This window comes from Streptomyces maremycinicus (assembly GCF_001184025.1).
Classification (GTDB): Bacteria; Actinomycetota; Actinomycetes; order Streptomycetales; family Streptomycetaceae; genus Streptomyces; species Streptomyces maremycinicus.
The window spans coordinates 230135-287185 of the sequence record NZ_BBYG01000013.1 but is presented as its reverse complement, the minus strand read 5'-3'; the positions used below and the strand labels follow the sequence as shown (position 1 = coordinate 287185).

Annotated in this window: 45 protein-coding genes, 1 tRNA gene and 3 pseudogenes (2 of these 49 only partly in view); 28 read left to right on the top strand and 21 right to left on the bottom strand. The window is 72.1% G+C overall.

Annotated elements, in window-relative coordinates; all coding sequences use genetic code 11:
* On the top strand, positions 1–287 hold the 3' end of the coding sequence (locus AOQ37_RS16945; protein ID WP_062645363.1) for a L,D-transpeptidase. Its footprint begins 298 nt before the window's first position; 287 of the gene's 585 nt are visible here — the last part of the coding sequence; its start codon lies beyond the left edge, outside the window; it ends in the stop codon at positions 285–287.
* Between the two features lie 18 nt (positions 288–305).
* Here AOQ37_RS16945 and AOQ37_RS16940 read toward each other — a convergent pair whose 3' ends face one another.
* Positions 306–830 (bottom strand): DUF2165 domain-containing protein, encoded by a 525-nt coding sequence (locus tag AOQ37_RS16940; RefSeq protein WP_062645587.1) that lies wholly within the window; start codon positions 828–830, stop codon positions 306–308.
* A gap of 127 nt (positions 831–957) precedes the next feature.
* On the opposite strand from AOQ37_RS16940, the gene AOQ37_RS16935 reads away from it, so the two are divergent.
* Entirely contained in the window at positions 958–2076 is a 1119-nt protein-coding gene (locus AOQ37_RS16935) for an ADP-ribosylglycohydrolase family protein (RefSeq protein ID WP_062645362.1), read from the top strand.
* Here the strand turns inward: AOQ37_RS16935 and AOQ37_RS16930 are convergent.
* Together AOQ37_RS16930 and AOQ37_RS16925 are read right to left on the bottom strand one after the other, a co-directional pair.
* Positions 2073–3647 carry a sodium:solute symporter family protein gene (locus AOQ37_RS16930; RefSeq protein ID WP_062645361.1) on the bottom strand — a complete coding sequence of 525 codons (1575 nt, stop codon included), beginning with the start codon at positions 3645–3647 and terminating at the stop codon, positions 2073–2075. The genes AOQ37_RS16935 and AOQ37_RS16930 overlap by 4 nt on opposite strands.
* Before the next feature lie 138 nt (positions 3648–3785).
* Positions 3786–4571, bottom strand: a complete 786-nt coding sequence (locus tag AOQ37_RS16925) for an SDR family oxidoreductase (RefSeq protein ID WP_062645360.1) — start codon at positions 4569–4571, stop codon at positions 3786–3788.
* 76 nt (positions 4572–4647) lie between these two features.
* On the opposite strand from AOQ37_RS16925, the gene AOQ37_RS16920 reads away from it, so the two are divergent.
* Complete coding sequence (locus AOQ37_RS16920; RefSeq protein WP_062645359.1) at positions 4648–5511, top strand: hypothetical protein; 864 nt, start codon at positions 4648–4650, stop codon at positions 5509–5511.
* 26 nt (positions 5512–5537) lie between these two features.
* On the opposite strand, the gene AOQ37_RS16915 is transcribed toward AOQ37_RS16920, so the two are convergent.
* On the bottom strand, positions 5538–7514 hold the full coding sequence (locus AOQ37_RS16915) for a DUF8823 domain-containing protein (RefSeq protein WP_062645358.1): 1977 nt from the start codon (positions 7512–7514) through the stop codon (positions 5538–5540).
* A gap of 169 nt (positions 7515–7683) precedes the next feature.
* Positions 7684–10215, bottom strand: a complete 2532-nt coding sequence (locus AOQ37_RS16910; protein WP_078890218.1) for a D-alanyl-D-alanine carboxypeptidase — start codon at positions 10213–10215, stop codon at positions 7684–7686.
* A 364-nt stretch (positions 10216–10579) separates the two neighbouring features.
* Between AOQ37_RS16910 and AOQ37_RS16905 the strand changes: the two genes are divergently transcribed.
* From AOQ37_RS16905 to AOQ37_RS16895, 3 genes are all read left to right on the top strand, one after another.
* Complete coding sequence (locus AOQ37_RS16905; RefSeq protein WP_028807190.1) at positions 10580–11335, top strand: GOLPH3/VPS74 family protein; 756 nt, start codon at positions 10580–10582, stop codon at positions 11333–11335.
* A 297-nt stretch (positions 11336–11632) separates the two neighbouring features.
* The gene (locus AOQ37_RS16900; RefSeq protein ID WP_062645357.1) at positions 11633–12502 is read left to right on the top strand and encodes a helix-turn-helix domain-containing protein; all 870 of its coding nucleotides are present in this window, start codon (positions 11633–11635) and stop codon (positions 12500–12502) included.
* Between the two features lie 211 nt (positions 12503–12713).
* On the top strand, positions 12714–12905 hold the full coding sequence (locus AOQ37_RS16895) for a DUF397 domain-containing protein (protein ID WP_020131958.1): 192 nt from the start codon (positions 12714–12716) through the stop codon (positions 12903–12905).
* Positions 12906–13075: 170 nt separating this feature from the next.
* On the opposite strand, the gene AOQ37_RS16890 is transcribed toward AOQ37_RS16895, so the two are convergent.
* The 3 genes from AOQ37_RS16890 to AOQ37_RS16880 all read right to left on the bottom strand — a co-directional run bounded on the left by AOQ37_RS16890 (position 13076) and on the right by AOQ37_RS16880 (position 15613).
* Positions 13076–13951, bottom strand: a complete 876-nt coding sequence (locus AOQ37_RS16890) for a MerR family transcriptional regulator (protein WP_062645356.1) — start codon at positions 13949–13951, stop codon at positions 13076–13078.
* A gap of 116 nt (positions 13952–14067) precedes the next feature.
* The gene (locus tag AOQ37_RS16885; protein WP_062645355.1) at positions 14068–14571 is read right to left on the bottom strand and encodes a glutathione peroxidase; all 504 of its coding nucleotides are present in this window, start codon (positions 14569–14571) and stop codon (positions 14068–14070) included.
* Positions 14572–14581: 10 nt separating this feature from the next.
* Positions 14582–15613 (bottom strand): ArsR/SmtB family transcription factor, encoded by a 1032-nt coding sequence (locus AOQ37_RS16880; protein ID WP_062645585.1) that lies wholly within the window; start codon positions 15611–15613, stop codon positions 14582–14584.
* Positions 15614–15930: 317 nt separating this feature from the next.
* On the opposite strand from AOQ37_RS16880, the gene AOQ37_RS16875 reads away from it, so the two are divergent.
* Positions 15931–17166, top strand: a complete 1236-nt coding sequence (locus tag AOQ37_RS16875) for an MFS transporter (RefSeq protein WP_062645354.1) — start codon at positions 15931–15933, stop codon at positions 17164–17166.
* Between the two features lie 165 nt (positions 17167–17331).
* On the opposite strand, the gene AOQ37_RS16870 is transcribed toward AOQ37_RS16875, so the two are convergent.
* Positions 17332–17766: a MarR family winged helix-turn-helix transcriptional regulator gene (locus AOQ37_RS16870; protein WP_062645353.1), complete on the bottom strand. Its 435-nt coding sequence runs from the start codon at positions 17764–17766 to the stop codon at positions 17332–17334.
* A 125-nt stretch (positions 17767–17891) separates the two neighbouring features.
* Positions 17892–18437 carry a DUF4396 domain-containing protein gene (locus AOQ37_RS16865; protein ID WP_062645352.1) on the bottom strand — a complete coding sequence of 182 codons (546 nt, stop codon included), beginning with the start codon at positions 18435–18437 and terminating at the stop codon, positions 17892–17894.
* 147 nt (positions 18438–18584) lie between these two features.
* Between AOQ37_RS16865 and AOQ37_RS16860 the strand changes: the two genes are divergently transcribed.
* From AOQ37_RS16860 to AOQ37_RS16855, 3 genes and pseudogenes are all read left to right on the top strand, one after another.
* Positions 18585–19058: a BlaI/MecI/CopY family transcriptional regulator gene (locus AOQ37_RS16860; RefSeq protein ID WP_062645351.1), complete on the top strand. Its 474-nt coding sequence runs from the start codon at positions 18585–18587 to the stop codon at positions 19056–19058.
* A gap of 36 nt (positions 19059–19094) precedes the next feature.
* Positions 19095–19190: pseudogene (locus AOQ37_RS40450) on the top strand (M56 family peptidase); the annotation flags it as partial.
* 454 nt (positions 19191–19644) lie between these two features.
* Positions 19645–20697, top strand: a complete 1053-nt coding sequence (locus AOQ37_RS16855; RefSeq protein ID WP_062645350.1) for an acyltransferase family protein — start codon at positions 19645–19647, stop codon at positions 20695–20697.
* Between the two features lie 6 nt (positions 20698–20703).
* On the opposite strand, the gene AOQ37_RS16850 is transcribed toward AOQ37_RS16855, so the two are convergent.
* Together AOQ37_RS16850 and AOQ37_RS16845 are read right to left on the bottom strand one after the other, a co-directional pair.
* Complete coding sequence (locus tag AOQ37_RS16850; RefSeq protein WP_062645349.1) at positions 20704–23082, bottom strand: ABC transporter permease; 2379 nt, start codon at positions 23080–23082, stop codon at positions 20704–20706.
* On the bottom strand, positions 23079–23765 hold the full coding sequence (locus AOQ37_RS16845) for an ABC transporter ATP-binding protein (protein ID WP_234436935.1): 687 nt from the start codon (positions 23763–23765) through the stop codon (positions 23079–23081). Before AOQ37_RS16845 ends, AOQ37_RS16850 begins: the two co-directional genes overlap by 4 nt.
* Before the next feature lie 241 nt (positions 23766–24006).
* Here AOQ37_RS16845 and AOQ37_RS16840 point away from each other — a divergent pair, with 241 nt between their 5' ends.
* The 5 genes from AOQ37_RS16840 to chvE all read left to right on the top strand — a co-directional run bounded on the left by AOQ37_RS16840 (position 24007) and on the right by chvE (position 30393).
* Complete coding sequence (locus AOQ37_RS16840) at positions 24007–25398, top strand: sensor histidine kinase (RefSeq protein ID WP_062645347.1); 1392 nt, start codon at positions 24007–24009, stop codon at positions 25396–25398.
* Complete coding sequence (locus AOQ37_RS16835) at positions 25395–26096, top strand: response regulator (protein WP_062645346.1); 702 nt, start codon at positions 25395–25397, stop codon at positions 26094–26096. Before AOQ37_RS16840 ends, AOQ37_RS16835 begins: the two co-directional genes overlap by 4 nt.
* Before the next feature lie 218 nt (positions 26097–26314).
* Positions 26315–27514 carry an NAD(P)/FAD-dependent oxidoreductase gene (locus tag AOQ37_RS16830; protein ID WP_062645345.1) on the top strand — a complete coding sequence of 400 codons (1200 nt, stop codon included), beginning with the start codon at positions 26315–26317 and terminating at the stop codon, positions 27512–27514.
* Positions 27515–27620: 106 nt separating this feature from the next.
* On the top strand, positions 27621–28517 hold the full coding sequence (locus tag AOQ37_RS16825) for an RNA polymerase sigma-70 factor (RefSeq protein WP_062645344.1): 897 nt from the start codon (positions 27621–27623) through the stop codon (positions 28515–28517).
* A 778-nt stretch (positions 28518–29295) separates the two neighbouring features.
* On the top strand, positions 29296–30393 hold the full coding sequence (chvE, locus tag AOQ37_RS16820) for a multiple monosaccharide ABC transporter substrate-binding protein (protein ID WP_062645343.1): 1098 nt from the start codon (positions 29296–29298) through the stop codon (positions 30391–30393).
* A 123-nt stretch (positions 30394–30516) separates the two neighbouring features.
* Here the strand turns inward: chvE and AOQ37_RS16815 are convergent, their stop codons facing one another.
* Positions 30517–32211 (bottom strand): dolichyl-phosphate-mannose--protein mannosyltransferase, encoded by a 1695-nt coding sequence (locus AOQ37_RS16815; protein ID WP_199825043.1) that lies wholly within the window; start codon positions 32209–32211, stop codon positions 30517–30519.
* A gap of 477 nt (positions 32212–32688) precedes the next feature.
* Between AOQ37_RS16815 and AOQ37_RS16810 the strand changes: the two genes are divergently transcribed.
* Positions 32689–33711 (top strand): N-acetylmuramoyl-L-alanine amidase, encoded by a 1023-nt coding sequence (locus AOQ37_RS16810; RefSeq protein ID WP_062645342.1) that lies wholly within the window; start codon positions 32689–32691, stop codon positions 33709–33711.
* Positions 33712–33926: 215 nt separating this feature from the next.
* The gene (locus AOQ37_RS16805; RefSeq protein ID WP_062645341.1) at positions 33927–34943 is read left to right on the top strand and encodes a DNA-directed RNA polymerase subunit alpha; all 1017 of its coding nucleotides are present in this window, start codon (positions 33927–33929) and stop codon (positions 34941–34943) included.
* Between the two features lie 184 nt (positions 34944–35127).
* Here AOQ37_RS16805 and AOQ37_RS41320 read toward each other — a convergent pair.
* Positions 35128–35653 (bottom strand): annotated as a pseudogene (locus AOQ37_RS41320) (phosphorothioated DNA-binding restriction endonuclease family protein); the annotation flags it as partial.
* A 240-nt stretch (positions 35654–35893) separates the two neighbouring features.
* Between AOQ37_RS41320 and AOQ37_RS16795 the strand changes: the two are divergent.
* Positions 35894–36334 (top strand): VOC family protein, encoded by a 441-nt coding sequence (locus AOQ37_RS16795; RefSeq protein WP_062645339.1) that lies wholly within the window; start codon positions 35894–35896, stop codon positions 36332–36334.
* Positions 36335–36438: 104 nt separating this feature from the next.
* Here the strand turns inward: AOQ37_RS16795 and AOQ37_RS16790 are convergent.
* From AOQ37_RS16790 to AOQ37_RS16780, 3 genes are all read right to left on the bottom strand, one after another.
* A tRNA-Arg gene (locus tag AOQ37_RS16790) sits at positions 36439–36514 on the bottom strand.
* A 62-nt stretch (positions 36515–36576) separates the two neighbouring features.
* Positions 36577–38082 (bottom strand): IclR family transcriptional regulator domain-containing protein, encoded by a 1506-nt coding sequence (locus AOQ37_RS16785; RefSeq protein ID WP_234436921.1) that lies wholly within the window; start codon positions 38080–38082, stop codon positions 36577–36579.
* A gap of 569 nt (positions 38083–38651) precedes the next feature.
* Positions 38652–39977: a M6 family metalloprotease domain-containing protein gene (locus tag AOQ37_RS16780; protein ID WP_062645338.1), complete on the bottom strand. Its 1326-nt coding sequence runs from the start codon at positions 39975–39977 to the stop codon at positions 38652–38654.
* A gap of 441 nt (positions 39978–40418) precedes the next feature.
* On the opposite strand from AOQ37_RS16780, the gene AOQ37_RS16775 reads away from it, so the two are divergent.
* On the top strand, positions 40419–41066 hold the full coding sequence (locus AOQ37_RS16775) for a TetR/AcrR family transcriptional regulator (RefSeq protein WP_062645337.1): 648 nt from the start codon (positions 40419–40421) through the stop codon (positions 41064–41066).
* Positions 41067–41266: 200 nt separating this feature from the next.
* On the top strand, positions 41267–42805 hold the full coding sequence (locus tag AOQ37_RS16770; protein WP_062645336.1) for an MFS transporter: 1539 nt from the start codon (positions 41267–41269) through the stop codon (positions 42803–42805).
* Between the two features lie 150 nt (positions 42806–42955).
* Here AOQ37_RS16770 and AOQ37_RS16765 read toward each other — a convergent pair whose 3' ends face one another.
* Positions 42956–43465 carry a MarR family winged helix-turn-helix transcriptional regulator gene (locus AOQ37_RS16765; RefSeq protein ID WP_062645582.1) on the bottom strand — a complete coding sequence of 170 codons (510 nt, stop codon included), beginning with the start codon at positions 43463–43465 and terminating at the stop codon, positions 42956–42958.
* A gap of 305 nt (positions 43466–43770) precedes the next feature.
* On the opposite strand from AOQ37_RS16765, the gene AOQ37_RS16760 reads away from it, so the two are divergent.
* On the top strand, positions 43771–44580 hold the full coding sequence (locus AOQ37_RS16760) for a dioxygenase family protein (RefSeq protein WP_062645335.1): 810 nt from the start codon (positions 43771–43773) through the stop codon (positions 44578–44580).
* A 6-nt stretch (positions 44581–44586) separates the two neighbouring features.
* On the opposite strand, the gene AOQ37_RS16755 is transcribed toward AOQ37_RS16760, so the two are convergent.
* Positions 44587–45126, bottom strand: coding sequence for a GNAT family N-acetyltransferase (locus tag AOQ37_RS16755; RefSeq protein WP_062645334.1), 540 nt, complete (start codon positions 45124–45126; stop codon positions 44587–44589).
* Positions 45127–45310: 184 nt separating this feature from the next.
* Between AOQ37_RS16755 and AOQ37_RS16750 the strand changes: the two genes are divergently transcribed.
* Entirely contained in the window at positions 45311–46309 is a 999-nt protein-coding gene (locus tag AOQ37_RS16750) for a sigma-70 family RNA polymerase sigma factor (RefSeq protein WP_062645333.1), read from the top strand.
* A 1142-nt stretch (positions 46310–47451) separates the two neighbouring features.
* Positions 47452–47851: pseudogene (locus AOQ37_RS42280) on the top strand (TetR/AcrR family transcriptional regulator); the annotation flags it as partial.
* Positions 47852–48467: 616 nt separating this feature from the next.
* On the opposite strand, the gene AOQ37_RS16740 reads toward AOQ37_RS42280, so the two are convergent.
* Positions 48468–49544, bottom strand: coding sequence for a helix-turn-helix transcriptional regulator (locus AOQ37_RS16740; protein WP_062645581.1), 1077 nt, complete (start codon positions 49542–49544; stop codon positions 48468–48470).
* Between the two features lie 62 nt (positions 49545–49606).
* On the opposite strand from AOQ37_RS16740, the gene AOQ37_RS16735 reads away from it, so the two are divergent.
* From AOQ37_RS16735 to AOQ37_RS16715, 5 genes are all read left to right on the top strand, one after another.
* Entirely contained in the window at positions 49607–51169 is a 1563-nt protein-coding gene (locus AOQ37_RS16735; protein WP_062645331.1) for an MFS transporter, read from the top strand.
* Between the two features lie 273 nt (positions 51170–51442).
* Positions 51443–52204 carry a DeoR/GlpR family DNA-binding transcription regulator gene (locus AOQ37_RS16730; protein WP_062645330.1) on the top strand — a complete coding sequence of 254 codons (762 nt, stop codon included), beginning with the start codon at positions 51443–51445 and terminating at the stop codon, positions 52202–52204.
* Positions 52201–53148, top strand: coding sequence for a 1-phosphofructokinase (gene pfkB / locus AOQ37_RS16725; protein ID WP_062645329.1), 948 nt, complete (start codon positions 52201–52203; stop codon positions 53146–53148). The genes AOQ37_RS16730 and pfkB overlap by 4 nt, the downstream gene beginning before the upstream one ends.
* A gap of 622 nt (positions 53149–53770) precedes the next feature.
* Positions 53771–55876 (top strand): PTS fructose transporter subunit IIABC, encoded by a 2106-nt coding sequence (locus tag AOQ37_RS16720; protein ID WP_062645328.1) that lies wholly within the window; start codon positions 53771–53773, stop codon positions 55874–55876.
* Between the two features lie 173 nt (positions 55877–56049).
* Positions 56050–56322 (top strand): hypothetical protein, encoded by a 273-nt coding sequence (locus tag AOQ37_RS16715; RefSeq protein ID WP_062645327.1) that lies wholly within the window; start codon positions 56050–56052, stop codon positions 56320–56322.
* A 71-nt stretch (positions 56323–56393) separates the two neighbouring features.
* Here the strand turns inward: AOQ37_RS16715 and AOQ37_RS16710 are convergent, their stop codons facing one another.
* Positions 56394–57051: the 3' portion of a DUF6227 family protein gene (locus AOQ37_RS16710; protein WP_062645326.1), read on the bottom strand. 89 nt of this gene lie beyond the right edge of the window; 658 of the gene's 747 nt are visible here — the last part of the coding sequence; its start codon lies off the right edge, out of view; it ends in the stop codon at positions 56394–56396.

Below are 57051 nucleotides of genomic sequence, written 5' to 3'. Positions count from 1 at the left end.
GCACCTTCACGGTCTGGCCCGGCACGGTCGACCCGGCCGTCGGCAGCTTCACGGTCTCGCTCCGCAAGGACGCCACCACGGGCTCCGACGGCGTGGCGATCGAGCACATCGTGTACTTCTCCGCCACCTCGGGCGTCAACATCGCCTTCTCCAACGCAGTCGACGGCTCCTCGCCGCCCCCGGCAGCCGCCGGTACGCAGACCGGCGGCATCCGGATGGCGAAGGCGGACGGGACGGCGCTCTGGGCGTTCGGCGAGACGGGGACGAAGGTCAGGGTCGTCGAATAGGGCCCGCGGCCGGGGGCGTCACGCCCGCTCGTCCGGCGCCTGTCCGGCCGGCAACTGGTCGACGATCAGCACGACCCCGGCGAACAGGAACGCCCGGGTCGCCGCGTCGAGCCCGTTCCAGGTGTCCGACTGCCACATCGAGAACCACTCCCCGCCGATCGCGATGAACCCGGCGCCGAACAGCAGCATCACCATGACCAGCCCGTACGTGGACAGCACCCGGCCGCGTATGAGGTCGCGCCGCGCCCAGAACCACGTCCCGGCGGCCAGCACCACCCCGGCGACGGTCTCCCACGCGATGATCGCGACGTAGGCGGTGTCCTGGAGCCCCTTGCTCGTCACCGCCCGCCACATCACGTCGTCGTCCTTGAACGTCGTGTCCATCGCCAGCACATGACGCACGAACTGCTGGTTCGTGCCGAAGTCGGTGATGTTCCCGAAGGCGACGAGAAGCATGTAGAGCGCGACCGTCCCGGTGAGGAGGGTGGCGGTGAGCGGAAGCACGCGTGACGCGTGAGGGATACGTGTGGTGGGGGTGGTCATGCCGGTGTCCTTACCCCACCAGGTCTTCATCACCCCTCCACCGGACAGCCCGTGCACAGGGCCGGAACGGAGCCCTGTTCGATTACAGTGACGGACGTCGTATGTACGCACGGTGCGGGAGGGCTGGGTGGGTGCGACTGCCGGGCCGGTCTGGGGCCGTGCCGAACAGCAGGACTTCCGCAGCCGGGTGCGGGGCACGCTGCTGGGCGCGGCCGTCGGGGACGCCCTCGGGGCGCCCGTCGACGGGCTCGGCATCGAGGAGATCCGGCAGGCGCACGGACCCGAGGGGGTCGTGGACCTGGCCCCCGCCCACGGGCGGCGCGGCGCGGTCACGCACCTCACCCAGCTGACCCTGTTCACCGTGGACGGTCTGATCCGCGCCCAGGTGCGGCGGGACACCGGCGCCTGGCATCCGCCGACCGACCTGCACCGGGCGTATCTGCGCTGGGCGGCCACCCAGCGCGACTGGGGGCCCGACCTGCGCCGCAAGGACGACGGCTGGCTGGCCCGCGAGGAGTGGCTGTACGCCCGGCGCGGTCCGACCCGGACGCTGCTGCTCGGGCTCGGCGACGAGGTCATGGGCACCCTGGACTCGCCCAAGAGCCCCGACGCGGCCGGGCCCGAGGTGGTTCCCCGTTCGGTGCCCTTCGGACTGCTCGTCGGCTGGGAGCCGCAACTCGTCGCCCAGCTCGCCGTCGAGTGCGCCACGCAGACCCACGGGCACCCCACCGCCTGTCTCTCGGCGGCCGCCTACGCCGTCACCGTGCACGCGCTGGCCCGCGGTGAGAGCCTCGACGGCGCGGTGCAGCGGGCGCTCGCCCTGCTGGCCGGACGGCCGGGGCACGAGGCCGTCTCCGAGGCGCTGCGGCACGCGCTGGGCGCCGTACGGCAGGGGCTGCCGGGGCCGTCGAGGGTGGAGGGGCTCGCGGGGGCGGGGACCGCGGAGGCCGTGCTGTCGGGTGCCGTCTACTGCGCGCTCGTCGCCGAGGACGTCCGGCACGGGCTGCGGCTCGCGGTGAACCACGGCGCGCCCTCGGGGCCGACCGCCGCGCTCGCCGGCGGCCTGCTCGGCGCCCTGCACGGCGAGACGGCCCTCCCGCCGGCCTGGCTGGCCGAGCTGGAGGGCCGTCCCACGATCCTGGAACTGGCCGACGACTTCGCCATGGAGATGACCCAGGGGCCGGCCCTGCACGGCCCCGCGGGAGCCTCGCCGGGGTGGACGGCCAGGTATCCCAGGGGGAGTTAGTCCGTCACCGCGGTGGGGACCTCGTCCTTGCCCTGGGGCCGCGGGATCCGCGCGGCGCCGGACGCGCCGCCGTCCCCGTCCGTGTTGATCCGCTCGATGATCGCGAGCCGCTCCGGGGTGTCCTCGGGCTTGACGAACCCGATGAGGACGTAGAGGACCAGCGACACGGCCAGCGGGATCGACACCTGGTACTGGAGCGGCACTCCGCCGTCGACGTTCCAGTTGATCGGGTAGTTGACCAGCCAGAAGGCGAACAGACCCATCGACCAGCTGGTGAGCGCGGCCGTCGGACCGGAGCGGCGGAACGGGCGCAGCAGGCCCAGCATCATCGGGATCGCCATCGGGCCCATCAGTCCGGCCACCCACTTGATGACGACCGTGATGATGTCCTTGAAGGCGGGGGAGTTGACCTGGGTGGCCGCCGCCATCGACAGCCCGAGGAAGACGACGGTCGCCACCCGCGCCGCGATCAGCCCCGACCGCTGGTTCCACTCCCGCGCCCTGGCCCAGATCACCGGTGCGCAGTCCCGGGTGAAGACGGCGGCGATCGCGTTCGCGTCGGACGAGCACATCGCCATGGTGTGGGAGAAGAAGCCGACGATGACGAGACCCAACAGGCCGTGCGGGAGCAGCTGTTCGGTCATCAGGGCGTAGGAGTCGGAGCCGTCCGGCTTGTTCGACGTCACCAGCAGCGGTGACATCCACATCGGGAAGAACAGCACCAGCGGCCAGACCAGCCACAGCACCGCCGACAGCCGCGCCGACCGCTCGGCCTCCTTGGGGGTGGCCGTGGCCATGTACCGCTGGGCCTGGTTGAGCATGCCGCCGTTGTACTCGAACAGCTTGATGAACAGGAACGCGAGCAGGAACACCGTCCCGTACTGGGCGACCAGGGGCTTGTCGTGGCCCTGGAGCGCCGGCTGGTCCCAGGCGTCCAGGAAGCCGATGCCCTTGTCGTTCAGCTTGAGCACGACGGCGACGAACATCGCCACACCGGCCAGCAACTGGATGACGAACTGGCCCAGTTCGGTCAGCGCGTCCGCCCACAGCCCGCCGATCGTGCAGTAGACGGCGGTGATCGCGCCGGTGATGAGGATGCCCTGGTTGAGGGAGATCCCGGTGAAGACGGACAGCAGGGTCGCGATGGCGGCCCACTTGGCGCCGACGTCCACGATCTTCAGGAGCATCCCCGACCAGGCCAGCGCCTGCTGGGTCTTGAGGTCGTAGCGGTTCTTCAGGTACTCCAGCGGCGAGGCCACCTGGAGCCGCGACCGCAGGCGGTTGATGCGCGGCGCGAACAGCTTCGAGCCGATGGCGATACCGAGCGCGATGGGGAAGGACCAGGTGACGAACGAGGTGACGCCGTAGGTGTAGGCGATGCCCGCGTACCCGGTGAACATCACCGCGCTGTAGCCCGACATGTGGTGCGAGATGCCGGACAGCCACCAGGGCATCCTGCCGCCGGCGGTGAAGAAGTCGCTCACGTTGTCGACGCGTTTGTGCGACCAGACGCCGATCGCGACCATCACGCCGAAATAGCCGATGAGCACGGCCCAGTCGAGACCGTTCATGTGCGCCCTCCCAGGGTTCAGACCGGCGTTCAGCCCGGCGCTCATCGTGGGCGCTGCCGCGTGAACACGACAAGTAACCGTAAGGTCAAAGGGAGGTAAAGGTATTCGGTATGGTGGTCCGCGTTCAGCTATGTGAACTCATCGCATCAGCTCCCCGGCGTTGACCAGCAACGACTGTCCCGTGATCGCCCGCGCCCGGTCCGACGCCAGGAACACCGCCGCCTCCGCCACATCCCCGTCCGTCGCCAGCTCGGGCAACGCCATCCGCCCGGTGAGCCGCCCCAGCACCTCCTCCTGCGGCACCCCTTCCGTCTGCGCGGTGAACTGGACGTAGGCCTGCACCGGCGGCCCCCACATCCACCCCGGCAGCACGGTGTTGACCCGGATCCGGTGCGGCCCCCACTCCCGCGCGAGCGAGTACATGGCGCTGGTCAGCGCGCCCTTGGAAGCCGCGTACGCCGCCTGCCGCACCTGGGAGGGGGCCGCCACGGCGGACTGCGTCCCGATGAACACCACCGACCCGCCCCGCGCCCGCAGCCCGGCCAGGCACGCCCGCGTCATCCGCAGCGACCCCAGCAGGTTGACGTCGATCACCGACTGCCAGGTGGCGAAGTCGGCCTCCTCGACACCGCCGAAGAAGGAGTCCCAGGCCGCCACGTTCACCACGGCGTCGATCCCCCCGAACCGCTCCCGCGCCAGCTCCGCGAGCGCCTCGCAGCTCCCCTCGTCGGTGATGTCGGTGACCCGGTACGCGGTACGCGCCCCTCCGGGGTCGATACCGGCCGCGCTCTTCGCGAGATTCGCCTCGGTCCGCGCCCCCAGCACGGCGTTCCCGCCGTCCCGGACGACCGCGGCGGCGACCTGGTGACCGAGCCCGGCGCCGACTCCCGAGACGACGACGGTCTTGCCGGTGAGCAGTGACATCGGGACCCCCAGGCCTCTGGCGCATTATCTGACGGAGCGTCAGAGTATGGGCCAGTCGCCGAGGATGGGGAAGAGCATGAGCGAGGACACGCACCGCGACCCGCACCACGACACACACAGCGAGACCTACGCCGAACTGGCGGCCGTCGGCCCCTACGGGGTGCGCCCCGGCCACGCCCTGATCACCATGGTCGAACCGCACCCCGGCCACGAGTACGCCTACAACCGCTGGTACGAGGACGACCACTACTACGCCGGCGCGATGGCGATGCCCTGGATGTACGCGGGCCGCAGGTGGGTGGCGACCCGCGACCTCCAGCTCCTGCGCCACCCGGAGAAGTCCGCGATCGCCCAGCCGGTCACCGCCGGCTGCTACCTCTCCACCTACTGGATCACCGACGGCCGCTACGACGACCACATGCGGTGGACGGTCGCCATCAACCAGCGCCTCAACCGGGACGCCCGCGTCTACCGGGACCGCACCCACGTCTTCACGGCGTTCCAGGACCACGAGGCGACCGTCTACCGGGACGGCGCCGCCGGTCCCCGGGACTTCCACGCCCTGGACCACCCGTACGCGGGCCTGGTGCTCGAGGTGATCGACGCCGACTCGGCGCAGCAGCGCGCCGAACTCCTGGAGTGGCTGCGCGCCCGCCATCTCCCCCGGCGGCTGGCGGGCTCCCCGACGGCCATGGTCACCGTCTTCCGCCCCACCCCGCTCCCGGGCGACCGCATGACCTACGTCAAGCAGGTCGAGGGCGTCGACACCCGCCTGACCCTCCTGTGGTTCCTGGAGACGGACCCGAGGGACTGCTGGGAGGAGCACTTCACCGGCCTGGCGGAAGCGGTGGGGGAGAAGGGCCTCGGGAGGGTGGAGCTGCTGGCCCCCTTCGTCCCGACGGTCCCGGGCACGGACCGCTACGTGACCGACCTGCGCTGATCACCCGCGGCCGCGGACGCCGACGCTCACTTCAACTCGTCCGGACACGGCGTGCCCCGCGGCAGCTGGTAGGGCGCGGCCAGCCGGTACACCCCGGCCCGCGGAGCGAGCAGCACCGTCCACTTGTCACCCTCCGCGTCCTCCTCCGTCTCGAACAGGCACCCGTCGACGTTGTCGTACGTCTTCGGCTCCCCCTCGGCCCGGTCCTTGGACGCGTCCGTCTCCTGCGGCGGCTTCAGGCTCTTGCCCTCCGCGTCGACGACGCTCAGCCACGGCGAGTACGGGATCCGGATCAGGATCCGCCCCGCCTTCTTCACGTCGATCGTCATCTCGTCCTGCTTGGCGCGCTGCACCACCGCGTTCGGCTCGGCGAGCGAGGCGGGGTCGGTGACCTTGAACAGCTGCCAGTTGGCGTCGCCCCAGATCTGCGTCAGATACGGCAGCCCGCGCTGCACCAGCTCCCGCTCCCGCTCGCCGCCGTCCCCGTCCAGCGCCTCCTTCGGCACGACGACGAAGTGCACGGCCCACCGCTGGAGCCACTCGTGGTAGTTCGCCGAGTTGAGGGTGTCGTCGTAGAAGAGGGGGTTGCGCTCCATGTCGGCCTGGCGGTTCCAGCCCCGGGCGAGGTTGACGTACGGCGCGAGCGCGGACGCCTCGCGGTGCGAGCGGGCCGGCACGACCTCCACCCGCCCCTGCTCCGCGCCGATCTCCTGGAGCTCGTTGACGAGCGGCGCCAGCTCACGCGCCCAGGAGGCCGCCGGGGTCGTCCGCAGGACATCGTCGACCGACTTGAAGCCGATCCAGCCCACGAACCCGAGGAACGCCACGACGATCACGTACCACTTGCGGCTGCGCGGCACGGCGAACGGCAGCGCCGCCATCAGCACCACGCCCGTGAACAGCATCGCCAGACGCGTGATGTTGGACCCGATCTGCGAGCTGATCAGCCACACCATCAGGACCCCGAGCCCGTACACGGCCGACGTGATCCGTACCGTCTTCCAGTCGCGCGGGACGACCGCGAAGACGACCACCGCGGACATCAGCGGCAGGGAGGCCGAGCCGAAGGACATCGGCTGGGTGCCGGAGAACGGGAAGAGCCAGGCGGACAGGGCGACCACGGCCGTCGGCGCGAGCCCCAGGGCCCACGCGCCCGGCCGCCGCTTCTGGAGGAACAGCGCGGCGGCGACGAGCCCCACGAAAAGCCCCGCCACCGGCGATCCCATCGTGGCGAGCGCGGCGAGCGGGGCGGCGCACAGCGCCTTCGCCCACCGTTTGTAGCGCCAGCGGTACGGCCAGCAGAACACGACGGCGACCGCGCCCAGCGCGAACATGTTGCCCAGTCCGAACGTGACGCGCCCGGAAGCCGCGTTGCACAGCAGGGCGAAGACCCCGGCCAGCGCCGGCCACAGCGGGTTCTTCACCGGCCGGCAGCGCAGCAGGATCAGGGTGAGCAGCCCCGCCGAGATCGTGCCGGCGATCATCATCGTCGTCCGGACGCCGAGCAGGGACATCAGGTACGGCGACACCATGCTGTACGACACCGGGTGCATGCCGCCGTACCAGGCGAGGTTGTACGCGGAGTCGGGGTGTCGGCCGACGAACTCGGCCCAGGCGTCCTGCGCCGCGAGGTCGCCACCACTGTTCGCGAACGTGAAGAACCAGACGAGGTGCAGAACGCCGGACAGGGCCGTCATGGCCAGCACCGGGTGGCGTCGCAGCCGGTCGCCCAGCCGGTCGAACGCGGCTCTCGCCCGGGACGGCTCCCGGGCGGGGCCCGCACCGGCCGTACGGCCGTCGGCGCGACCCGCCGCGCGGTCGTCCGCCGTCTCGTGGTCCGGGACGTGGTCCCGCTCGAGCTCTACCATCGCGCCGTCGTCGGCACGGTCGCCGAGGCCGTCACGGTCGTGGTCGCCCGACTGGGGGGCGGGCACCCTGGGTCGCGGGCCGGCGTCCGGGCCCGGACCGGTGTCGTCGGCGCGTGTCGGCTCCGCAGTGGCCACCTGAAGGCACTCCCCGTGTCCCGTCTTCTGCTCTCGGCCGCATGCCGTTCGCGTCCGCTTCACGGCTGCGTCCTTGCGACCGGCGACCTGTCCCGTTTCGTGACGCTAGCACGCACCCCGCCGGGCGGCTGCCCGACGGGGTGCGTAGGCGTACGAGCGGGGCCGCGGGTCAGCCGATGCGCGTCAGCTTGTCCGAGAAGCCCGGCTCGGCCAGGTCCGTCTGGAGTGCGACCGGCACCTTCACGGCGCCGCTGGTGCCGTCCCCGACGGTGAGCGTGCCCACCTGGGTGCCGGCCTTCGCCGTGTGCGGCACCTCGCCGGCGGTGAACGACAGCTTCACCGTCATGCCCGGCCAGCCGACCGCGGAGACGTCCTTGGTGATGACGACGGGCGTGTGACCGCCCAGCTTGTCGTCCACGTAGCCGACGACGTCGCCCTTCTTCAGGATCTTCGCCGAGGTGACCGCCTCCTCGGCGGCGAGCAGCGCGGTCTTGCTGACCGCGTTGACCGTTTCGAGGATCTTCGGCTTGTGCTGGCCGAGGACCGCGCCGACGAGGGTCACCGTCTGCCCGTTCACCTCCTTGCGGGAGGCGAAGAGCAGGTTGCCGCCGGCCGCCGTGGTGCTGCCGGTCTTGATGCCGATCGCGCCGATGTCGTACGGCAGCTCGTTGTAGTTGTTCCAGTACTTGCCGGACGGGTCGGTCCAGCTGGCCGCGCTGGAGATGGACACCAGCGCCGGGACCTTCACGAACGCGCGGCCGAGCTTCACCTGGTCCTCGGCGGTGGAGACGGTGGTCTCCTTCAGGCCCGAGGGGTCGGTGTACGTCGTGTTCGTCATCCCCAGTTCCTCGGCGGTGGCGTTCATCTTCTTCACGAACGCCGCCTCCGTGCCCGCGTCCCAGCGCGCGAGCAGCCGCGCGATGTTGTTGGCGGAGGGGATCAGGACGGCCGACAGGGCCTGCTTCTCGGTGAGCCTGTCGCCGGCCTTGACGGTGTTGAGCGTCGACTCGTCGCCGGAGACGTCGTAGCCGCCCTCCTTCTCCGCCGTCGCGTCGACCTCGATCTCCGGACCTTCCTCCCCGGACTTCATCGGGTGGTCCTTGAGGATGATGTACGCCGTCATCGTCTTGGCGACCGAACCGATGGCGACGGGGGTCTGCTTGCCGAAGCTGCCCATCGTGCCGACACCGTCGGCGTCCATCCAGCCCTGCCCCTCACCCGGCCAGGGCAGCTGTGTCTTACCGCCCTCGAAGGTGTACGAGTCCTTCGCGGTGAGCGTCAGACCGGTCGCCGGCAGCGGTCGTACGGCCTGCGCGATCGCAAACGCGACCAGCAGCAGGACGACCAGCGGCGTCCAGATCTTGAGCCGCCGCCCGAGGGTGCGCAGCGGGGTCGGCGGGGGCGGCGGGGTGTTCGTCAGCTCGGCCAGCAGGTCCAGCGGGGGCTTCGGCGGCAGTGGCTGCTGGGTGGTGCGCTCGGGTCCGACCTGCGGGACGAAGGCGGTGACGTCGGCGGGCTTCGGCGCGCGGGGCTCGTCGAGCGGCTTGAGCGCGACGAACTTGCTGGTCCGCTCGGCGGGAGCCTCCGGCGCGGCCTTGGCGGCGGCCTTGTCTTCGGCCTTTTCGTCGGCTTTGTCGTCGGCCTTCGGACCGGCCGCGGCCGGCCCGGGCTTGGTGGCGCCGCCCAGCTTCAGCATGGTGGTCGGCTGGTCGACGGCGGGCTTGGGCCGGGGGGCCTTGAAGACGGCGGTGGGCTGGTCGACGGGGGAGTGGTCGGGCTTGCCGGTGTCGGTGTCGGTGTCGGTGTCCGCTGCGGCGGCCCGGGCCCGGCCGGCCTCGCCGTCCTCGGCGGCTTCCTCGTCGGAGTCCGAGGAACCCGAGGCGTCCGTGGTGTCCGAGGCGTCCGTGGTGTCCGAAGAGCCCGACGCCCACTTCGGGGCGGGCTTGGCGGCGGATCTGGGCGCGGATCCGGCCTCGGTCTCCGGCTCGGCGTCGGCAGGCTCGTCGGGGGCCTGGTCGGCGGGCTCGTCGGCCGTCCCGGCTTCCTCGGCGTCGCTCGCGGAACGTTCCTCCGCGTCGGCGGCGGCACCCTCGTCCGAGATGTCCCCCTTCGGGGCGTCCTCGTCCGAAGTGTCCCCGTCCGAGGAGGTCTTGTCCGCGGAGGTCTTGTCGTCGGCCGAGGCCACCCACTGGGCCACGGCCTCGCGCAGGCGCTCGTCGCTGCCCTCGGGGGCCCCGGCGGTCCCGGAGCCGCTCCCGGCCGCCCCGGCGCCCTCGGAGCCCTTCTGTGCGCCCCCGGAGCCGCTCTCGGCGTCCTCGGCGTCCTCGGCGGCCTCGGCGCCGGTGGAGCCGTTCCCGGCGGCCGGACGGCTGTTCCCGGCCTCCGCGGACTCCGTGGCGCCCTCGGTGTCCGTTGTGTCCTGGGTGTCCGTGGCGTCCTCGGCGTTCGCGGTGTCCGTCCCGGTACCGGCCGGCTCGGCGTCCTCGGCCTCAGGAGCGTCCTCGGAGGGCCCGCCCGCCGTGGCCCCGTCGCCGTCCGCCGTCGCCGTGGGCTCCTCGCCCTCGTCGGCGTCCTCGGGCTTCTCGGCGTCCTCGGGCTGTTCCGACTCCGCGGTCTTCAGGTCCCGTACCGAGAACACCCGCGTCGCCGTGTCCACGCCGCCCCGTGACGCTGACGGCTCGGCCTCCCGCGCCACGGCCATCCGCGGATCGCGGACGTCGCGGGAATCGCGAGGCTCACGCGCCTCGGGAACCGTGCTCGCGCTCCCCGACGTCGGTTCTGCCGACGACTCGCGCTGCTTCGACCTGTCGGGGGACTCGCCCGCCACCGATGCCTCCTCCATGTGCCGCACGCCCACCGCGCGCTCGTGCCGAACCGTGAACCGCCCGTCCGGACACGCCTCACCGCGTGTCCGAACCATGTACCAGTGTCCTGTGTAGAGGGCTTGGCTCCTGCGGTAGACGAGAACGACATACCTACTGGTTCCACTACAAACAGGTCACGCACCCTCGACAGACCAATGTGAGAGGGGTCACCCTGTCATTCATCCACGCGGGGAGGCATGGATGGGCAGGAGCCGCAGAACAATTCCGGAAGAGCTTTTGTTGCTGGCGCTGGACCCGACCACGGGTACCACCGCACAGCCGCAGTCGCTCGACCTCGGTCTGGCCGGAGCACAGCTAGTGGAGCTGGCGCTGGCCGGACGGATAGCCCCTGACGGGGATCGTATCGCCGTGGTGTCCCCACGGCCGACTGGAGACCCAACGCTGGACTGCGCGTTGGAGTTGCTGCGAAGGCGTGGCGCTCCTGTACGGGCCGTCCATTGGATCGGCGGGCCGCGTCTCGGGCTACGCCAGACCTACCTCTCGCATCTGGAGCGGTGCGGCATGGTTCATGCCGTGGCGGGACAGATGTGCGGAGTGCTTCCGACGACTCGCTACCAGGCGACGGACACCGACATCAGCCGGGAGATCAAGGCCCGGCTGGACTCCGCGATCCGCACCGGCGTACCGCCGGACCCGCGGACCGCGGCGCTCGCCGCACTGGCGCACGCGGTCGGTCTCGGCAAGCACCTGTACCCGGGCAACGAGGGACGTTCGTCCCGCTCCCGGCTGCGGGATCTGATCAGGCACGACCCGATGGGCGGCCTCGTGGCGCACGCCGTGATGGACGTCCAGAACGGCGCGGTGGCACAGCCGCGCCGCAACCAGGCACCACCCGGCCGGCAGGCCGGACCCGGTGCCAGGCCCGCTCCGGAACCCGCCCGTGGAGTTCCGGCGCAGCCGCACCGCGGTCCCATGGCGCGTGTCGTGGCTCACTGAGCCGCAGTTCCCACGACACCGCGCCGGCAGGGCGGCGAACAGCAGGAGGCAAGACCGCAGGGCCAGTTGTACCCGTGGGACCCAGGACCCGTCCGGGAGCCGCAGCGGCCGCGCGGGGTGGTGGGACGCATCGATCCGCCGCCCCGCGCGGACGCATGTCGGGGACCGACCCGAACTGGCGTGTACCCGCCGCATATCCACCGTTTTCCAGCGGTAGAAAGCGCCTTGGTGGCAGTCTGCTCAACAGCAGATACGCAAAGTGTCAGTGAGAGACACGCAGCCGGAGGTGCACGTCCCGTGGCGTCCAATGTCAATCCCACCGTCAGGCGACGCCGGCTGGGCCAGGAGCTGCGCCGGCTCCGTGAGCTCAAGGGCATGACGGCCGAAGAGGTCGCCGAGCGCCTGCTGGTGTCCCAGTCGAAGATCAGCCGGCTGGAGAACGGCCGGCGCAGTATCAGCCAGCGTGACGTCCGGGACCTGTGCGGGGTGTACGAGGTCGAGGACCAGCGGATGGTCGACTCGCTGATGGAGATGGCCAAGGACTCCCGCCAGCAGGGCTGGTGGCACGCCTTCGGCGATGTCCCGTACAGCGTCTACATCGGCCTCGAGACGGACGCGGCGAGCCTGCGCGTGTACGACCCGCAGGTCGTGCCCGGGCTGCTCCAGACCCGCCAGTACGCCGAGGCGCTGATCTCGGGCGCGCTGCCGGAGGCCCCGCCGGCGGACATCGAGAAGCGGATCCAGGTGCGCCTGCGCCGACAGGAACGTATTTCCACGGCCGACAACCCGTTGCGTCTGTGGGCGGTCCTCGACGAGGCGGCGCTGCGCCGGCAGGTCGGCAACCGGCAGGTGATGATCGAGCAGTTGGACTACCTGCTGGAGATGTCCCAGCTGCCGCACGTGACCGTGCAGTTGATCCCGTTCACCATGGGCGCGCACCCGGGGGTGAGCGGCCAGTACGCGATCCTCGAGTTCCCGGACGCCGCCGACTCCAGCGTGGTCTACATCGAGGGAGTCACCAGCGACCTGTACCTGGAGAAGCCGCAGGACGTGCAGAAGTACAGCGTGATGTACGAGCACCTGCGGGCTCAGGCCCTGAACGCAGACCAGACACGGGAGTTCATCGCGAAGGTGGCGAAGGACTACGCCCGAGAGGTCGCTTCATGAAGTGCCGCAAGGTACACCTTCGGCCGGACCGGAGGGAAGTCCCTATGGAATATGCCATCCGGACGGGTGAATAGTCGCTCCGTATCACGATGTTGGCGAGTAGCGTCGATCACGCCATCGAGCAACAACGGTGGCGCAAACCATGCCGTGCAGACGGAGAACTGCGCACGGCGTGGTGACAGCAACTCAGCAACTGACTACCGGAGCGAACATGGCAATCCAGCAGGGCGCCGCGAACGAGTGGGTCAAGTCCTCCTACTCCCAGGGCAACGGCGCATGCGTCGAGATCAAGTCCCCCCTCCGTGCGGCCATGGCCGTCCGTGACTCCAAGGTCACCGAGGGCCCGACCCTGGCCTTCCCCGCCGACGCGTGGAACACCTTCGTGGCATCGGTCAAGGCCTGAGGGGACGACCCCCTGAGACAGCCGCACAGCACGACCGGTTTCACCAGCTTCACCAGCACGACCCAAGAGCCCCCTCGACCAGCTCGCCGTCCTTGCCGAGGGGGCTCGGCGCATCCCCGGCGCGGGCCCGCCGACCGCCCTGGCCGCACGCGCGGGGCGCGTGGGGCGCGCTAGGCCTGCCGGCCCCGCTTCACCGGGAACGCCACGTCACACACCGGATCCTCGGCCCCCGCCGCCTCCCAGTCGGCGAAGTAGATCTCCCGGCAGGGCCCGTCGTAGTCCCAGCCCTCGCGTTCCATCCACGCCTCCACCGCCTCGAACGCGGCGATGATCTGCGGATGCGCCACCTGCGCCTTGGTGATCCTCGTGTACGCCAACCGCAGGGCAGGCTCCACCCGCGCCCGGAACTGCCGGCCCCGCGCGGCGGCCGCCCAGGCCCGGGCCCCGGCCTCGTCGGCGACCGGCACACAGGACTCGACCGGGCCGTCGCTCTCCATGGACACCGCGGAGTGGTAGACGACGTACGGCGGCCCGACGATCCCCCCGCACTCCCCGGCCGCCTCCTCCAGCCGCCCCAGCGAGGCGGGGATCCACACGGGCAGCTCGTCCGCGAGCGTGTGCCGTGTCTCGGTGATGATCACCTGCTCGGGCACCTCGACCAACCGGACCTCGAACTTCTCGTACATCTCGGAGCTCCTCCCCGACAGCCGTGCACGGAGGTAGTCGGCGAGGGTGCGCTGGGCCGCGAAGCGGGCCTCGACATCGCCCCAGTAGGCGGCGAGCAACTCCGCGGACGCGGTCCCGTCGGCGGTCTCCACCACCTCGGCGATCCGCGCGAGCGGCATGTCCAGCTGGCGCAGCATGGCCACCAGCCGGGCCCGTTCCACCTGGCCCGCCCGGTAGTAGCGGTAACCACTGACCTCGTCGATGTGCGCCGGGGCGAGCAGCCCGAGCCGGTCGTACAGCCGCAGCGCCTTGGCCGAGAGCCGGGCCCGTGCGGCGAACGCGCCGATCGTGAGCAGCGTGCCGTCATCCCCGGTGTCCACCGCGCACCCCCGTCGTCCTCCGTCGCCGGACGGCCTTCGCGCCCGGCGACGAGGAGGCTCCGCCCTGCCCCAGGGGCAAGGTCAAGGCAGCCGACCGCGAGGCGGCCGGCGCGAGGTCAGGCCAGCTGGCCCTCGATGGCCGCGACGACCTCGGCGGCCTCGGGCTCGGTCTGCGGGGAGAAGCGGGCGACGACGGACCCGTCCCGCCCGATCAGGAACTTCTCGAAGTTCCAGCGGATGTCGCCGTCGTGGCCCTCGGCGTCCGCGAACCCGACGAGCCGCTCGTACAGCGGGTGCCGCTCCGCGCCGTTGACCTCGACCTTCTCGGTCAGCGGGAAGGACACGCCGTAGGTGGCCGAGCAGAACTCGGCGATCTCCTCGGCGGTGCCGGGCTCCTGCCCGAGGAACTGGTTGCAGGGCACGCCGAGCACGGTGAAGCCCTGGTCGGCGTACCGCTCCTGGAGCTTCTCCAAGCCCGTGTACTGCGGGGTCAGCCCGCACTTGGAGGCCACGTTCACCACCAGCACGGCCTTGCCCGCGTACTGCGAGAGCTCCGCGGAACCGCCCTTGAGGGCATCGATCGAGACGTCGAGGGGAGAGGCACCGGCATCAGTAGTCATGCCCCGGATGCTAGCCCCGGGCGGTGAACGGACCCCTTCCGGGGCCGTCCCCCGCTTCCGTGCCGCCGGACAGGCCCTGCCCGGCGGCTGCCCTGGCCAGGACCTCGCCCGCCGCGGTCCGCGAGTACAGCACCGACCGCCCGGCGCGCCGCCGCTCCACCAGCCCCGCGTCCAGCAGCACCCGCAGATGGCGGCCGACCGAGCCGAGGCCCTGGCCGGTCAGGGCGACCAGCTGGGTGGTGCTCAGGGGGCCGGCGAGCAGGACGAGCACCGCGGCCCGGCCGGTCCCCAGCAGGGCCCCCAGCGCGGCCGGCACGGCACGGGCCCGGTGATCCTCGGTGAGCGCCCCCGTGCAGGGATAGACGACGGCGTACCGCTCCCGCTCGTCCCACGACACCCACCCCGTCTTCGGGGTGACCGGCACGAACACCAGCTCGGCGCCCGAGATCTCGCGGGGCGGATACTCGTGCAGATTGACCTGGAACCGGCTCTCGCCGAGCCACCGCGTCCCCGGCCGCAGCGAGTCCAGCACGGCGGCCCAGCCTCCCCGGCTGACCTGCGCGGTCCGCGCGACGACATCGGCCTCCAGCACGCGCCGCCGCCGCTCCCAGTACGGCCGTACGCCCGCCTCCCACACGTACTCCAGCAGCCCGGCCGCCCGCTCCGGCAGATCGTCCCTGTCCAGGGCGGCGGGGAGCGGGCCGGCCAGGGACATCCGCAGATGGGCGCGGGCCGCCGCCGGGTCGGCCGACCGCACCCGGGCCACGCCCTCCTCGAAGCTCTCGCCGTCCCTCGGCGTGGGCGTGAGGAAGTCGGCCACCCAGCTCCGCCCCAGCCCGGCCCGCACCAGCAGCGCGGTCACCGGGTCGGCCGCCAGTGCGGCGCGGTAGCCCGGGAGCCGGTCGCGCAGCCAGTCGTGCTCGCCGGGATGCGCGCCCACGCCCGCGTGCAGCAGCTTCAGGCTCGCGAAGGTCTCGGCGAGCGGCGAGAGCACGAAGCGGCTGCGCGCCAGGGTGTCCGCGTTCACCTGCCACCAGCCCATGTCCCGCACCCCCGTATCCCGTGCTCGCAATGCCCGGCGTACCCGCAATGCCCGGCGTACCCGCAGTGCCCGGCGTGCCCGCAGTACTCGGCGTGCCCGCCGTGCCCGCGGCGCCTGCCGGTGACCACCTGCGTGCGCCCGTGTCCGTACGTCCTGCCCGTACGTCCTGCCCGTACGTCCTGCCCGTACGTCCTGCCCGTACGTCGGGCGCCCGTACGTCAGCCCTGCACGTCCTGCCTGTACGTCATGCCCGCACGTCGTTTCGCGGTCCCGCGAAACAATAACCACCCCTCCTGGGGTCGTCGCAGACTCCGCGCATGACCGGCCACAGCTACCGTCAGCTCTTCCGCACACCCGAGTTCACGCCCCTCTTCCTCTCCGCCGCCGCGTCGACCGCCGCCGGCACGGTGAGCGGGCTCGCCCTCGGCACCCTCGTCTACCGGGCCACCGACTCCCCGCTGCTGTCCGCGGTGAGCATGTTCGGTCCGTCGCTCGCGCAGGTGCTGGGCGCGACCTTCTTCCTGTCGGGCGCCGACCGGCTGCCCCCGAGGTCGGCGCTGACCGGCCTCTCCCTCGCCTTCGCCGCCGCGACGGCCGTCCTGGCGCTGCCCGGACTGCCGGTGTGGGGTGTCTTCGCGGTCGTACTCCTCCTGGGGCTGATCGCCTCGCTCGGCGGGGGCGTCCGCTGGGGCCTGCTGAACGAGATCCTCACCAAGGACGGCTATCTGCCCGGGCGATCGCTCTTCAACATGCTGAGCGGGCTGATGCAGATCGTCGGATTCGCCACCGGCGGCGCCCTGGTGACCGCGTTCTCGCCGCGCCCGGTCCTGCTGCTAGCCGCGCTGTTCCACACGACCGCCGCCGTGGTCACCCGCCTCGGCCTGAGCGACCGTCCACCGAGGGCCGCCGGCCGACCCTCGGTCGCGGCGACCCGGCGCGCCAACGCCGTCCTGTGGTCCTCCCGCCCCCGCCGGCTGACCTATCTGGGCCTGTGGCTCCCCAACGGACTGGTCGTCGGCTGCGAGGCGCTCTTCGTGTCCTACGACCCCGACGCGGCGGGCACGTTGTTCGCGTGCGGCGCGCTGGGGATGCTGGCCGGGGACGTGACCGTGGGCCGTCTCGTCCCGCCCGCCCTGCGGCCCCGCCTGGCCACCCCCCTCCTGCTGCTCCTGGCCGCCCCCTACGCCTTCTTCGCGCTGCGCCCCGCCCTCCCGCTCGCCGCGGCCTGCGCCACCCTCGCCTCCGTCGGGTTCGGCGCGAGCCTGGTCCAGCAGGAGCGGCTGATGGCCCTCACCCCGCCCGAACTCAGCGGCCACGCGCTGGGGTTGCACTCGGCCGGCATGCTCACCATGCAGGGCCTGAGCGCGGCGCTGGCCGGTGCGCTGGCCCAACTCACCTCACCCGCCACGGCGATGACGGCGATGGCGCTCACATCGATCGCGGTGACCCTCGCGTTGAAGGCCGCCGCACGAGCCGACACCGCACGATCCGACACCGCACGAGCCGGCGCGGAACGCGAGACGAAGGACGAGTCCGGCCGGGTGGGGACGTGAGGAGGCGACGGCGTGAGGTGCGAGGGGGTGAGGCGCGAGGGCTGAACGGTGCTGACGCGGATTGGCCGCGGGGGCCGTGCCCCGGGGGCGGGAGCGGTCAGGTGCCGGACGTGGTCAGGGGCCGTACGTGGTCAAGTGCCGGGCGGGGCAGGCGTCTTTTGGGGGTCAGGCGTCGGGGTCGGTGAAGACCTCGGGGACCTTGTTGTCGACGACGACGCGTGCGAGCAGCGCGGCGAGCCGGTCACGTTCGCTCGTGTTCAGCCCCGCGGGCAGGTTCCCGAGGCGGCGGCACGTCTCGTCGTAGAAGCCGTGCGCGAGCCGGTCGCCCTCCTCGGTGAGTCCGACCCGGACGGCCCGCCCGTCCCGCGGATCGGGCTCGCGCCGGACCAGTCCGCGCCGGACCGTCCGGTCCACCAGCCCCGTCAGGCTCGACTTGCCGAGCCCGAGCGTCTCGCCGAGTTCGCTCATGCCGTACGGCTGCGTCATCAGCACGCACAGCAGTTGGCCCTGTTGCGGCGTGAGGCCGTGGGCGCGGCTCGACTCGGCGTACACGGCGTTCACGAGGAACGCCGACCGCACCAACGCGGCCACGACCGCCATCTGCCCACCTGCGGTTTTCCCCATGGGGGGACAGACTAGCGGCGGGCGCGGGAGGGCCGGTCCCCCGGACGGACGAGGTGTCAGGTCGGCCTCGGGCGGCGTGGCCCGGGCGGTTGCCGGGAGCGTCAGGCGTGCTGGGAGTGGGCGACGGCATGACCCTTGCCGCGTCCGATCATCCACTTGTTCACGGGCGTGGTGATCAGGAACGCGATCACGAAGCCGCCCAGGAGGGCCGCCCAGAACAGCCCGTCCGACAACTGGGCCTCCATCGCGCCCGGGGTGAGGGCGACGACGGCGTTGTCGACCAGTTCCATCACGGCGATCGACACGGTGTCGGCGGCCAGCGCCACCTTGATCGCCGTGCGCAGGCCCAGGCCGGCCCGGCGCAGCGCGAAGAGCGTGAAGGAGTAGCCGAACAGGAACGCGAGAACGATCGCGACGACCATGGTCGGCACGTTGCCCCAGCCGAGGGCGGTGCCGATGACCATCCCGAGGATCTCACCGACGGCGCATCCGGTCAGGCAGTGCAGCGTCGCCCGCGTCGCCGTCGCCCAGGAGGCGCCCCCGTGCCCCGCCGGGGAGGCGTCACCGTGGTGCGGGCCGTGGTGACGGTCGTCGTGCCCGTCATGGTGCCGGTGGTGGTGCTGGTCGTGGTGCTGGTCGTGGTCCATGACTCCTGTATACCCCCCAGGGGTATATAGGGCAAGGGTCCGTCCGGGCGGTGAGGGACGGTGAGGGCCGACGACGGGCGGGTGCGTCGGGCGGCGTCTATACGATGTCCGACCGGGAAACGGACGGCGGCGGAGAGGAGACGGGGCGTGACGGATCACCGGCAGCGTCCCCGGCGGCGGGGACAGGGCGAGCTGGAGGCGCTGGTCCTGTCGGCGCTGCGGGAGGCGGACGGTCCGGCCACCGCCGGGTGGGTGCAGGAACGCCTGGGCGGCGGTCTCGCCTACACCACGGTGATCACGATCCTCACCCGGCTGCTCGCCAAGGGCGCGGTCACCCGCGAGCGCGGCGGGCGGTCGTTCGCGTGGCTGCCCGTGTCGGACGAGGCGGGTCTCGCCGCCCACCGCATGCGCAGGGTGCTGGACGCCGAGCGGGACCGCGAGGCCGTGCTGGCCAGCTTCGTCACCGGCCTCGGCCCGGACGACGAACGGCTGCTGCGCGAACTCCTGGGACAGCGCCGCGACGAGGACGCGGACCCGGAGGCAGAGGCAGACGCGGACGCAGACGCGGACGCGGAGGCGGCGCCGGAGACGGGCGTGGACCCGGACGTACGGGAAGGCTGACGTCCCATGGGGGTCTTCGTCTTCCTGCCGCTGGTGTGGGGCGCCGCCGCGGGTACCGCCGTGTCGGCGATGTCGTCGGCGAACTCGGCCGTCACCCTGCTGTTCATCCTGCACGCCGCGACGCACCTGTGACCCCTGCGACGTTCCCCGCCGCGCCCCGGAGGTTTACCCGGACGCGAGACGGTTAGCAGGGCCCGGGTAATGGTGTCGGGGCTTTCCCCACCCCGCGGATGGCGGGGCGGGGAGCACGGGTCGTGCGAGGTGTTCTGTTCTGTCCGGGTTGCGCCAGGAAGGCAGCGGGCAGGCCACCCTGCCCGCGAACGGCACCGAGCCGACACAGACCGCGCCGGCACAGGCCGAGCCGATATCGGCCCTGCCCCCACGGGCCGAGCCCCCACCGGCCCGGCCGACACGGGCCGAGCCCCCACCGGCCCGGCCGACACGGGCCGAGCCCCCACCGGCCCGGCCGACACGGGCCGAGCCCCCACCGGCCCGGCCGACACCGGGCGAGCCCCCACCGGCCCGGCCGACACCGGGCGAGCCCCCGGCGGCCCGGTGGGCAGCGGACGCGCCGCCGCCACGGGCCGTGCCGCAGGCCGCGCCACGGGCCGTGCCGGCGGACAAGCGGGACGCCTTCTTCGACAACGCCAAGTACCTGGCGATCCTGCTGGTCGCCGTGGGCCACGCCTGGGAACCGCTGCGCGAGGGCAGCCGCACGGTCACCGCGTTCTACACGCTCGTGTACGCGTTCCACATGCCGGCGTTCATCGTCGTCTCCGGCCACTTCACCCGTGGCTTCGACGGCGGCCCGCGGCGCGTCAAGCGCCTGCTCACCGGTGTGGCCGTGCCCTATGTGGTCTTCGAGGTGGCGTACACCCTGTTCACCAGGTGGACCGACGACGCGCCGGAGCGCGACATCAGCCTGCTGGACCCCCTCTACCTGACCTGGTTCCTGGCCGCCCTGTTCATCTGGCGGCTGACCGCGCCGGTCTGGCGGCTCGTGCGGTGGCCGTTGCCGCTGGCGCTGGCCGTCGCGATGCTCGCGACCCTGTCGTCCGCCATCGGCACGGACCTCGCCCTCCAGCGGGTCCTCCAGTTCCTGCCCTACTTCGTGCTGGGCCTGCTGCTCGAGCCGGAGCACTTCCGCCTGGTGCGCCGCCGCGCGGTGCGCGTCGCGGCGGTGCCGGTCCTCGCGGCCGCCCTGGCCGTGGCGTACTGGGCGGCCCCCCGGGGCGTCTACCCCTGGTTCTTCCACGACGACAGCGCCGTCCGGCTGGGGGCGCCCGCCTGGTACGGGCCCCTGATGACCCTGGCCACCTTCGGTTGCTCCGTCCTCCTGGTGGCCTGCTTCCTGGCCTGGGTGCCGGGCCGCCGCACCTGGTTCACCGCCCTGGGCGCGGCCACCCTCTACGGCTATCTCCTGCACGGCTTCGTCAAGCAGGCGGCCGGCCCCGCCCACCTCTACGACCACCCCTGGATCCACCGGCCGCTCGGCGCCCTCGCCGTCACCCTCGTCGCCGCCCTGACCGTCACCCTGCTGTGCACGTCCCCCGTCCGGCGGGTCTTCCGGTGGGTGGTGGAGCCGAGGGCGGAGTGGGCGTTCCGGCGGAGCGGCGAGGGCGGGCGAGCGGCGGCGTAGGCGCGGTCACTCGGTGCGCAGGGCGGTGGCGGTGGTCGTCCTGGCGGCCCAGCCGGCCGGCAGCAGGGCGCCCGCCACCGCGATGACCAGCCCGCCCAGGGCCAGCAGGGCCAGCACGGGCGGCTCGTAGACGGCGATGTGCGCGGAGGGCAGGGGCATGCCGACGGCGTCGCCCATGTGCGGGGTGACGTAGTGGTGCAGGGCCACACCGATCGGGACCGCCAGCGCGCCGGCCGGCAGGCCGATCGCGGCGACCGAGGTGACGACCATCGTCAGGGTCTGGCGGGGGGCCATGCCCAGGGCCTTGAGGACCCCGAGGTCGTGGACCCGGTCGCGGGTGTCGAGGACGACCGTGTTGAGCACGCCCAGCCCGGCGACCACGACGAGCATCAGGGTGAGCGTCCCGATCAGCGCGTCCATGGCGGCGATCACGCTCGAGTCGTCGGAGCTGTCGGCCCGGGCGACCGCGCCGAGCGGATCGAGCCGGTCGTTGAGCGCGGTCAGGTAGCGCGTCAGATCCGTGCCCCTTTCCGTCTCCACGACGTACTGGCCCGGCGTCGCGTCGAGTCCGAGCGCGCCGAGGGTCGAGACCGGGGTGAGGAGTGCCATGCCCTCGCCCTCCGTGAAGAACGCCTCGCCGACGATCCGGACCGGAACCCGCCGCCCCCGCTCGGTCAGCGTCACCGTGTCGCCGACCTCGATCCCGGCGGCCTTCAGGAAGCGGGCGGTGACCACGGCCTGGCCCGGCCCGTCCAGCCAGTCGCCCGAGACCATCGGGGGGCCGGCCCACGAGGCGTCGCCCTGGTACGCCACCACGGTGGTGGCACCGGTGATGCCGGACGCGCTCACCTCCGCCTGGGTCGTGCCGTAGAACCGGCCGGTCCCCTGCTGGGCGCGGAGCGCGGCGGCGACCTCGGCCGGATCGGCCTTGGGCTTCTCGGGCCCGCCCACGTGGACCGCCTGCGCGCCGGGCGGCGCCTGTCCGCCGCCCGTCCCGACGACCACCGAGCCGCCCGAGTCGAGCATGCGGCCCGACTGGACGGCCCCGAGCGTGAGGGCGAGCCCGACCCCGAAGGTGACGGCGACGGCGCCGAAGACCACCGCGGCGGCCGTCGTCGCCGAACGCGCCGGGCGGGCGAAGGGGCCCGCCAGCCCGAGGCCGACCGCCCGGGGCACCGCCAGCCGCCCGGTGAGCCGCCGTACCAGGCGCCCCCGGGAGGTGCCGGGCGTACGTCCGGCGGTGATCGCGGCCACGGTCCGCAGCCGTCCGGCGCGCAGCGCGGGCACCAGAGCCGCGCAGGCGACCAGGACGAGGGCGGTGGCGGGCACGACCACGTCGATCCAGAGGGGGATCGACGCCGACGGACCCTGGAAGGCGTCGCCGACCTCGGCGAGCACGGGCACGGCCAGCAGATTGCCGACGACCAGCCCCAGGGCGCAGCCGACGGCCGAGGGGACCAGCGCCTGTCCGACGTAGGCCCGTACGACCTGCGCGGGGGTGAAGCCGAGGGACTTCAGGATGCCGATCCGCCGGGTCGCCGCCCCCACCGCGCCGCTCACGACGATGCCGATGACCAGCACCGACAGGAGCAGCCCGAGGACCCCGAACGCGGCCAGGAACGGTACGAACGCCATCGCGTTGGCCGTCGCCTCCTCTTTGACGGCCAGATAGGACTCGGCACCGTTCAACGCGCCCTTCGGCACCACCGCGGCGATCGCGGCCCGGCCGGCGGTCACCTGTGCGTCCGTCTCCGCGTGGGCGAAGCGGTAGAGCATCTCGTACGCGGGGGTGTCGCCCGGCGCCGCCAGCGTCCCGGCCCGCGCGGGAGTCACCCAGGCGTCCGCGGTGCCGGTCACCGAGCGGGCGACGCCGACCACGGTCAGCGCGGGGCTGCCCGGCGCGCCGGGGAACGTCAGCCGCGTGCCCGGTTCGACGGGCAGCACGTCGTCGGCCACCACGATCTGGCCGGGGCCGCTGAGCCAGCTGCCGGAGACGAGGTCGACCCGGTCGACACCGCCCGCGTCCGCCCGGCCGACGACGGTCATCGACGGCAGATCGACGCCTTCCGGGACGAGGTCCGACGACGAGGCGGTACGCGCGCGTGTCTCGACGCTCCGGAACGGTCCGGCCGCGTCGGTGACGCCTGAGGCGTGGGCGGTCGCCCTCAGCTGCGCGGCCGTCACCTTCGTGCCGTCGAACCGCGCGGTCAGATGGGCGCCGTGCTGCTGGGCGAAGGCGTGGTCGAAGGGGGCCCGGGACGCGACGAGCAGCCCGGCGGCGAGCACCGACGCGGTGACCGCCATGAGCGTCGTCATGATCATCACGGTGGTCTGCACCCGCCGCCGCCCGACCCCGGCCCGCACCACCCGGCCGAGGGCGCTCACCGGCCGACCGCCGTCGCGCTCTCGGCGCTCCTGGTGTTCCGGACGACCCGGCCGTCGACCAGCTCCACGGTCCGGGTCGCACAGGACGCGGCGAGGCTCAGATCATGCGTGACCAGGACGATCGTCTGCCCCGACGCGTTGAGTTCGGCGAGCAGGTGCCGCACGTCCGCGCCGGAGGCGGTGTCCAGCGCGCCGGTGGGCTCGTCGGCCAGTAGCAGGGCCGGACGGTTCATCAGGGCCCGGGCGACCGCGACCCGCTGCCGCTCCCCGCCGGACAGCCTGCCGGGGTAGGCGTCCGCGTGCCGGTCGATGCGCAGGTCGCGCAGCAGCCCGGCGGCCCGCGCGCGGGCCGCGGCCCGGGGCATCCCCGCCAACTGGGCGGGCAGCAGCACGTTGTCGGTGACCGTCAGATCGTCCAGCAGGTTGAAGAACTGGAAGACCATGCCGACCTTCGTGCGCCGGTAGCGCGCCGAGCCCGCCTCGTCCAACTGGTCCACCCGCAGCCCGTCCACCGTCACGGTGCCTTCGCTCGGCCGGTCGAGTCCCGCGATCAGGTTGAGCAGCGTGGACTTGCCGCTGCCGGACGGCCCGAGAACGGCGAGCGCCTCCCCGGGGGCCACGCTCAGCGTCACGCCGGCGAGGGCGGGCGGCCCCTCCCCGTACGTCCTGCTCACAGCCCGCATGTCGATGACGGGCGCGGTCGCTGCCACGGTGCCTCCAGGATCGGCGGTAGTCGGTTCGCTCCGAAGCTAGGGGCGGACCCCGGTCCGGGGCGTCGGCTGCGACGCCGATCCCCGCTGCCGCTGCGGGATGACCCGCAGGGCATGTCATCCCTGCGATGTACACGGCGGATGTAGGGCGCCCGCGCCGCCGTCCGCAGCGGGACGGATGTGGGCGGGGCCGGCGGGTTGCCACACTGTGCGCATGGGCGGGGCGGGCGGGACGGTGCGGGCGCGGATCGTGCAGCGGTGGCGGACGGGGGCCGCGGCCCTGCTGCGCAGCAGCCCGCTGCCCAGCCCGTCCCGGTGGATGTGGGCGGCCGACGCGATCCTCGCCTTCGTCCTCGCCGCCTTCACGGTGGGCGCCGCCTACCGGCGGGGCGACGGCGTCGTGCCGGTGCCGCCGGGGCTCGTGCCGGTGCCACCGCGGGTGCCCGTGCCCGGCGTCCCGCCGCTCGGTCCGTTCCCGGACGGGGCGGTGGACGTGGTGCGGCTCGCCGACGCCGTCCAGCCCTGGCAGCTGCTGCTGGCCGCCCTGACCGCGCTGCCCCTGGTGGTACGCCGCAGGTTCCCGCTGTCCGCGTTCTGGGCGGTGATCGTCGCGAGCCTGCTGTTCAACCGGTATCCGAGCGGCGGCGACGCGACCCTGTACACCTTCCTGTCCTGCGTGGTCGCCGCCTACAGCGCGGCCGTGTACAGCCCGTACCGGGCGCGGGCCCTGGTCGGCCTGGTGGTCGGCGCCGCGCTGGTGGCCGTGCTGCGCGACGAGAACTTCCCGTCGTTCGCTCCCGGTCTCGTGCCGTTCCTCGCGCTGCTCGGGGTGGGGCTCGGGGCCAACGCGATGCACACCTGGAAGCAGCGGCTGACCGCTCTCGAGGAGGAGCACGAGGCCGCCACACTGCTGGCCGTCGACCGCGAGCGGGCCCGCATCGCGCGCGAACTGCACGATGTCGTCACCCACAATGTGAGCGTGATGGTGATCCAGGCGGGCGCGGCCCGCAAGGTGATGGACACCGCGCCCGACCGGGCCCGCCAGGCGCTGCTGGCGGTCGAGGCGGGCGGGCGCACGGCGATGGCCGAACTGCGGCACGTCATGGGCCTGCTCACCATGACCACCGACGAGGACGACGGGGACGACGCGGGCGAGGGCGCCGAGCGCGCCAGGAGCGCCCGCGACCACGCCGCCGGGGCCGGTCTGGCGCCGCAGCCGGGCCTCGCCCAGGTGCCCGCGCTCACCGACCGGGTCCGTGAGAGCGGCGTGCCCGTCGAGCTGACCGTCACCGGCACCCCGGCCCCGCTCGCCGCCGGCGCCGAGCTGGCCGCGTACCGGGTGGTGCAGGAGGCGCTGACCAACACCGTCCGGCACGCCGTCGGCAGCCGGGTGCGGGTCGTCATCGAACACGTCCCCGGCGCGGTGCGCATCGAAGTGTCCGACACGGGCGGCACGTCCGCGGCATCGGATGTGCCCGGCGGCGGCCGCGGACTGACCGGCCTGCGCGAGCGCCTCGCCGTCTACGGCGCCACCCTCCACGCGGGCGAGCGCCCCACCGGCGGTTTCGAGGTCCGCGCCGTCATCCCCGTGGAGGAGCTCGCGTGACCGGGGAGCGGCCACCGCGCGTGGTGATCGCCGACGATCAGCAGCTGGTCCGCACGGGCTTCGGCATGATCCTGGCGGCGGACGGCATCGAGGTCGTCGCCGAGGCCTCGGACGGCGACCAGGCCGTCGACGCGGTCCGCCGCACCCGCCCCGACCTCGTCCTCATGGACATCCGGATGCCCGGGACCGACGGCCTGGAGGCCACCCGGCGGATCCTCTCCGGCGCAGTGCCCCCCGACCCGCCCCGCGTCATCATGCTGACCACCTTCGACCTCGACCGTTATGTGTACGCGGCCCTCACCGCGGGGGCGAGCGGTTTCCTCCTCAAGGACGTCACCCCCGAGCACCTGGTCGCCGCCGTCCGGCTCGCCCGCACCGGTGACGCGCTGCTCTCACCGGCGATCACCCGACGCCTGGTCGAACGCTTCGTCGCCCGGGAGACGGCGGCCGGCGCCGCCCTGCACCGCGATCTGACGGTGCTCACCCCGCGCGAACTCGAGGTCCTGCGCGCGCTCGGCACCGGTCTGAGCAACGCCGAGCTCGCCGCGCGCTTCCGGCTGAGCGAGGCCACCGTGAAGACCCATGTGGCCCGGATCCTCGCCAAGCTCCGCCTGCGGGACCGCGCCCAGGCGGTCGTCGTGGCCTACGAGACCGGCCTGATCACCCCGGGAACGGGCACCCCGGCGGCGGACCGCTAGAGCCTTCCCGGGCCGGACGGCGCACTCCCGGGCCTGCGGTCGCTCTCCCGGGCCCTCTGGTTCTGGTGCACTCCCGCGCCTCCGGGTGGTCTCCCGGCCTCCGGACGCCCTCCCGACGTGTCGTTTCCTCACAAACGGAGTGACCTGCCTCACATGCTGTCACAGGGATCGGCGGCGCGGTGTCTTGAGGCCGAACCACCGAACATGGAGGAGACGTCATGGCCGAGAACACCGAAGTCGTCGTGATCGGCGGCGGATACGCCGGCGTGATGGCGGCCAACCGCCTGACGCAGCGCGAGGACGTGACCGTGACGCTGGTCAACCCGCGCCGGACCTTCGTCGAGCGGATCCGCCTGCACCAGCTGGTGGGCGGGTCCGACGACGCGGTCGTCGACTACGCGAAGGTCCTGGCCGACCGCGTCCGGCTGACGGTCGACACCGTGACCAGGATCGACGCCGCCGGTCGCCAGGTGACGCTCGCGTCGGGCGGCACGCTCGGCTACGACTACCTGATCTACGCCGTGGGCAGCGGCAGCGCCGCCCCGCGGGTGCCCGGCGCCGCGGAGCACGCCCACCCGCTCGCCGCCCTGGAGGAGGCCGAGCGGCTGCGGCAGGTCCTGGCCGCCGCGCCGGTGTCGGCACCGGTGACGGTGGTCGGCGCCGGTCCGGCCGGCATCGAGACCGCCGCCGAGCTGGCGGAGACGGGCCGCACCGTCACCCTGGTCTGCGGCGGCGTGCTCGGCCCGTATCTGCACCCGCGGGGACGCCGTGCGGTCGCCCGGCGGCTGGCGGCGCTCGGGGTGACCGTGCTCGACGGCCCCGACACCCTGGTGACGGAGGTGACCCGCGAGGCGGTGCGGCTCGCCGACGGCCGTGAGCTGCCGAGCGAGGTGACCGTCTGGACCGCCGGGTTCGGTGTGCCGGACCTGGCCGCGCGCAGCGGGCTGAGCACCGACGCCCTGGGCCGCCTGCGCACCGACGAGACCCTGACCAGCGTGGACGACCCGCGCATCGTCGCGGCCGGGGACTCCGCGGCACCGTCGGACCTGCCGTTCCGGCAGGGCTGCCAGTCCGCGGTCCAGCTCGGTCCGCAGGCCACCGAGACGGTCCTCAGCCGGATCGCCGGTGAGCGGCCCGCGTCCATCGACGTGGGGTTCGCCGGCCAGTGCCTGAGTCTCGGACGGCGTTCCGGCGTCTTCCAGTTCGCCCGAAGGAACGACATCGCGGTCGCTTTCCACCTCGGCGGCCGGCTGGGCGGGAGGCTCAAGGAGTTCGTGTGCAGGAGCACCGTGTGGCAACTGGCGTACGAGGCGCGCAAGCCCGGCCTGCGCACCTGGTGGGTCAAGGACGCCAAGCGCGGGCAGCTGCTGCGCGCGCGGCACGGTGAGACCCCCGACACCGCCGACCGGGCGGCCTGACAGGGCGGGCGCGGCCGCCCGGGAGAGAATGGATCCCGGTGCGGACGCACGCCTGGGGGCCACCGGCAGCCAGGGCCGACCGTGAGGAAGAGGGAAAGGCCGAACCATGCGCGAGGACGCCGCCGATCCGGCGACGGACACGTTCGTCGCCCACCGCAACCTCCTCTTCACGGTCGCCTACGAGATGCTCGGCTCGGCGGCGGACGCCGAGGACGTCCTCCAGGAGACCTGGCTGCGCTGGGTCGACGTCGACCTCGACCGGGTCCGCGACCGGCGCGCCTACCTCGTGCGGATCACGACCCGCCAGGCCCTCAACCGGCTGCGCACCCTCACGCGCCGCAAGGAGGCCTACATCGGCCCCTGGCTGCCGGAGCCGCTGCTCACCGCCTCGGACGTGGCCCAGGACGTCGAACTCGCCGAGAGCGTGTCGATGGCGCTGATGCTCGTCCTGGAGACCCTGTCACCCACCGAACGCGCCGTCTTCGTCCTGCGCGAGGCCTTCGACGTCGGCTACGACGAGATCGCGGCCGCCGTCGACAAGAGCCCCGCCGCCGTCCGCCAGATCGCCCACCGCGCCCGCAAGCACGTCGACGCCCGCCGCCCCCGCGAGGTGGTCTCCGCGCGCGAGACCCGGGCCGTACTGGAGTCGTTCCGGCACGCGCTCGACACCGGGGACCTCCAGAGCCTCCTCGACGTGCTCGCGCCCGAGGTCGTCATGCTCAACGACGGCGGCGGCGTCAAACAGGCCGCGCGACGGCCCGTCGTCGGCGCCGACAAGGTGGCCCGCTTCATCCTCGCCACCGCGGGCAGGAACCAGGCCGTCCTCACCGGCCACCCCACCCTGGTCAACGGCAGCCCGGCGCTCCTCATGCGGTTCGACGGCGAGAACGACGGCGTCATGGCGATCCGCGTCGAGGACGGCCGCATCACCGGCCTCTACTACGTCCGCAACCCCGAGAAGCTGACCCGGGTCACCGTCGAGACCCCGCTCACGCTGCGCTGACCGACGGGCCCGGCGGTGTCCGCCCTGCCCCGTCTTGGTCGGCGTTGCCCTGACCTGCACCGGAGAAGAAAGCGATCTCCACCACTTTCCGGAACCGTTTCTGTTCGGAGCGTTGACACCCCGTACGCCCCCTCTTATTGTCACGCCACCATTCCGACCACGTGACGATATTTCGAACGCCTGAAAGGCAAGTGCCCTGCGCGCCACCGACATCAGTGCATACGTGGCAGGCGCGCCCCGGCGCGGCCCGGCGTACGCACCGGTACGCCCCGGGGGCTCGCCCACCGGCGTCGGAAAGCCCCACTTACCCGGCCGTACCGCCGTCGTCGTCGTCACCGTCCCACCGGACGCCGAGGCGCTCCCGCGCCGGCCCGCGCCACGCGCGGGGCGATCCGATCGTCAGTCAGTTCCACGTGATCCCCCGCCTGTTCACCGCCCATGAACAGCTGCGCCGGGCCCCCGAAGGCCTCGCGGGCACCCGCCGATCCAAGAGATCGCCGAGCGGTTCCGCGCCGCGGGACGTACCGCTCCACCGCGATCCCGGCCGGTACCCGCGCCCCGACCCCCCACCACCGCCCCGACCCCCCACCGCACGGCGCCTCCTGAGGGAACGTGACCCGCCCCCTCGTCGCGACCGCGCTCAGGCGGACACGGCGCCTCCCACCCCCGGAATCGCCCGATCCCGCCCGCCGGCTGTCCGGCTCGCTCCACCGGTTTCCCCACAGCCCCTTGCCACGCCCAGTCCTCTCAACGACGAGAAGAACGAGGAACGATCCCCATGCGCAACCGAAGAGCCGCCCTCGCCGCCACCGCCGGAGCCGTCTCTCTCACCCTCACGCTGTCCGCCTGCGGCAACACCATCGGGGGCAGCTCCGAGGGCAGCTCCGAGGGCGGCACCATCGGCATCGCCATGCCGACCCAGGCCTCCGAGCGCTGGCTCACCGACGGCAAGAGCGTCGTCGACGACCTGAAGGCCGACGGCTACCGGACCAAGCTGGTGTACGGCGAGGACAGCCCGAAGACGCAGGTCGCGCAGATCGAGGGCCTGATCGAGCAGGGCGTCGACGCGCTGATCATCGCGGCCATCGACAACAAGTCGCTGAACGGCGTGCTCCAGAAGGCCGCCGACGCGGACATCCCGGTGATCTCCTACGACCGGCTCATCCTCGGGACCGACAACGTCGACTACTACGTGTCCTTCGACAACGAGCAGGTGGGCCGGTTCCAGGCCCGTTACATCATCGACAAGCTCGGTCTGGAGGACGGCGCGGGCCCCTTCAACATCGAGCTGTTCGCCGGTTCACCCGACGACAACAACACCAAGTACTTCTTCGACGGCGCGATGCACCTCCTCCAGCCGTACCTGGACACCAAGCAGTTGGTGGTCAGGTCCGGCCAGACCGCGCTCAAGGACGTCACCACCCTGCGCTGGGACGGCCCCACCGCGAAGAAGCGCATGGACGGCATCCTCGGCGACGCGTACGGCAGCAAGAAGGTCGACGCCGTCCTGTCGCCCTACGACGGCATCTCCATCGGCGTCCTCGACGCGCTGAAGGCGGACGGCTACGGCTCCGGCGACAAACCCCTTCCGATCGTCACCGGGCAGGACGCCGAACTCGCCTCGGTGAAGTCGATCATCGCGGGTGAGCAGTCGCAGACCGTCTACAAGGATCTGCGTCAACTCGCCGGGGTCGCAGCCGAGATGGCCGACGACATACTCAACGGCAAGACGCCGAAGGTGAACAACAGAAGGGCCTACGACAACGGCGTCAAGGCCGTGCCCGCCTACCTGCTCCAGCCGACGACCGTCGACAAGAGCAACTACGAGTACGTCCTGGTCGCGGGCGGCTACTACACGGACGCCGAACTCAAGTAACCCCGGCCCGGGGCCCCGAGGCCGCTACGACCGTCACGGCCCCCACCTCCCGGCCGCTGCGACCGCCGAGCCCGTAGCGGCCGTAGCGGCCGCAGGGGGAGGGAGGGGGCAGCGGGACCGTCGCTAGATCCAGGTGTCGAGCCACATCCGCGCCCGCCAGTCGCCGACCGGGACGGCTCGGCCGGTGTACACGGGCCAGAAATAGATGAAGTTCCAGGCGATGAGCAGCACCAGCCCGCCCGCGACGACCGCGCCCGTCGCCCGGCGCCTGTCGTCCGACCCCGGCGGTCCCAGCAGCGCGCCCAGCGTCATCGCCACGGCCAGGCACAGGTACGGCACGAAGGCGACCGCGTAGAACGAGAAGATCGTGCGGTCCTGGTACAGGAACCAGGGCAGATAGCCGGCCGCCACCGCGCACAGGACGGCGCCGGCCCGCCAGTCCCGGCGCAGCGCCCACCGGAAGAGCAGATACACCAGCGCGCAGCACGCCGACCACCACAGCAGCGGCGTGCCGAGCGCGAGGACGGCCTGGGCACAGTCCGCCGTGGCGTCGCAGCCGTCCCGCCCGGCCTTCGGCGACCGGTAGTCGAAGAGCACCGGGCGGCCGAGCACCAGCCAGCTCCAGGGGTTCGACTCGTACCGGTGCCAGGTGTGGAGTCCCACGTTGAACCGGTAGACCCCGGACTCGTAGTGCCACAGGCTGCGGAGCGGGGCGGGTATCCACCCCCAGGTGCCGCCGCGGCCGTCCGCCCAGTGCCGTCCGTATCCGCCGTCGGAGCGGAACCAGCCGGTCCAGGCCAGCAGATAGGTCACGACGGCCACCGTTACGACGGACAGCACCGACGGACCGAGGTCCCTGCGCAGCACCGCCCGGTAGGGGCGCCCCGCCCCGGCCACGCGGCGGGAGCCGACGTCCCACAGCAGGGTGAGGGCCACGAGGAAGACGAGGAAGTACAGGCCGTTCCACTTGGTCGAGGCCGCCAGCCCCAGGAAGACGCCGGCCGCGAGCCGCCACGGACGCGGTCCGGTCCCGGTCCGTTCGCCGACGACCCGGTCGGGGCGCGCATGGCCGTCCCCGTCCACCGGGAGGGCCGCCGCGAGCCGGGCCCGCGCGTGGTCCCGGTCGAGCAGCAGACAGCCGAACGCGGCCAGCACGAAGAACATGACGACGAGGTCCAGCAGCGCGGAACGGCTCATCACCACGTGCAGACCGTCCAGCGCCATCAGCGCACCGGCCAGACAGCCCAGCGCCGTCGACCGGAACAGCCGACGCCCGATGCGGCACAGCATGAGCACCGACAGCGTGCCCAGGACGGCGGTCATGAAGCGCCAGCCGAACGGGGTGAGACCGAACATCCACTCGCCGAGGCCGATCACCCACTTCCCCGTCGGCGGGTGCGCCACGAACGCCCCGGTGTCGGAGAGCGGGATCACCTGAGGGTCCGCGAGGATCCCCGGGTCGGCGGTCCTGCGGTCCGGCCAGGTGCCCTCGTAGCCGAGCCGCAGCAGCGCCCAGGCGTCCTTGGCGTAGTAGGTCTCGTCGAAGACGAGGTCCCGCGGCTGCCCGAGCCGCCGGAACCGGATCGCCGCGGCCAGCGCGGTGACGAGCACCGGCCCCAGCCACTCCATCACCCTCGCGGCGCGGTACGCCCCGGCCGGACCGAGGCGCAGTAGCTCCCACCAGCGGGTCGCGGGCGCCGGAAACGGCGGAACCAGACGTTCCCTGACATCGGTCCGGGGCCGCACGGCATACCCGAACCGACGCAGCCGTCCCTGCCAGTCGCCCGTGGGCCTCGTCGGACGGCCGCCCTCCGCGATGTCCGCAACCTCCGGAGCGGGGGCCGGGGAGGAGGCCTGGGCGGAGGCACGGCCGGGGGCCCGGGCGGGGGCCGGAGCGGGGGCCTGGCCGGGGGCCGGAGCGGAGGCCTGGCCGGGAGGCTGGTCGGGGGAGCGCCGCACACTGCTACTCGTCACCGCACGACCCTAGACGCCGGTCCGCCCGAACGACCGCGCGGTGCACGCGAGATGAGGCGTCGGCGCACCCGTTCCGGGTCCCGAGGCGTCCGTTCCGGACAGGACGGCGCCCGAACGTCGAGGTCGGTCCGCCGCGGAGACCACGGACCGGAACGCGTCCGTCCGTCCGGCTATGAGCGGCGCCAGAACAGGGAACCCGGGAGTTCTCGCCACGCTGACTGTCCATCACCGCGCTCCGACCGGCCGGCAGCGATGTCCGACGGTGGCGAACCGACCGGCGGGGCAACAGGAAAGGCACGGCATCTCCGAAAGGAACCACCCATGGCAACTCCCCTGACCGCGAGCAGGGTTCTCGCCGCCCTCAGGGCGGAGGGCGTCAGCGTCGTCGAGGTCGGCAGCTGGCGCACCCACAACAGGGCGGGCCACGGCGCGTGGGGCCCGGTCGCCGGCGTGGTCGTCCACCACACCGTGACGTCCGGGACGGCCGCCTCCGTGGCGATCTGCCGCGACGGCTACGCCGGACTCCCCGGACCGCTGTGCCACGGCGTCATCGACAAGCGGGGCGTCGTGCACCTCGTCGGCTGGGGCCGCGCCAACCACGCGGGCAGCGGCGACGGCGACGTACTGAAAGCGGTCATCGCCGAGAAGGCGCTGCCCGCGCCGAACGAGAACGACACCGACGGCAACGCCCGTTTCTACGGCTTCGAGTGCGTCAACCTCGGCGACGGCAAGGACCCCTGGCCGGCGGTCCAGCTGGAGGCCATGGTCCGCGCCTCGGCCGCACTGTGCCGGGCGCACGGCTGGTCCGCCGCCTCCGTGATCGGCCACAAGGAGTGGACGAACACCAAGACGGACCCGCGCGGCTTCGGCATGGCCGACTTCCGCGCCCGGGTCGCCGCCCGACTGCGCAAGGCCCCCGGCACCGACACCCCGACCGTCCCGAGCCAGGAGGACACCGTGCCCAACCCCTCGATGCTGAACGAGTCGAACACCACCGACGTCGAACTGCCCTCCGGCGAGTGGGTCGGACTGGCGTTCACGGACCCGGTCGTCCACTCCGGGCCGCGCCTGCACAACACCCTGGTGCACGTCTCCCTCGAGGAGGAGGCCCCGGACGACGCGCTCGTCGAGGGCCGCTTCTACCTCACCGACACCTCGGGCAAGAACCCGTCGGCGTACCAGACGGTCACCCGCCACGGCGGCGGCGGCCACCAGTTCGCGCTGTCCGGCACCGTCCCGGCCGGAAAACACCTGCGGTTCCAGCTCCGGGTGCGGACGCCCGACGCCAGCCCGGTCACCCTCGTGCACCGCACCGCCACGGGCCCGTACTGGACCGCCGCCTGACCCCTTCCTCCGGCTGACGCGCCCACCGCGCGACTCCTCGCCGATCCTTGCCGGCAGGCCCCGGACCGTGATCGAACCGGGCCTGCCGCCGGGTCTCCGGGCCCTCCCGGCGAGGCGACGAGTGCCTGTGCGTCGGCCGGGGGCCGAACCGCCGTACCCTTCGTGGTAGCTACGGCGTCACATAGCGGGCGCCAAACCACTGGAGGCAATACCTCGTGCTGATCGCTCAGCGTCCGTCCCTGACCGAAGAAGTCGTCGACGAGTTCCGTTCCCGGTTCGTCATCGAGCCGCTGGAGCCGGGCTTCGGCTACACCCTCGGGAACTCACTCCGCCGGACCCTCCTGTCCTCGATCCCGGGTGCGGCGGTCACGTCCATCCGCGTCGACGGCATCCTGCACGAGTTCACGACCGTGCCGGGGGTCAAGGAGGACGTCACCGACCTGATCCTCAACATCAAGCAGCTGGTCGTGAGCAGCGAGCAGGACGAACCGGTCGTCATGTACCTGCGCAAGCAGGGGCCGGGTCTGGTCACCGCCGCCGACATCGCGCCCCCGGCCGGTGTCGAGGTGCACAACCCCGACCTCGTCCTCGCCACGCTCAACGGCAAGGGCAAGCTGGAGATGGAGCTGACCGTCGAGCGCGGTCGCGGCTACGTCTCCGCCGTGCAGAACAAGCAGCTCGGCCAGGAGATCGGCCGCATCCCGGTCGACTCGATCTACAGCCCCGTGCTGAAGGTCACCTACAAGGTCGAGGCGACCCGTGTCGAGCAGCGCACCGACTTCGACAAGCTGATCGTCGACGTCGAGACCAAGCAGGCGATGCGTCCGCGTGACGCCATGGCCTCCGCCGGCAAGACGCTGGTCGAGCTGTTCGGTCTCGCCCGCGAGCTGAACATCGACGCCGAGGGCATCGACATGGGGCCGTCCCCCACGGACGCCGCCCTCGCCGCCGACCTCGCGCTGCCGATCGAGGAGCTCGAGCTCACGGTTCGCTCGTACAACTGCCTCAAGCGTGAGGGCGTCCACTCGGTGGGTGAGCTCCTCGCGCGCTCCGAGGCCGACCTGCTGGACATCCGCAACTTCGGCGCGAAGTCCATCGACGAGGTCAAGGCGAAGCTGGCCGGCCTGGGCCTGGGCCTGAAGGACAGCCCGCCCGGATTCGACCCGACCGCCGCCGCCTTCGACGCGGACGACAACGCGGACATGGGTTTCGTGGAGACCGAACAGTACTGACCGACCCGTACTGAACCACTCCACCGGACCTCGGGGAGCCGGGCACCGGATCGACCGGCGACGAACACCGGCCGACCACACCCGGCCCCCCGAGGCCGCCCCGAAGCCGCCCCGGAGCCGTCCTCTCGACGGGCGGCCGCACGGCACGTCGGGTCCCGGACCGATGCCGCCCGGATGCTCGAACAGCGGTGGCCGGACGTGCGCCGCCGTGGAAGACCTGGCCGGTGTGCCGGTCGCGGTGGGCGGCCGCGACGGGCCGTGCCCCCGGCCGCGGGCCGACGAGCGGACGGCCGGCGAGCGCCGTGACGTGCTCGCGCGCGGCGGGGCTGTGACCGACGAACCGCTACGGGACGAGGACGCGGTGCCCGTCGTCGACGCCGAGGACCCCCTTGTCGAAGAGCTTGTGGTGCAGTGAGCACAGTGAGCACCGGCACAGCCCGTTCTCCCCGACGTCGGGCCGTCGAACGCCCACCAGCGCACATGCGCCGCTCCAGCCCGACCGGCACCGGTGGAACGGACAGGCGGGCGTCGTCCTGTTCGGCGGCCCGTACTCGGCAACAGCCGTGAAGGTCCTCCTCCACCACGCTGTACCGCAGCCCGCAGCCCGCAGCCCGCAGCCCGCGGCCCGCGTCCTCCTGGAACCGCCCGAGGGCATACAGGAGCAGCAGCGGCTTGTGCGGAGCACGCGCCCCGCTCCTGTGGCCCGTGATCGTAGTGACACGGCGGAGCGGGGCTGATGTGATCAGAGGAACCGAGACCCACCGGCTGGACCGATCCCGCCGGACATCCGGGGCGACCGCATGCCTCCGGAGTCCGGAATCCGTCGTCCGGAATCCGTCGTCCGTCGTCCGGAGTTCCGGTGCCCGCGGATGTCGAGAACGGGCCACCGGCTCCGTCCCAGGGACATCAGCGGCCACCACCGGCCGCGGGAGGAAGAAGGAGACACCAGCATGGCGATTCAGCGGATGGACAACGTCGGCATCGTCGTCGAGGACCTGGACGCCGCCATCGCGTTCTTCGTGGAACTCGGTCTGGAGCTCGAGGGCAGGGCGGAGGTCCAGGGCCGCGTCGCCGACCAGTGCACCGGACTCGACGGCGTCCACTGCGACATCGCGATGGTCCGCACCCCGGACGGTCACAGCCGGCTCGAGCTGGCGAGGTACCGCAGCCCCGCGGCGATCAGCGCCGGACAGCGCGATCAGCCCCACAACATCCTGGGCACGCACCGCGTGATGTACGCCGTCGACGACATCGAGGACACCGTCGCCCGCCTGCGCCCGCACGGCGCCGAACTCGTCGGCGAGATCGCCCGGTTCGAGGACAGCTACCTGCTCTGCTACCTCCGCGGCCCGGAGGGCATCATCATCGGCCTGGCCGAACAACTCCACTGAGCAGCAACAACCGCACCACGCAGCCGGACGCAAGCATGGTGCCCCTGGACGGGCGCACAGAAGGGGGTCACCTCCGGAAATCCGGAGGTGACCCCCTTCCGACCTGGTGCCCCCGGCAGGATTCGAACCTGCGACACCCGCTTTAGGAGAGCGGTGCTCTATCCCCTGAGCTACGAAGGCGGGACGTGGCCCTGTGGGTCACAGGCGTCAGCGTACCGGATTCGGGTTGGGGGGTGTGGGGGTCAGGTCAGGGGGACGTGGGTGAAGCGGGATGCTGTGTGGAGGTCTGTCTCGATGTGGGTCGCGGTGGCGCGGAGCGCCGGGAGGATGTCGTCGACGCACTGCTCGGCCGTGCGGCGGGCGACGTGGGTCGCCGCGTCGAGGGCGGCGATCACCCGGCCCTCCCGGTCGTGGATCGGGACCGCGATCGCGCGCACGCCCTGTTCCTGTTCCTCCTCGATGAGCGTGTAGGGCTCCGCGGCCGAGGGGTCGGTCAGCAGGAGGCGGCCCATGGCGGTGGACGGGGCCGGGAGCCGGGTGCCCACCGCGATGTCGACGCTCATGACGTGGGTCGCGGTCGCCCGGGCCGTGTACTGGATCTCGTCGCCCCGTTCGGTCAGGACCGCCAGGGACGTCGTCTCCTGGACGGCGTCCGTCAGCGCCGTCAGGTGCGGAGCCGCGATGCGGGGGAGGGACGTCCGGGAGAGGGGCGGGAAGCCGAGGGAGAGGACCTGGGGCGTGAGGGCGAACGCGCGGTGGGGGGTGGGGGTCACCAGGCCCAGGTGCTCGTAGGTGATCAGGGCGCGGCGGGCCGTCGCCCTCGCCAGGCCGGTCGCCTTCGCGATCTCCGTGAGGGTCAGCTCCGCCCTGCCCTCGTCGAACGCCGCCAGGACGGTCAGGCCCCGGGCCAGGGACTCGATGAACCCGCGGCCGAGTTCCTGCTTCGACGCGCCCGTCCAGGTCGCAAGGCCCGCGGGTGGCGGGCCCGGCTCGGGGCGCGGCGCCCGGCGCAGGTCCTCCTCCATCGCCGCCACGGCCAGCCGGAGGCGGGGCAGGAGCGTCTCGCGCAGGTCCGCCGACGTGTGCCGGCTCGTATGGCTGACGACGCTCGCCACGCACGCGATCCGGGCGGTGCGCGGATCCCGTACCGGGACGGAGACCGCGACGAGACCCGGTTCGATCAACTCGTCGTCCAGGGCGCAGCTCTCCTGCGCCGCGCGCGCGGTCCTGCGGGTGAACTCCTCGTCGCTCCACGCGTTCCCCGCGGGTGGCGGCGGCACCGTCGGGAAGTCGCGGTTCCGCGGGTCCCTCGTCCTGCGGGCGCGCCAGGACTGCCACTCCTCGTCCGTCCACTCCGTCGCGAACAGCGGGCCGGGCGCGGTGCGTTCGGCGGGGAGCAGGTCGCCGATGCGGAAGCTCAGGGACATCGCGCGGCGGCGGGTCGCCTGGTGGATGAAGCGGATGCCGTCGTGGTCGGCGACCGCCAGGGACACGGACTCGTCGAGTTCGTCGGCCAGGCGGTCCGCACGGGCCGACAGCAGCGCGGGCAGGCGCAGCGCGGCCAGGTAGGCGTTGCCCAGTTCCATGACCTGGGGGGTCAGGGTCGCGTCACGGCCGTCGAGACGGACGTATCCCATGCGGGTGAGGGTCGCGGTGATGCGGTCCACCGTGGAACGGGCGAGGCCGGTGGAGCGTTCCAGTCCGCTCAGGCTCGTCGTGCCGCCCGCCTCGGTCAGCCGCCGCAACACGGCGACCCCGCGGATCAGCGGCGAGACCGCCTCCGCCGGCGCCTGCCCAGACTCCGGCGCCTGCCCTGACTCCGGCGCCTGCCCTGACTCCGGCGCCTGCTCTGGCTGCGACGCTTGCCCTGACTCCGGCGCTTGCCCTGACTCCGGCGCTTGCCCTGACTCCGGCGCCTGCCCAGACTCCGGCGCCTGTTCTGGCTCCGGCGTCTGCCCTGGCTCCGGCGCTTGCCCCGTCTGCCGCGCCGGCTCTGGCTCCGGGGGCGGGGCCGGGCTGGATGCGGTCGTCTTCGCGGACATGGCTGCGGGTTCTCCGGTACGGGGTGACGAGGCGGGCGGCTGGCTGCGTGCGGCGGTGGTGGGGTGTTTGGGGTGGGTGGTGGCTGACGGGTTGTGGTGGTCGTGGTGTCGGGCGGACGGGTTCACGCGCGCGCGCGTGCGTGCGTGCAGGGTTACGTGTACGAGTCCGTGTGCACGTCTGCCCGCGCCCGTCGGCGTTCCCGTGTGTGGTCGTACGGCGTGGCGGCAGGCCTACGGTAGCTCCGATCCCCCCGCGGGCCGTACGTGCCGGTCGGCTACCCCCGGCTCACCCGTACGCGGTAGTCGCCCTTCAGGTCCGCCGACACCACCGAGATCCGGATGTCCCTCTTGGGATCCTTGAACGTCTCGCCCGGCGCGAAGGGTGCGTCGGAGAGCTCCGCGTGGACGTTGGGGCTGCGGGTGCAGCCGCCGCTGTCGGTGCGGGAGTCGTAGACCGTGACCGGGCCCATGCCGGTGTCGACGTCCGCGTCGACCTTGTAGATGAGGACGCCCGGACGGCACACCGTCTCGTCGTTGCCGCCTCGGGCGCGCAGTTCGACGGCGTAACCGGTGCGGCCGTTCAACGGGACGAAGACCAGCTTCGGGCCTGCCGTGCGGGACAGCGGGGTCAGCGGGTACTCCGTCGTCCCCGGTGACGCCGCGCACGCGATCTGGGAGGCGTCCAGCCAGCCCAGTTTCCACTTGTGCCAGCCGAGCAGGTCGTTGTTGGCACCCCAGTCCTCGCTCATGATGTCCCAGTGGCCGACGGCGCCTCCGCCCTCCTGGGTGTAGAGGTCGGGCAGGCCGAAGACGTGGCCGTTCTCGTGCGGGAGGACGCGGTAGCCCGTGCGGCCGTAGGAGCCGGAGCCGTCGTCCTGGCGGGAGTAGACGAAGGACGCGTTCGCCACGGTCACGCCGTCGGCGATCGGCGCCTCCGCGTTGCCGGCGAACGTCACCGAGAGGACCGTGTCGAGCGCGGAGGGGCCCGCGTTCGGGGTGACCAGGACGTTAAGGAGGTCGTACGACCGGAAGTCCACTGTCGGGTCGGCGGCTGCAACGATGTCCTGGACGAGTTCGCGGTAGCCGGGGTCGAAGGGCGCGCCGCGCTCTATGCCGTACTCGCGGAACGGCTTGGGCATGCGCAGCCAGCGACGGATCGGTGTCTCGGCGCGGTAGTCGAGGCGGCCGTAGGACGCCGTGCGGAACCAGTCCTCGGTCTGCGGGAAGAACTCGCGGTAGCGGCTCAGCGCGCTGCCCCGGCCGGGCGCGTCGGAGAAGTCGATCATCAGGGTGAGGGCGCGGACGGTGCCGGTGGAGCGGGAGTAGCCGCCGGGTGTGGGCACGCCCTCGGACATCTGGACGGTGGCCCGGCCGTTGATCATGCAGGGGGCGAGGGCGGAGGAGCGGGACACGGAGACGGGCCCCGCGCCGGCCGTCGTGGCGCCGGGGGCCGGCGCGAGGTGCCCCGAACCGGCCGACGTGCTGACCGCGAGCGTCAGCACGGAGACCGAGGCGAGGGCGGCGACGCGGCGCGGGCGTATCCGACGGCGCTGTGGCTCGCCTGCGCGGGCCGGGGAGGTGCGCAGGGGCTGCGGCTGCATGCAGGGGCCTTTCGCTCCAGGCAGCCCCCGGTCACCGGCTGCACCCTTTCGATCACCCTCCGACGGGGTGCGGGCGGGCGCGCGCTGGAGGAGACCGATCGTGGATTACCGGCCGGTACGGTCCCGGCGGCCTCATTTCGGGCTGCCTGGTCGTTCGGTCCTGCTCTCCCGCGCTCCTGCTCGGGGGGTCCGCTCGGGGCCCCCTCGGGGGCGCGCATCACCTGGTCGTGAGCGTTTCTGTCTGCCCGGGGGTGGCCGCGCAGTCCGGCTCCGGGAGGGCCGGCATCCGCACCCACGCCGATGTGACTCAGGTCACATCCAGAAACTTCTGGGTTTGGGAAATAACCGGGGATGCCATCCCCGTTTAGCCATGTGTCCGAGCGAAACGGGGAGTCGATCCCCGGATCGCCCTCAGTCTCGAAACGTCAGAAGGAGTGCGCCGTGCAGACCGCGACCGCTACCCCCACCGTGCGTAAGGTGGCCCGGCCCCGTGCCGACGCTCTGCGTAACCGGGAGCGGATCGTCACCGCCGCCCGCGAGATGTTCGTCGAGTTCGGTCCCGATGTGCCGCTCGACGAGATCGCCCGCCGGGCCGGCGTCGGCAATGCCACGGTGTACCGCAACTTCCCCGATCGTGACGCGCTGGTGCGCGAGGTCGTCTGCTCCGTGCTGGGCCGCATGGCCCAGGCCGGACAGATCGCCCTCGCCGAGCACGACGCGTTCGGGGCGCTGGAGAGGTTCGTGCACGCCTCCGCGGAGGAGCGGCTCAGCGCACTGTGCCCGATGATCTCCAGCACCTTCGACGAGCACCACCCCGACCTCGAAGCCGCGCGCGAACGGGTCGAGCGGATCATCGAGGAGGTCATGGACCGCGCGAAGGCGGCCGGGCAGCTCAGGCCCGACGTCGGCGTGGGGGACGTGATGATCGCGGTGGCCCAGCTCAGCCGGCCCCCGGCCGGTACCGGCTGCCTGAACGCCGACCGGTTCGTCCACCGCCACCTTCAGCTGTTCCTCGACGGACTGCGGGCCCCGGCCCCTTCGGTCCTGCCGGGTACCGCCGTGACCATGGAGGATCTGCGCCAGCCCTGAACCACCGGTTCGTCGAACCGCAGCAGCAGTCGTCATCGCCCTCACCGGTGGCCGCCGGTCCGCGGTGACTCCTGAGGGCCCGTGATGGCCCCCGACGGCCCTCGGCCGCCCTCACCTTGCCTCGAACGGCCCGTCAGTGCTGACGAGCCGCCCCTTACCTCACTTCTTTTCCGTCACGAAGTCCCGAAGCGGGTATCCCCATGTCTGAAACAGCCCTCAAGGCCCCCGGTAAGACGGGTGGCCCGGACGCCAATCGCTGGAAGGCGCTGGCGTTCATCGCCCTCGCCCAGCTGATGGTCGTCCTCGACGCCACCATCGTGAACATCGCGATGCCTTCCGCCCAGCAGGACCTGGGCATCTCCGACGGCAACCGGCAGTGGATCGTCACCGCCTACGCCCTCGCCTTCGGCGGTCTGCTGCTCTTCGGCGGCCGTATAGCCGACCTGTGGGGCCGCAAGCGTGCCTTCGTCGTCGGCCTGGGCGGCTTCGCCGCGGCCTCCGCGCTCGGCGGTGCCGCCGCCAACGAGGCGATGATGTTCGGTGCCCGCGCCCTGCAAGGCGCGTTCGGCGCCCTGCTCGCGCCCGCCGCGCTCTCCCTGCTCGCCGTGATGTTCACGGACGCCAAGGAGCGCGCCAAGGCCTTCGGCATCTACGGCGCGATCGCCGGTGGTGGCGGCGCCGTCGGTCTCATCCTCGGCGGATTCCTCACCGAGTACCTGGACTGGCGCTGGACGTTCTTCGTGAACATCCCGTTCGCGATCATCGCCGCGGCCGGTGCCTACTTCGTCATCCGTGAGCCCGAGGGCGGCCGCAACCGTTCCGCTCTCGACATCCCGGGCGTCATCCTGTCCACCCTCGGCCTGGTCTCCCTGGTCTACGGCTTCACCCGCGCCGAGTCCGAGGGCTGGAGCGACTCCGTCACGATCGGCATGTTCGTCGCGTCCGCCGTGCTGCTGGCCGCCTTCGTGATCGTCGAGTCGAAGGTCAAGGCGCCGCTGCTGCCGCTGCGCGTGATCACCGAGCGCAACCGCGGCGGGATCTACCTCTCCCTCGGTCTCGCGATCATCTCGATGTTCGGTCTGTTCCTCTTCCTGACCTACTACCTCCAGATCGTGAAGGGCTACACGCCGGTCAAGACCGGTTTCGCCTTCCTCCCGATGATCGCGGGCATGATCACCGGCTCCACCCAGATCGGCACGCGGCTCATGACCCGGGTCGCCCCGCGCCTGCTGATGGGCCCCGGCTTCCTGGTCGCCGCCCTCGGCATGCTGCTGCTGACCCGGCTGGAGATCGACTCCTCGTACGCGGCCGTGCTGATGCCGGCGATGCTGCTGCTCGGCCTCGGTATGGGTACGGCGTTCATGCCGGCCATGTCCCTGGCCACGTACGGCATCGAGCCGCGTGACGCCGGTGTCGCCTCCGCGATGGTCAACACCTCGCAGCAGGTGGGCGGCGCGATCGGCACCGCTCTGCTGAACACGATCGCCGCGTCCGCGACGACCTCGTACATCAAGGACCACGTCGCGGGCGCCACCACCAAGCCCCAGCAGCAGCTGGTGCAGCTGGAGGGCATGGTGCACGGCTACACCAGCGCCATCTGGTTCGCCGTCGGCATCCTGGTCGCCGCCGCCACCATCGCCCTGACCCTCGTCAACGCCGGCAAGCCGGACATGGGCGCGGTCGCGGGCTCGGGAGCGGAGGACGGCGAGGACGCCGCGGTGCCGGTGATGGTCCACTGACCCGACCGTCAGTGACCCGGCCACGGGCCCGGCCACTGATCCGGCGGGCCGACCGGATCCACCGGGTCCCCTGACGGGCCGACCGGATCCACCGGGCCTGACAGGCCTACGGTTCCAATGGGACGGCCGGAACGGCCGGAACGGACGGCACTAGCGGAGCCAGGGCAGGTCCGCACCCGCTTCATCAGGCTGAAGTCCCTCGGCGACGATCTGCATGATCTCGCCGAGGGACTTCTGCTGTTCCGGGGTGAGGCGGTCGAACACCGCGTGGCGTACGACGGCGACATGGCCCGGCGCGGCGCGCCTCAGCACTTCCAGGCCCTGCTCGGTCAGTACGGCGAACTGGCCGCGCTTGTCGGAGTCGCACTCCTCCCGGCGCACCCAGCCGTTCTTCTCCAGCCGGGCGATGGCGTGGGAGAGCCGGGATCGGGTGATCTTCGCGTACTTGGCCAGCTCGGTCATCCGCAGTCGCCGGTCGGTGGACTCGGCGAGCTTGACGAGCAGGCCGTAGTAGATGTGCGGCATACCCGCTTCACGCTGGAGCTGACGGTCCATGTGATCTTCGAGGAGCGTCGTGGCGTGCACGTAGGAGCGCCAGATGAGCTGTTCCTCGGCGGTGAGCCACCGGGGCTCGTCGGCGGATACGGGTGCCTTCGTCATGGACTCCACTGTAGACGTCTGCTCCTTGAAATTTAAACCAATCGGGAATAGGCTGAGCGATGTTGACGTTTTAGATTTCAAGCAAGCGCCGCGAAGCACCCGGTGCCGGGCACTCGGATCCGGACCGGATCGGATCGGAGTCGGCTCAGGTTCGGATCGCAGTCCGATCGATCTGGATCGGAGAGCGATCAGAACCGGCTCGGATTCAGATCGGATCCGGATCGGAGCCAGATGTGTTCGAGCCAGATGTGTTCGAGCCGGAGCGTCCGAAGTCAGGGGCCGAGGTCCCGGAAGGAGCATTCGCCATGTCCGCCGCAGCTCAGGAGCGTGCCCTCCCCCAGGAGCGCATGCCCGCGCTCTACCTCAGCCATGGCGCCCCGCCCCTCGCGGACGACCCGATCTGGCCCGGCGAACTCGCCGCCTGGTCCGCCGACCTGCCCCGCCCGAAGGCGATCCTGATGGTCTCCGCCCACTGGGAGGAGGCACCCCTCGCCCTCGGCGCCGTCGACCCCGTCCCCCTGGTCTACGACTTCTGGGGCTTCCCCGAGCACTACTACCGGGTGAAGTACGGCGCCCCCGGCGCGCCCGAGCTCGCCGAGAGCGTACGGAAGCTGCTGCGCGCCCCTGGTACCCCCGTACAGGACATCCCCGACCGCGGGCTCGACCACGGCGCCTACGTGCCGCTCGTCGAGATGTTCCCGGCCGCCGACATCCCGGTCCTCCAGATCTCCATGCCGACCCTGGACCCCGTGAAGCTGATGGAGATCGGCCGCAAGCTCGCGCCGCTGCGTGACGAGGGCGTCCTGATCGTCGGTTCCGGGTTCTTCACCCACAACCTCGCCGCGCTGCGGCACACCGGCGGGGGAGTGCCGACCTGGTCCTCGGAGTTCGACGACTGGGGCCGGCGCGCGCTGGAGAGCCGCGACTGGGACGGCCTGCTGGACTTCCTCCACAAGGCCCCGGCCGGCCGCTACGCCCACCCGCGCACCGAGCACTTCGCCCCGCTCTTCGTGACGATGGGCGCGGCGGAGATGTCCGGCGAGCTGGACGCGCAGAGGTCCGTGATCGACGGGTTCTGGATGGGGATGGCGAAGCGGTCCGTGCAGTTCGGCTGACGGGAGTCAGAGGTCCTTCTCGTACCAGGCCACGTCCCAGTAGCGGCCGAACTTACGGCCCACCTCGCGGTACGTGCCCACGTGCCGGAAACCGAAGCGTTCGTGCAGCCGCGCGGACGCTTCGTTCGGTTGCGCGATCCCCGCGTAGGCGCGGTGCAGGTCCTCCCCGGCCAGCGCCTCGAAGAGCGCCTTGTAGAGGAGCGTGCCGATGCCGCGCCCGCCGGCGTGCGGGGCGACGTAGACCGTCACCTCCACCGACGTGGAGTAGGCCGCCTTCGGCCGGTAAGCGCTGGATGTGGCGTACCCCAGGATTTCCTGTGAGGTCCCCCGGATGTCCTGTGAGTCCGCTTCCGTGGCAACCATCAGACGGTGCGGCCCGTCTTCAGGGTGGGAGAGCAGCCAAGGACGTCGCTCTTCCGGACTGAAGGGCACCGTGTCGAACGTGATGGGCGTCTCACGTACGTAGTGGTTGTAGAGGTTGGTGAGAGCTTCGAGGTCACCCTCGACTCCTGGCCTGACCTGCACCTCTGTACGTTCCGACGACATCACGCCTCCTCGGTGGTCGGACAGGGTACTGCAAGATCATAAAAATCGGGGTGCGGGTTGGGAATTCTGTCCTGATTCCAGTCGTTGTTTCCATCAGATGCAGGGCACCCGAGGAGAGTCCGAGTCCGAGAGTGCCTGGTGTCTGAAGGGCCACCCGCTGAACCTCCATCGCAAGGGAGCACGCATGGCAACCCGTGCCGTCGCCCGTCGCAAGTCCGCCAACGGCGAGACGACCGACGCGGCCCGCAGTGTTCGCGCCCATGGCGGCGAGATCGCCGACCGCGACCTGGTCGGCATGTACCTCGACGAAATCGCGCGTACACCTCTGCTCGACGCCGCCAAGGAAGTCGAGTTGTCCCAGATCATCGAGGCCGGTGTGTTCGCACAGCAGGTCCTCGACGGTGACGAGGAGTCCAGGGCGGAAGCCTCGCGCGAGGAACTCGAGGCCCTGGTCGCCGAGAGCGAGCGGGCGAAGGACGTCTTCATCCGTTCCAACCTCCGGCTGGTCGTCGCGGTGGCCCGCCGCTACCCCCGCAGCGGTCTGCCGCTCCTCGACCTCATCCAGGAGGGCAACGCCGGCCTGGTCCGCGCGGTCGAGAAGTTCGACTACCGCAAGGGCTTCAAGTTCTCCACGTACGCGACCTGGTGGATCCGTCAGGCCATCACCCGCTCGATAGCGGACCAGTCGCGCACGATCCGTCTGCCCGTCCACCTGGTGGAGGAGCTCGGCCGGATCCGTCGTGTGCAGCGCGAGTTCAACCGTGAGAACGGCCGCGACCCGGAGCCCGCGGAGATCGCGACCGAACTCGGTTCCACGCCGGCGCGCGTCACGGACGTCCTGGACTGGGCCCGCGACCCGGTCTCGCTCAACATGGCGGTCGACGACCAGGGGGAGACCCAGTTCGGCGACCTGCTGGAGGACACCTCCGCGGTCTCGCCGGAGCAGTCCGTCCTGACCCTGCTGCGCAGTGAGGAACTGGACGGCCTGATCGACCGCCTCGAGCCGCGCACGGCCTCCATCATCAAGATGCGGTACGGCATCGACGACGGCCGCGAGCGCACCCTGACCGAGGTCGGCAAGGAACACGGTCTGACGCGCGAGCGCATCCGTCAGATCGAGAAGCATGCCCTGCTGGAACTGAAGAAGCTGGCCCGTGACACGGGCTTCGAGGCGGCGGCGTAAGGCACTTGACCCTCCGTCGGCCGATGGAGCGCGAGGCTCCATCGGGCGGCGCGGGTCGGTGGTCCGTGGCCGGTCTTGGGGCGTCCGTGGGTCGCCCTTTGTCCGTGGATCGCCCTTCGGGCGTGGGTCGTTCGTCCGGCATGGGTTATGGGTCATGGGTCGTGCGGCGTGAGTCGTCGGCCGGTCGGTCCGTGGGCGGATGGCGCTCGCTGGTAGGTGCTCGGGGCCTTCGAGGTGGTTGGCCGATCGGCCAACGGCCCGTCGGGGGACGCCTTTTGGCTGCGGGGGAGATGCCGCGACAGCCGTGAGTGGCGCAGCCTTTCGAGCGCCTGCGGGACGGCCGGGAGCTGCGGCGAGTGGGCTTCAGGCAGCCCGTGGTGCCGGGTTCCCGCCCGCGTGCGCCGGGTGGTGGATGCCGCGCAAACATGGCGCAGGAACGCCGCTTCAAGGAGGAAGCGCGCGGGAACAAGACTTCTGGGCACGGGAGTCCGGGTCGGAACTGGAGTTCGGACCGGCCGGACCTCGCAGCCCCTTCCCTTCCCGACATCCTCGCCGCACATGAGCCAAGTCCCGACGCACATCCCCCCGGCGCCGGGACTTTCCCCGAGTCGGGCTTCGGTGCCTCTCCCCCCAGGCGCCGGGGCCCGGCTCCTCTTCGTACCCGGGTGGTCCGACGGCACCGCCGGGGGTCTGACGTCGGCTCGGGGAGGACGTACGTCGGCTTCGGGCGGCGGTCCGTCGTCCCCGCCGGGATGTCTGGCGTGGGTTTCGGGTGGTTCGAGTCGGCTCCGGAAGGACTGATGTCGGTTCCGAGCGGTTCGAGTCGGTCCGGGATGTCTGGCGTCGACTCCGGTTGTCCGTCGTCCTCGCCGGGAGGGCTGACGTGGGCTTCGGGCTGATCCACGTCGGCTCCGGCCGGACCGTCGGCACCGCTGGGCGGGAATTGCGGCCGCACACGCCCGCCTGGCATATGACACGGCGGCCAGGCACGCTGGTAAGGCGGGCCACCCCGTACCTGAACCACGGGGTGGCCCGCCCGAATGGCAGATTGTGCCACATGGGCATAGCCTGCCGACGTGATCAGCTCGACCCCCCACTCCGCCTCGGCTTCGCTGACCGAGCGGCGCAAAGCGGCGACCCGTATGGAGATCGCCCGTGCGGCGGCAGGCCTCTTCGTCAGCCGGGGCCTGAGAGCCACCCGGGCCGAGGACATCGCCCAAGCGGCGGGCATCGCCCCGCGCACCTTCTACCGGTACTTCGCGACCAAGGAGGAGGCCGTCGCCCCGCTCTACGCGGCGGGCGCACAGCGCTGGGCGGAGGCGGTACGCGAGGCGCCGGCCGAACTGACCGCGCCCGAGGCACTGGAACACGCGATACGGCACACCCTCGTCCCCGGCCGCGGGGTGTCGGCGGCGTCCTGGGAATGGGTCCGCACCCTGATCCGGCTGGCCGGAACCAGCCCCGCCCTCGGCAAGGTCTGGGCGGAGGTCTGCCACACCTCGGAGACGACCCTCGCCGAGGTGCTGGCGGAGCGGACCACCCCGTCGTCCCGAACAACCGCCCCCGACGTTCCCTCCGGCCCCGCTTCCGACGTTCCTTCCGGATCCGCTGCCGATGCTGCCTCCGCTGCCGACCCTGCTTCCGAGGTCACTCCGGGCGCTGCTTCCGACGCCGCTTCCGACGTCACTCCGGCCGCCGCTGCCGACCCTGCTTCCAATGCCACTCCGGGCGCTGCTTCCGACGCCGCTTCCGACGCCACTCCGGCCGCCGCTGCCGACCCCGCTTCCGCCCTCGACAACGTTGCCTCTCCCTATCAACGGTTCACCGCGGCGGTGGCCGGTGCCGCGGTCCGGGTCGCGGTCGAAAGCTGGGCGGCCACCGATTCGCCTCCCACCGGACGGCAGGGCCCGGCGGAGCTGGCGTTGCGCAATCTGCGGGCGCTGCACGGGTTCGCGTGGGACGAAAGCCCGGCGGATGAGGCCTGACCCAGGGGTTGAACCGCGCCCTCCGCGCGCTCGTCGTTCCCTGGCCCGTCCGTTCGGCGCCCGCCCGGTGCTTTCTGCGCCTTGCGCCTAGCACCTGGCACCTTGCGCCTAGCGCCCGCCCCGTTCTTCCGCGCCTCCCGAAAGCGCCGTGCACGCCTCTCCCTGAGCCCCCCTCAGGGCGTGCCACTCCCCGCGGCGTCCTCCGTACCGACCGAGCGGCTCAACCGTCCGCCCAGATCCCTTACGCACTCCACCAGTTCCGGCGGCCCCTGGACCGTGAACTCGCAGCCCAGCGTCGCCAGCCGCATCGCCACCCACTCCACCGGGTGGCTGGTGGTGCCCCGCAGCCGACTCCTGCCGTCCCCGACCCCGTCCCCGCCCCCGTCGCCGTCGCCATCTCCGTCGGGTGCCGGGTCGGGGTCCGGGGCAGGGGCGGGCGACGGGTTCGCGACCGGGGTTCCCAGCCATGGCGGCAGGCGCGACGTCACGAACTCCGTCGATGCCTCGAACGTGACGTCGAGTTCGTACTCGTAGGCGTCCGGGCGCAGTTGGATGGACCGCCGGAGGTATTCCGCCGCGCTTCCCGTCGGCAGTTCGCGCGCGGTGAAGCGGGCGCCGGTCGCGAAGGGGTTCTCGATCCGGTCCACCCGGAAGGTCCGCCAGTCCTCGCGGTCGAGGTCGTACGCCACGAGGTACCACCGCCGGCCCGTGGACACGAGCCGGTAGGGCTCGGTCAGGCGGCGCGTCTCGGTGCCGTCCTTCGCGCGGTAGCCGAACCGCAGCCGTTCCTGCCCGGCCACCGTCGAGGCGATGACGGTCAGTGTCTCGGGTGCGATGCTCGCACCGTCCCCGCTGGTCAGCGGTGTGGTCGCGGCCTGGAGGGTGGAGACGCGGTGGCGCAGCCGGGCGGGCAGCACCTGCTCCAGCTTGGCCAGGGCCCGCACCGACGCCTCGTCGACGCCCTCCAGCGCGTGCCCCGCGCCCGCCCGCAGTCCGACGGCGATCGCCACCGCCTCCTCGTCGTCGAGCACCAGCGGCGGCATGGCCTTGCCCGCGACCAGCCGGTACCCGCCGTCCGAGCCCAGCGTCGCCTGGACGGGATATCCGAGTTCGCGCAGCCGGTCGATGTCCCGCCGGACCGTGCGGCGGGAGACCCCGAGACGGTCGGCGAGCTCGCCGCCGGGCCATTCGCGGGGCGTCTGGAGGAGGGAGAGGAGCGTGAGCAGCCGAGCCGGAGTGTCCGTCGTCATGTGTTCGAGGATGCCGCACAACTAGGACACGATCTGACCTAGTGCGGTCCTACTGTCACACCATGACCTCCACGGAGACCTCCCTCGAGACCTCGCCCGAGTCCGCGCCCGACCCACGAACGGCCAGGGCGGCGCCGGGCGACCGCCGTCGCTGGTTCGCCCTCGCCATCGTCATGACGGCGGCCTTCATGGACCTCGTCGACGTCACGATCGTCAACATCGCGATCCCCTCCATCCAGGAGGACGCGGGCGCCTCCTGGAGCCAGATCCAGTGGATCACCGCCGGTTACGCGCTCGCCTTCGCCGCCGGGCTCATCACCGGTGGCCGGCTCGGCGACATCCACGGCCGCAAGAAGCTGTTCCTCCTCGGCATCGGCGGCTTCACCCTCGCCTCCGCGCTGTGCGGTTTCGCCGCGAACCCGGAGATGCTGGTCGCCTCCCGCATCCTCCAGGGGGCCATGGCGGCGATGATGGTGCCGCAGGTGCTGTCGATCGTGCACGCCACCTTCCCGGCGCACGAACGGGGCAAGGTCTTCGGGCTCTTCGGCGCGATCGTGGGGCTGGGCGCCGTCTCCGGGCCGCTGCTCGGTGCGCTGTTGACCGAGTGGAACCTGTTCGGTCTGGAATGGCGGCCGATCTTCCTCATCAACCTGCCGGTCGGTGTCGCGGGACTGATCCTCGGCAGCCGCTTCATCACGGAGTCCAAGGCACCGAAGGCGCTGAAGCTGGACCTCGTCGGCGTCGTCCTGGTCACCCTCGGCCTGCTCATGTTGCTCTACCCGCTCACCCGCGGCCGCGAGTTGGACTGGCCGGTGTGGGGGTACGTGTCGATGGCCGGCTCGATCGGCGTGTTCGGGGCGCTGGTCGCGTACGAGCGGCGCAAGGGCGCGCGGGACGGCTCGCCGCTCATCGAGCTCTCCCTCTTCCGGGTGCGCAGCTTCGCGGCAGGCGTCGCCGTGCAGACCGTCTTCGGTATCGGTCTCGGCGTGTTCTTCCTGGTCTGGACGCTGTACATGCAGACCGGCCTGGGCTGGAGCCCGCTGCGGGCGGGCCTGACCGGTGTCCCGTTCTCGATCGCCGTGTCGACGGCCGCCGGACTGTCCGTGCAGAAGCTGGTCCCGCGCTTCGGCCGCAAGGTGCTCCAGACGGGCGCGCTGACCATGGCCCTCGGCGTCCTGCTCTACATCTGGGAGTCCGAGCGGTACGGCCTCGGCATCGCCCCGTGGCAGATGGCGCTTCCGCTCGTCGTGATGGGCGTCGGCATGGGGCTGATCGTCGCCCCGCTGACGGACGCCGTGCTCTCGGACGTGCCACGCGAGCACGCCGGTTCGGCGTCCGGGCTGATCAACACCGTGCAGCAGATGGGCAACGCCCTCGGGCTCGGTCTGGTCGCGGTCGTCTTCTTCGGCCGGATCGGCGACCGGCTGACCCCGGCCGACGTGGGTCCCGCCTTCGTCGACGCCTTCGAGCACGCCCTGGGCTGGGTGGCCCTGGTGATGTTCGCGATCTTCCTGCTGATGTTCGCCCTGCCGAAGCGGCCGGCCCAGCACCTGGAGGGCGGCGGCGCCGAGGACGCCCCGGAGGCGGCCCCCTCCGGGGACCGGGAGCGCGAGCTCGTCGTCTGAGCGCCGACGCTCCCGCGCGCGGGGCCCGTCACCCGAGGGGTGACGGGCCCCACCGCGTGCCCGCGCAGGAGGGCCGGGGGGCCCGCGCAGGAGGGCCGGGGGGGCTGGGGGCGGGGGCCGGGGGTGGGGAGGCCGTGGACTGCGATCGGGCGGAAGTCCGTTCATGCCCGGATCACGTCCGAACCTGTTTACTTTCCGGAAATCCGGGCGTAGCCTCCGAGGCGAAACCACAGGTTCGGGCATAAAATCGGTAACGGTCGGAGGAGAACGGACATGTACGCACCGGAGCGGCAGCAGGAGATCCTGCGGCTCGCCCGTGACGGCGGCCGGGTGGACGTCCTGTCGCTGGCCGAGGAGTTCCAGGTCACGGCGGAGACGATCCGCCGCGATCTCAAGGCCCTCGACCGAGCCGGCCTGGTGCGCCGCGTGCACGGCGGTGCCATACCGGCCGGGCGCCTCGACTTCGAACCGGACCTCGCCGAACGTGAGGGCACCTCCGCCGACGAGAAGGACCGCATCGCCAAGGCGGCCCTCACGGAACTGCCCACCGAAGGAACGGTGATCCTCGACGCCGGCACCACGGTCGCCCGGCTGGCCGCCGCCCTCCCGCTGGAGGCCTCGCTCACCGTCGTCACCCACAGCCTGCCCATCGCCGCCCGCCTCGCGGACCACCCGGGCATGCAACTGCACCTCGTCGGAGGGCGCGTGCGCCACCGTACGCGCGCCGCCGTGGACGCCTGGGCGCTGCGCGCGTACGGCGAGATCCGCGCCGACGTCCTGTTCGTCGCCGCCAACGGGTTCTCCGCCGAGCACGGTCTGACCACCCCCGACCTCGCCGAGGCCGCGGTGAAGCGGGCGGCCGTCGCCGCCGCACGCCGCGTGGTGCTCCTCGCGGACTCCGCCAAGCACGGCCAGGAGCACTTCGCCCGCTTCGGCGACCTGAGCGACGTGGACCTGCTGATCACCGACAGCGGACTGAGCCCCGACGACGCGGCCGCCATCGAGCGCGGCGGCACGGAAGTAGTACGCGCATGATCCTCACCGTCACCCCCAACCCGTCCCTCGACCGCACCTACGAGGTCCCGTCCCTCGACCGCGGCGAGGTCATCCGCGCCACCGGCGAACGGATGGACCCGGGAGGCAAGGGCGTGAACGTCTCGCGCGCCGTCGCCGCCGCAGGACGGCACACCGTCGCCGTCCTGCCCCTGGGCGGCGCGCCGGGCGCACTGGTCGCCGAGCTGCTCGACGCACAGGGCATCGAGGTCGCGCCCGTCCCGGTCGCCGGGGCCACCCGCTCCAACATCGCCCTCGCGGAGTCCGACGGCGTCCTGACGAAGATCAACGCACCCGGGCCCGAGCTGTCCCCGGAGGAGCAGGAACTGCTCCTGGAGACGGTCCGCGAGCAGTCCCGCGACGCCGACTGGATCGCCTGCTGCGGCAGCCTGCCCCGCGGACTCGCCCCCTCCTGGTACGCCGAGGTCGTCGCGCGGGCGCACGCCGGAGGCGCCCGCATCGCGCTGGACACCTCCGGGCGGCCGCTCCTGGAAGCGCTGCGGGAACGGCCCGACGTCGTGAAGCCGAACGCCGAGGAACTCGCCGAGGCCGTCGGCCGCCCCCTGGCGACCGTCGGCGACGCGGTGAAGGCCGCCGAGGAACTGCGCGACATGGGCGCCCGTGCCGTCCTCGCCAGCCTGGGCGCCGACGGACAGCTGCTCGTGGAGGACACGGGTACCTGGTTCGCGAGCGCCCGCGTCGACGTCGTACGCAGCAACGTGGGCGCCGGCGACTCCTCCCTCGCCGGCTTCCTCGTCGCCGGCGGCAGCGGCCCCGCGGCACTCGCCTCCGCCGTCGCGCACGGAGCGGCGGCCGTCCAGCTCCCCGGCAGCGTGATGCCTACCCCGGACGACCTGGACCCGGCAGCCGTGACGGTCACGGCCCAGGTACCGGTGGACCGCGAACTGAAGGAGCCGGTGTCATGACACCGACCCCCACGGTGGCCCCGACGACGAGGGCGACCACGCAGTCCAGGCGCACGGCGGCGACCACGCAGGCCACGTCGACCACGCGGACGACGCTTTCTGCGCCGCCCGCGAATACGGCCGCGGCGTCCTCCCTGAGGACGACCCGTGCGCTGTCTGCGACGACGGCCGCGGCCTCCTCCCTGAGGACGACTCCCGCGCCGTCTGAGGCGACGGCCGCGGTGTCCTTCCTGAGGACGACTCCCGCGCCGTCTGTCCTGACGGCGGCCGCGTCGGGTCATGTGCCGGGCGGCGCACCGGTCGTCGAGCGGGGTGTTCCCTCGTCACTTCCCGCCCGGCTCGCCGCCCGGCTCGCCGGTCGACTCTCCGTTCAGCTCTCCGCTCGACATGGTCGGCAGGGCCGCCTCAGGCGCATGAGGCGCATGAGGCGCATGAGGCACTTCGCCGATCAGGGGAGGCATGGTCCGAACCCGCCTGCCACCCCGCGGAGGCGGGGTTTCCCCGGCCCCGTCTCCGCCTCGCTCACCTCCCCCCACTGCACGGCCGCAGCAACCCCCGTCCCCGTCCCCACCCTCGCCCACCACCCCACGCCCCGGGCGATACGCGTGCGAAGGAGCCCGCGATGAGCGACATGATCACCGCGGACCTGGTCGATCTCGACCTGTCCGTCGAAACAAAGGAAGCGGCGGCGCGATCCCTCGCCGAGCGCATGGTGGCCCAGGGCCGGGTGACCGATCTGGAGGGCTTCCTCGCCGACGTGGCCGCCCGTGAGGCCCAGATGCCCACCGGCCTCGACGGCGGCATCGGCATCCCGCATTGCCGCAGCGCCCACGTCACCGAGCCGACGCTCGCCTTCGGACGCAGCGCCACCGGCATCGACTTCGGCGCCGCCGACGGCCCCGCCGACCTGATCTTCCTGATCGCCGCCCCCGCCGGCGCGGACGACGCCCATCTGATGATCCTTTCGTCCCTCGCCCGTCAGCTGATGAACGCCGAGTTCACCGACGCACTGCGCTCGGCAGGCGACGCGGCGACCGCGGCCGCGCTGATCCGCGGCGACGCAGCCCCGGGCGACGCCGCCCCGGCCGCCGAGGTCTCAGCGGCCGACACACCGGCCGGCGCAGCCGAGGGCAGCACCGCAGACTCCGTGTCGGCGTCGGCGGCGGCCTCCGCCGACGCCGACACGGCCACCGGCGAGGACACGGACACCGAGGCCGCGCGGCCCTTCCGGATCGTCGCCGTCACCTCCTGCCCGACCGGCATCGCCCACACCTACATGGCGGCCGAGTCCCTGGAGAACGCGGGCCGCGAGGCGGGCGTCGAACTCGTCGTCGAGACGCAGGGCTCGGCCGGCTTCACCCGGCTCGACCCGGCCGTCATCGCCGCGGCGGACGGCGTGATCTTCGCCCACGACGTCCCCGTACGCGACAAGGACCGCTTCGCCGGCAAGCCCACCGTGGACGTCGGGGTGAAGGCGGGCATCAACCGGCCAGCCGCACTCATCACCGAGGTGCGCGGGAAGGCGGCGCGCGGCGAGGTGAGCGCCTCGGCGGCCGGCGGCGGGACACCGGTCGAGCGGACCGGCGAGTCCGGTGACAGCTACGGCACCAAGCTGCGCAAGTGGCTGATGACGGGCGTCAGCTACATGGTCCCGTTCGTCGCCGCGGGAGGTCTGCTGATCGCCCTCGGGTTCGCGATAGGCGGCTGGGAGATCAACAAGGCGCCGTCGGTCATGGAGCACTTCTCCTGGACCCAGGTCGACAGCTGGGGCGCCCTGCTGTTCCAGATCGGCGGGGTCGCCTTCGGCTTCCTCATCCCGGTCCTGGCCGGATACATCGCCTACGGCATGGCGGACCGGCCCGGTCTCGTGCCGGGCTTCGTCGGCGGCATGATCGCCTCCAACATCGCCGCGGGCTTCCTCGGCGGCCTGGTCGCCGGTCTCCTGGCGGGCGGCATCGTCCTCGCGATCCAGCGGATCAAGATCCCGCCGGTGCTGCGCGGCATCATGCCGGTGGTGGTGATCCCGCTGATCTCCTCGCTGATCGTCGGCTTCCTGATGTTCGTCGTCATCGGCAAGCCCATCGCCGAGGCCCAGAAGGGCATGACGGACTGGCTGGCCGGCCTCTCCGGCACCAACGCCGTCCTGCTGGGCGTGCTCCTCGGCCTGATGATGTGCTTCGACCTCGGCGGCCCCGTCAACAAGGTCGCCTACGCCTTCGCCACGGCCGGCATCGCCGTCCAGGACCCCAGCGACTCCGCGATGAAGGTCATGGCCGCCGTGATGGCCGCCGGCATGGTCCCGCCACTGGGCATGGCGCTCGCGACGACCGTCCGCAAGAAGCTCTTCACCCCCACCGAGCGCGAGAACGGCAAGGCCGCCTGGGTCCTGGGAGCCTCCTTCATCTCCGAGGGCGCGATCCCGTTCGCCGCGGCCGACCCGCTGCGCGTCATCCCGGCCTCGATGGCGGGCGGCGCGGTCACCGGCGCCCTGTCGATGGCCTTCGGCGCCACGCTCAGGGCCCCGCACGGAGGCATCTTCGTGGTCCCGCTGATCGGCAACCCGTTCCTGTACCTGGTCGCCATCGCGGCGGGCGTGTGCGTGACGACGGCCGTGGTCATCGTCCTCAAGGGCCTGCGCAAGCCGGTCCCCGGCATCGTCGAACCCGGGACGACGGAGAAGTCCGCGGCAGCGACCGCGGCAGAGGCGAAGCAGCCGGTGGCCGCGTAACCCCGGTCGTCAGCCGCAGTATGCGGTTACTGCTGACCACTTGCGGTGATTCATCGATCTCCGCACGGAACAGGGCTATCGCGCGATCTGAGCGGTCTGCGTGATGTGGGCGATCTGCGAGATACATCACGGTCCGGGACACAGGTCCCGGACCGTGGTGTCTACTGGGCTCTATGCCCGTGCATCTCACGTTCCCTCAGCTGGCGGCCCTGACGGTCCTCGCCGTGGCGTCCATCGCCTGGCTGATCTTCGTGACCCGCATCATGCGGCGCAACCGCTCGGGCGCCGAGGCCCGCACCGTGCTCCCGGTCCCGCCCGCCCCGCCGGTGCTGCCGGCCCTCCCGCGCCAACGACAGTCCGGTCCCGGCCGGGAAGCCGTGGAACTCACTCCCGCGGAGAAGGACGCCTTCGCCGGCCTCGTACGACAGCTCGGCGGCGGTCGCTGACCCGACCTCTCGGCCGGGACCGCTGACCGGACCTCTCGGCCCGGACCGCTCGGCCGGGACCGCTGAACGGCTCAGGAGACCTGTGCCGCCCGGCGCTCCATCGCGTCCCGGGCCGCCGCCTCGGACACGTACACCTCGCACATGTGCCGCCCGTCCGGCGTCGCCGTGTGCTCGACCTCCCACAGGGAGATCTCCCGGCCGTCCCGCAGCAGGAACGCGTGCTCGTAGAGCGAGTAACCCAGCCCGATCCGGCCCGCCCGGCAGGGGCGCCCGAAAGCCTGCGTGATCTGGTGCGCGAACGCCGACTTCAGCAGCGCGTCCGTGTCCGCGTCCGGCCGGTCGGGGTTCTCCGCGCGGCGCAGCAGTCTGCGCGCGTGATCCGCCGAGTCGTCCGGCACGTACACGTGCCGGGGCCCGGGGACCGGCGACAGTTGCACCAGCACCGGCAGTTCGAAGTCCGGGGTGTCCGACGGCAGGGGCAGCCGGGCCGTGGCGGCCCGCAGCTCCTCCTCGTCGACGTACACCTCGTGCTGCGGCTCGCTGCCCGGCGCGGGGTTGTGCACGAGCTCCCACAGCGTGAGCGCGCAGCCGTCGGCCAGCAACCAGGTGTGCCGGTACGTCTCCCGGTGCAGGCCCGCGCTGTGGTGCGCGGAGTGCAGGGAGCTGTCGTGCGCGAGTGCGCAGTCGAGCCGCCGCAGGGCTTCGTCTGGCAGCTCGAACGAGTTCAGG

Bases quoted from the DNA above. Each gene is read 5' to 3' on its own strand.
- chvE (WP_062645343.1), top strand. From the start codon at position 29,296: ATGCGCAACCGAAGAGCCGCCCTCGCCGCCACCGCCGGAGCCGTCTCT.
- AOQ37_RS16830 (WP_062645345.1), top strand. From the start codon at position 26,315: ATGGCCGAGAACACCGAAGTCGTCGTGATCGGCGGCGGATACGCCGGC.
- AOQ37_RS16825 (WP_062645344.1), top strand. From the start codon at position 27,621: ATGCGCGAGGACGCCGCCGATCCGGCGACGGACACGTTCGTCGCCCAC.
- AOQ37_RS16755 (WP_062645334.1), bottom strand. From the start codon at position 45,126: ATGTCGTCGGAACGTACAGAGGTGCAGGTCAGGCCAGGAGTCGAGGGT.
- AOQ37_RS16740 (WP_062645581.1), bottom strand. From the start codon at position 49,544: ATGACGACGGACACTCCGGCTCGGCTGCTCACGCTCCTCTCCCTCCTC.
- AOQ37_RS16840 (WP_062645347.1), top strand. From the start codon at position 24,007: ATGGGCGGGGCGGGCGGGACGGTGCGGGCGCGGATCGTGCAGCGGTGG.
- AOQ37_RS16865 (WP_062645352.1), bottom strand. From the start codon at position 18,437: ATGGACCACGACCAGCACCACGACCAGCACCACCACCGGCACCATGAC.
- AOQ37_RS16910 (WP_078890218.1), bottom strand. From the start codon at position 10,215: ATGGCCGTGGCGCGGGAGGCCGAGCCGTCAGCGTCACGGGGCGGCGTG.
- AOQ37_RS16730 (WP_062645330.1), top strand. From the start codon at position 51,443: ATGTACGCACCGGAGCGGCAGCAGGAGATCCTGCGGCTCGCCCGTGAC.
- AOQ37_RS16940 (WP_062645587.1), bottom strand. From the start codon at position 830: ATGACCACCCCCACCACACGTATCCCTCACGCGTCACGCGTGCTTCCG.
- AOQ37_RS16760 (WP_062645335.1), top strand. From the start codon at position 43,771: ATGTCCGCCGCAGCTCAGGAGCGTGCCCTCCCCCAGGAGCGCATGCCC.
- AOQ37_RS16930 (WP_062645361.1), bottom strand. From the start codon at position 3,647: ATGAACGGTCTCGACTGGGCCGTGCTCATCGGCTATTTCGGCGTGATG.
- AOQ37_RS16870 (WP_062645353.1), bottom strand. From the start codon at position 17,766: ATGGCGGTCGTGGCCGCGTTGGTGCGGTCGGCGTTCCTCGTGAACGCC.
- AOQ37_RS16845 (WP_234436935.1), bottom strand. From the start codon at position 23,765: ATGCGGGCTGTGAGCAGGACGTACGGGGAGGGGCCGCCCGCCCTCGCC.
- AOQ37_RS16735 (WP_062645331.1), top strand. From the start codon at position 49,607: ATGACCTCCACGGAGACCTCCCTCGAGACCTCGCCCGAGTCCGCGCCC.
- AOQ37_RS16880 (WP_062645585.1), bottom strand. From the start codon at position 15,613: ATGGGCTGGTGGCAGGTGAACGCGGACACCCTGGCGCGCAGCCGCTTC.
- AOQ37_RS16765 (WP_062645582.1), bottom strand. From the start codon at position 43,465: ATGACGAAGGCACCCGTATCCGCCGACGAGCCCCGGTGGCTCACCGCC.
- AOQ37_RS16885 (WP_062645355.1), bottom strand. From the start codon at position 14,571: ATGACTACTGATGCCGGTGCCTCTCCCCTCGACGTCTCGATCGATGCC.
- AOQ37_RS16810 (WP_062645342.1), top strand. From the start codon at position 32,689: ATGGCAACTCCCCTGACCGCGAGCAGGGTTCTCGCCGCCCTCAGGGCG.
- AOQ37_RS16715 (WP_062645327.1), top strand. From the start codon at position 56,050: ATGCCCGTGCATCTCACGTTCCCTCAGCTGGCGGCCCTGACGGTCCTC.
- AOQ37_RS16795 (WP_062645339.1), top strand. From the start codon at position 35,894: ATGGCGATTCAGCGGATGGACAACGTCGGCATCGTCGTCGAGGACCTG.
- AOQ37_RS16895 (WP_020131958.1), top strand. From the start codon at position 12,714: ATGGCAATCCAGCAGGGCGCCGCGAACGAGTGGGTCAAGTCCTCCTAC.
- pfkB (WP_062645329.1), top strand. From the start codon at position 52,201: ATGATCCTCACCGTCACCCCCAACCCGTCCCTCGACCGCACCTACGAG.
- AOQ37_RS16770 (WP_062645336.1), top strand. From the start codon at position 41,267: ATGTCTGAAACAGCCCTCAAGGCCCCCGGTAAGACGGGTGGCCCGGAC.
- AOQ37_RS16875 (WP_062645354.1), top strand. From the start codon at position 15,931: ATGACCGGCCACAGCTACCGTCAGCTCTTCCGCACACCCGAGTTCACG.
- AOQ37_RS16905 (WP_028807190.1), top strand. From the start codon at position 10,580: ATGGGCAGGAGCCGCAGAACAATTCCGGAAGAGCTTTTGTTGCTGGCG.
- AOQ37_RS16750 (WP_062645333.1), top strand. From the start codon at position 45,311: ATGGCAACCCGTGCCGTCGCCCGTCGCAAGTCCGCCAACGGCGAGACG.
- AOQ37_RS16925 (WP_062645360.1), bottom strand. From the start codon at position 4,571: ATGTCACTGCTCACCGGCAAGACCGTCGTCGTCTCGGGAGTCGGCGCC.
- AOQ37_RS16780 (WP_062645338.1), bottom strand. From the start codon at position 39,977: ATGCAGCCGCAGCCCCTGCGCACCTCCCCGGCCCGCGCAGGCGAGCCA.
- AOQ37_RS16720 (WP_062645328.1), top strand. From the start codon at position 53,771: ATGAGCGACATGATCACCGCGGACCTGGTCGATCTCGACCTGTCCGTC.
- AOQ37_RS16920 (WP_062645359.1), top strand. From the start codon at position 4,648: ATGAGCGAGGACACGCACCGCGACCCGCACCACGACACACACAGCGAG.